The organism is Janibacter corallicola NBRC 107790, assembly GCF_001570965.1.
Lineage (GTDB): Bacteria > Actinomycetota > Actinomycetes > Actinomycetales > Dermatophilaceae > Janibacter > Janibacter corallicola.
Genome location: NZ_BCSR01000021.1, coordinates 1 through 47,969 on the forward strand (window position 1 = coordinate 1; position 47,969 = coordinate 47,969).

Annotated in this window: 46 protein-coding genes and 2 tRNA genes; 19 read left to right on the forward strand and 29 right to left on the reverse strand. The window is 71.0% G+C overall.

All coding sequences use genetic code 11. The features are described 5' to 3' along the window. Window positions 1–49 precede the first annotated feature (49 nt). Window positions 50–505 (reverse strand): carboxymuconolactone decarboxylase family protein, encoded by a 456-nt coding sequence (locus JCO01S_RS09030; RefSeq protein WP_068254127.1) that lies wholly within the window; start codon window positions 503–505, stop codon window positions 50–52. A gap of 38 nt (window positions 506–543) precedes the next feature. Continuing rightward, entirely contained in the window at window positions 544–1,164 is a 621-nt protein-coding gene (locus JCO01S_RS09035) for an alpha-ketoglutarate-dependent dioxygenase AlkB (RefSeq protein ID WP_068254128.1), read from the reverse strand. A gap of 102 nt (window positions 1,165–1,266) precedes the next feature. On the opposite strand from JCO01S_RS09035, the gene recO reads away from it, so the two are divergent. Together recO and JCO01S_RS09045 are read left to right on the forward strand one after the other, a co-directional pair. After that, complete coding sequence (gene recO, locus JCO01S_RS09040; protein WP_068254130.1) at window positions 1,267–2,013, forward strand: DNA repair protein RecO; 747 nt, start codon at window positions 1,267–1,269, stop codon at window positions 2,011–2,013. Continuing rightward, window positions 2,010–2,789 carry an isoprenyl transferase gene (locus JCO01S_RS09045; protein WP_068254133.1) on the forward strand — a complete coding sequence of 260 codons (780 nt, stop codon included), beginning with the start codon at window positions 2,010–2,012 and terminating at the stop codon, window positions 2,787–2,789. Before recO ends, JCO01S_RS09045 begins: the two co-directional genes overlap by 4 nt. Window positions 2,790–2,793: 4 nt before the next feature. Here JCO01S_RS09045 and JCO01S_RS09050 read toward each other — a convergent pair whose 3' ends face one another. The 6 genes from JCO01S_RS09050 to JCO01S_RS09075 form a co-directional block, all read right to left on the reverse strand. After that, entirely contained in the window at window positions 2,794–3,879 is a 1,086-nt protein-coding gene (locus JCO01S_RS09050) for a sulfotransferase family 2 domain-containing protein (RefSeq protein ID WP_169796922.1), read from the reverse strand. Between the two features lie 106 nt (window positions 3,880–3,985). After that, entirely contained in the window at window positions 3,986–4,399 is a 414-nt protein-coding gene (locus JCO01S_RS09055; RefSeq protein WP_068254140.1) for a Fur family transcriptional regulator, read from the reverse strand. Continuing rightward, window positions 4,396–5,397 (reverse strand): metal ABC transporter permease, encoded by a 1,002-nt coding sequence (locus JCO01S_RS09060; protein ID WP_068254143.1) that lies wholly within the window; start codon window positions 5,395–5,397, stop codon window positions 4,396–4,398. The genes JCO01S_RS09055 and JCO01S_RS09060 overlap by 4 nt, the downstream gene beginning before the upstream one ends. Further along, window positions 5,394–6,218: a metal ABC transporter ATP-binding protein gene (locus JCO01S_RS09065; protein ID WP_084342787.1), complete on the reverse strand. Its 825-nt coding sequence runs from the start codon at window positions 6,216–6,218 to the stop codon at window positions 5,394–5,396. Before JCO01S_RS09065 ends, JCO01S_RS09060 begins: the two co-directional genes overlap by 4 nt. Further along, window positions 6,209–7,153, reverse strand: coding sequence for a metal ABC transporter substrate-binding protein (locus JCO01S_RS09070; RefSeq protein ID WP_245634383.1), 945 nt, complete (start codon window positions 7,151–7,153; stop codon window positions 6,209–6,211). Before JCO01S_RS09070 ends, JCO01S_RS09065 begins: the two co-directional genes overlap by 10 nt. 60 nt (window positions 7,154–7,213) lie before the next feature. Then, complete coding sequence (locus JCO01S_RS09075) at window positions 7,214–7,522, reverse strand: DUF6703 family protein (protein WP_157074541.1); 309 nt, start codon at window positions 7,520–7,522, stop codon at window positions 7,214–7,216. 84 nt (window positions 7,523–7,606) lie between these two features. Between JCO01S_RS09075 and JCO01S_RS09080 the strand changes: the two genes are divergently transcribed. Both JCO01S_RS09080 and JCO01S_RS09085 read left to right on the forward strand, forming a co-directional pair. Then, complete coding sequence (locus JCO01S_RS09080) at window positions 7,607–9,013, forward strand: glycine--tRNA ligase (protein WP_068254150.1); 1,407 nt, start codon at window positions 7,607–7,609, stop codon at window positions 9,011–9,013. Between the two features lie 5 nt (window positions 9,014–9,018). Next, window positions 9,019–9,762, forward strand: coding sequence for an alpha/beta fold hydrolase (locus JCO01S_RS09085; RefSeq protein ID WP_068254151.1), 744 nt, complete (start codon window positions 9,019–9,021; stop codon window positions 9,760–9,762). On the opposite strand, the gene JCO01S_RS09090 is transcribed toward JCO01S_RS09085, so the two are convergent. From JCO01S_RS09090 to JCO01S_RS15695, 3 genes are read right to left on the reverse strand one after another with little or no spacing between them, the layout of a single operon-like run. Further along, window positions 9,746–10,585 (reverse strand): sulfurtransferase, encoded by an 840-nt coding sequence (locus tag JCO01S_RS09090; protein WP_068254153.1) that lies wholly within the window; start codon window positions 10,583–10,585, stop codon window positions 9,746–9,748. The two genes, JCO01S_RS09085 and JCO01S_RS09090, sit on opposite strands and share 17 nt — an antisense overlap. Continuing rightward, the gene (locus JCO01S_RS09095; RefSeq protein WP_068254156.1) at window positions 10,582–11,553 is read right to left on the reverse strand and encodes a cation diffusion facilitator family transporter; all 972 of its coding nucleotides are present in this window, start codon (window positions 11,551–11,553) and stop codon (window positions 10,582–10,584) included. Before JCO01S_RS09095 ends, JCO01S_RS09090 begins: the two co-directional genes overlap by 4 nt. Continuing rightward, window positions 11,550–12,221: a DUF5808 domain-containing protein gene (locus JCO01S_RS15695; RefSeq protein ID WP_068254160.1), complete on the reverse strand. Its 672-nt coding sequence runs from the start codon at window positions 12,219–12,221 to the stop codon at window positions 11,550–11,552. Before JCO01S_RS15695 ends, JCO01S_RS09095 begins: the two co-directional genes overlap by 4 nt. 49 nt (window positions 12,222–12,270) lie before the next feature. Here JCO01S_RS15695 and dusB point away from each other — a divergent pair, with 49 nt between their 5' ends. Next, a complete protein-coding gene (dusB, locus tag JCO01S_RS09105) occupies window positions 12,271–13,503 on the forward strand; it encodes a tRNA dihydrouridine synthase DusB (protein ID WP_068254163.1) in 1,233 nt (410 codons plus the stop codon). Between the two features lie 8 nt (window positions 13,504–13,511). Here the strand turns inward: dusB and JCO01S_RS09110 are convergent, their stop codons facing one another. Continuing rightward, complete coding sequence (locus JCO01S_RS09110; RefSeq protein WP_068254166.1) at window positions 13,512–14,108, reverse strand: CGNR zinc finger domain-containing protein; 597 nt, start codon at window positions 14,106–14,108, stop codon at window positions 13,512–13,514. A 162-nt stretch (window positions 14,109–14,270) separates the two neighbouring features. Between JCO01S_RS09110 and JCO01S_RS09115 the strand changes: the two genes are divergently transcribed. The 3 genes from JCO01S_RS09115 (at window position 14,271) to JCO01S_RS09125 (ending at window position 16,013) form a co-directional block, all read left to right on the forward strand. Beyond that, window positions 14,271–15,080 (forward strand): class I SAM-dependent methyltransferase, encoded by an 810-nt coding sequence (locus tag JCO01S_RS09115; RefSeq protein WP_068254169.1) that lies wholly within the window; start codon window positions 14,271–14,273, stop codon window positions 15,078–15,080. Next, window positions 15,077–15,700: a LysE family translocator gene (locus JCO01S_RS09120; RefSeq protein ID WP_218002251.1), complete on the forward strand. Its 624-nt coding sequence runs from the start codon at window positions 15,077–15,079 to the stop codon at window positions 15,698–15,700. The genes JCO01S_RS09115 and JCO01S_RS09120 overlap by 4 nt, the downstream gene beginning before the upstream one ends. A 61-nt stretch (window positions 15,701–15,761) precedes the next feature. Beyond that, window positions 15,762–16,013, forward strand: coding sequence for an antitoxin (locus JCO01S_RS09125; protein WP_068254266.1), 252 nt, complete (start codon window positions 15,762–15,764; stop codon window positions 16,011–16,013). Window positions 16,014–16,150: 137 nt separating this feature from the next. Here JCO01S_RS09125 and JCO01S_RS15415 read toward each other — a convergent pair whose 3' ends face one another. Further along, entirely contained in the window at window positions 16,151–16,369 is a 219-nt protein-coding gene (locus tag JCO01S_RS15415) for a biotin/lipoyl-containing protein (protein WP_084342791.1), read from the reverse strand. Window positions 16,370–16,399: 30 nt separating this feature from the next. On the opposite strand from JCO01S_RS15415, the gene JCO01S_RS15700 reads away from it, so the two are divergent. Beyond that, window positions 16,400–17,905, forward strand: coding sequence for a P-loop ATPase, Sll1717 family (locus JCO01S_RS15700; RefSeq protein WP_157074543.1), 1,506 nt, complete (start codon window positions 16,400–16,402; stop codon window positions 17,903–17,905). Between the two features lie 240 nt (window positions 17,906–18,145). On the opposite strand, the gene JCO01S_RS09135 is transcribed toward JCO01S_RS15700, so the two are convergent. Continuing rightward, window positions 18,146–21,520 (reverse strand): pyruvate carboxylase, encoded by a 3,375-nt coding sequence (locus JCO01S_RS09135; protein ID WP_068254174.1) that lies wholly within the window; start codon window positions 21,518–21,520, stop codon window positions 18,146–18,148. A 129-nt stretch (window positions 21,521–21,649) separates the two neighbouring features. Between JCO01S_RS09135 and JCO01S_RS09140 the strand changes: the two genes are divergently transcribed. Beyond that, window positions 21,650–22,909: a deoxyguanosinetriphosphate triphosphohydrolase gene (locus JCO01S_RS09140; RefSeq protein WP_068254181.1), complete on the forward strand. Its 1,260-nt coding sequence runs from the start codon at window positions 21,650–21,652 to the stop codon at window positions 22,907–22,909. On the opposite strand, the gene JCO01S_RS09145 is transcribed toward JCO01S_RS09140, so the two are convergent. Then, window positions 22,872–23,528, reverse strand: coding sequence for an acetate uptake transporter (locus tag JCO01S_RS09145; protein ID WP_084342793.1), 657 nt, complete (start codon window positions 23,526–23,528; stop codon window positions 22,872–22,874). The two genes, JCO01S_RS09140 and JCO01S_RS09145, sit on opposite strands and share 38 nt — an antisense overlap. 213 nt (window positions 23,529–23,741) lie before the next feature. Continuing rightward, entirely contained in the window at window positions 23,742–25,691 is a 1,950-nt protein-coding gene (gene acs, locus JCO01S_RS09150; RefSeq protein WP_068254182.1) for an acetate--CoA ligase, read from the reverse strand. A gap of 229 nt (window positions 25,692–25,920) precedes the next feature. On the opposite strand from acs, the gene dnaG reads away from it, so the two are divergent. From dnaG to JCO01S_RS09170, 4 genes are all read left to right on the forward strand, one after another. Next, window positions 25,921–27,846: a DNA primase gene (dnaG, locus tag JCO01S_RS09155; protein ID WP_068254198.1), complete on the forward strand. Its 1,926-nt coding sequence runs from the start codon at window positions 25,921–25,923 to the stop codon at window positions 27,844–27,846. Between the two features lie 61 nt (window positions 27,847–27,907). Beyond that, window positions 27,908–28,363, forward strand: coding sequence for a hypothetical protein (locus JCO01S_RS09160; RefSeq protein WP_157074544.1), 456 nt, complete (start codon window positions 27,908–27,910; stop codon window positions 28,361–28,363). Between the two features lie 88 nt (window positions 28,364–28,451). Then, window positions 28,452–29,456: an isopenicillin N synthase family dioxygenase gene (locus JCO01S_RS09165; RefSeq protein ID WP_068254203.1), complete on the forward strand. Its 1,005-nt coding sequence runs from the start codon at window positions 28,452–28,454 to the stop codon at window positions 29,454–29,456. A gap of 282 nt (window positions 29,457–29,738) precedes the next feature. Beyond that, a tRNA-Asn gene (locus JCO01S_RS09170) sits at window positions 29,739–29,814 on the forward strand. A gap of 148 nt (window positions 29,815–29,962) precedes the next feature. Here the strand turns inward: JCO01S_RS09170 and JCO01S_RS09175 are convergent. The 3 genes from JCO01S_RS09175 to JCO01S_RS09185 all read right to left on the reverse strand — a co-directional run bounded on the left by JCO01S_RS09175 (window position 29,963) and on the right by JCO01S_RS09185 (window position 30,916). Then, a complete protein-coding gene (locus tag JCO01S_RS09175) occupies window positions 29,963–30,157 on the reverse strand; it encodes a DUF1428 family protein (protein WP_068254206.1) in 195 nt (64 codons plus the stop codon). Between the two features lie 31 nt (window positions 30,158–30,188). Beyond that, entirely contained in the window at window positions 30,189–30,818 is a 630-nt protein-coding gene (locus JCO01S_RS09180) for a cyclase family protein (RefSeq protein WP_084342794.1), read from the reverse strand. Between the two features lie 24 nt (window positions 30,819–30,842). Next, window positions 30,843–30,916, reverse strand: a tRNA-Ile gene (locus JCO01S_RS09185). Window positions 30,917–31,151: 235 nt separating this feature from the next. Between JCO01S_RS09185 and JCO01S_RS09190 the strand changes: the two genes are divergently transcribed. Beyond that, window positions 31,152–31,664: a DUF3145 domain-containing protein gene (locus JCO01S_RS09190; RefSeq protein WP_068254209.1), complete on the forward strand. Its 513-nt coding sequence runs from the start codon at window positions 31,152–31,154 to the stop codon at window positions 31,662–31,664. Window positions 31,665–31,805: 141 nt separating this feature from the next. On the opposite strand, the gene JCO01S_RS09195 is transcribed toward JCO01S_RS09190, so the two are convergent. From JCO01S_RS09195 to argG, 7 genes are all read right to left on the reverse strand, one after another. Continuing rightward, window positions 31,806–33,245 (reverse strand): acyl-CoA carboxylase subunit beta, encoded by a 1,440-nt coding sequence (locus JCO01S_RS09195; RefSeq protein ID WP_068254212.1) that lies wholly within the window; start codon window positions 33,243–33,245, stop codon window positions 31,806–31,808. After that, window positions 33,245–34,495 (reverse strand): beta-ketoacyl-ACP synthase II, encoded by a 1,251-nt coding sequence (gene fabF / locus JCO01S_RS09200; RefSeq protein ID WP_068254219.1) that lies wholly within the window; start codon window positions 34,493–34,495, stop codon window positions 33,245–33,247. Before fabF ends, JCO01S_RS09195 begins: the two co-directional genes overlap by 1 nt. A gap of 88 nt (window positions 34,496–34,583) precedes the next feature. Next, a complete protein-coding gene (locus JCO01S_RS09205; RefSeq protein ID WP_068254222.1) occupies window positions 34,584–34,835 on the reverse strand; it encodes an acyl carrier protein in 252 nt (83 codons plus the stop codon). 68 nt (window positions 34,836–34,903) lie between these two features. Further along, a complete protein-coding gene (locus JCO01S_RS09210; RefSeq protein ID WP_068254226.1) occupies window positions 34,904–35,902 on the reverse strand; it encodes a beta-ketoacyl-ACP synthase III in 999 nt (332 codons plus the stop codon). After that, entirely contained in the window at window positions 35,899–37,083 is a 1,185-nt protein-coding gene (locus tag JCO01S_RS09215) for an acyltransferase domain-containing protein (RefSeq protein WP_068254229.1), read from the reverse strand. The genes JCO01S_RS09210 and JCO01S_RS09215 overlap by 4 nt, the downstream gene beginning before the upstream one ends. 56 nt (window positions 37,084–37,139) lie before the next feature. Further along, window positions 37,140–38,315: a PucR family transcriptional regulator gene (locus JCO01S_RS09220; RefSeq protein ID WP_068254232.1), complete on the reverse strand. Its 1,176-nt coding sequence runs from the start codon at window positions 38,313–38,315 to the stop codon at window positions 37,140–37,142. Between the two features lie 61 nt (window positions 38,316–38,376). Continuing rightward, entirely contained in the window at window positions 38,377–39,804 is a 1,428-nt protein-coding gene (gene argG, locus JCO01S_RS09225; RefSeq protein ID WP_068254233.1) for an argininosuccinate synthase, read from the reverse strand. Between the two features lie 78 nt (window positions 39,805–39,882). On the opposite strand from argG, the gene JCO01S_RS09230 reads away from it, so the two are divergent. Together JCO01S_RS09230 and JCO01S_RS09235 are read left to right on the forward strand one after the other, a co-directional pair. Beyond that, complete coding sequence (locus JCO01S_RS09230) at window positions 39,883–40,857, forward strand: glycerophosphodiester phosphodiesterase family protein (RefSeq protein ID WP_169796924.1); 975 nt, start codon at window positions 39,883–39,885, stop codon at window positions 40,855–40,857. A 43-nt stretch (window positions 40,858–40,900) separates the two neighbouring features. After that, entirely contained in the window at window positions 40,901–41,617 is a 717-nt protein-coding gene (locus tag JCO01S_RS09235; protein ID WP_068254245.1) for a hypothetical protein, read from the forward strand. Window positions 41,618–41,638: 21 nt separating this feature from the next. Here JCO01S_RS09235 and JCO01S_RS09240 read toward each other — a convergent pair whose 3' ends face one another. The 3 genes from JCO01S_RS09240 to fdhD all read right to left on the reverse strand — a co-directional run bounded on the left by JCO01S_RS09240 (window position 41,639) and on the right by fdhD (window position 45,977). After that, window positions 41,639–42,181, reverse strand: a complete 543-nt coding sequence (locus JCO01S_RS09240; RefSeq protein ID WP_068254282.1) for an MOSC domain-containing protein — start codon at window positions 42,179–42,181, stop codon at window positions 41,639–41,641. Between the two features lie 43 nt (window positions 42,182–42,224). After that, window positions 42,225–45,017, reverse strand: a complete 2,793-nt coding sequence (aceE, locus tag JCO01S_RS09245) for a pyruvate dehydrogenase (acetyl-transferring), homodimeric type (protein WP_068254247.1) — start codon at window positions 45,015–45,017, stop codon at window positions 42,225–42,227. A gap of 90 nt (window positions 45,018–45,107) precedes the next feature. Then, window positions 45,108–45,977: a formate dehydrogenase accessory sulfurtransferase FdhD gene (fdhD, locus tag JCO01S_RS09250; RefSeq protein ID WP_068254248.1), complete on the reverse strand. Its 870-nt coding sequence runs from the start codon at window positions 45,975–45,977 to the stop codon at window positions 45,108–45,110. Between the two features lie 155 nt (window positions 45,978–46,132). On the opposite strand from fdhD, the gene JCO01S_RS09255 reads away from it, so the two are divergent. Continuing rightward, window positions 46,133–46,573, forward strand: coding sequence for a PH domain-containing protein (locus JCO01S_RS09255; RefSeq protein WP_245634385.1), 441 nt, complete (start codon window positions 46,133–46,135; stop codon window positions 46,571–46,573). Then, window positions 46,570–47,969: PH domain-containing protein (locus JCO01S_RS09260; RefSeq protein WP_068254254.1), on the forward strand; the 1,400-nt coding region annotated here is incomplete at its 3' end. The genes JCO01S_RS09255 and JCO01S_RS09260, both read left to right, overlap by 4 nt.

Genomic DNA, 47,969 nt, shown 5'->3' on the forward strand with positions numbered 1-47,969 from the left:
GGCGGCGGGGCGAAGGGGGCCGGTCACCGGCCCCCTTCGCCCCGTCTGCTCAGGCCCCGGGGTCCTTCGGCAGCTGCTGGTGGGTGGCCACGGCCAACCGGTTCCACACATTGATCGTGGCGATCGCGAGGAGCACCTGGACCAGCTCCTCCTTCGAGAACTGCGCCGCGGCGGCCTCCCAGACCTCGTCGGGCACGCCCTGCTCGCCGATGAGCGTGACCGCCTCGGTGAGGGCCAGCGCGGCCTGCTCCGCCTCGGTGAAGAAGTCCCGCGCCTCCCGCCACCCGACGAGGATGTCCAGCCGGCGCTGCTCCTCGCCGTTCGTGCGGGCGTCGCGGGCGTGCATGTCGAGGCAGAAGGCGCAGCCGTTCAGCTGCGAGGCCCGCAGCTTGATCAGCTCGTAGAGACCGGTGTCCAGCCCGCTGCTGCGGACGTAGGTCTCCATCCCCAGGACGGCCTTGCCCGCCTCGGGGTCGACCGAGAAGTAGTCGAGCCGTGCGCTCATGGTGATCGCTTCCTCTCCTGACGTGGGTGTGGAGCCTCTCAACGGACTCCGCTCACCCGGAACTGGATGGACACGCGCGGCCCCACGGTCGCGCTGGTCTTGGGGACGGCGTGGTCCCAGGTGCGTTGGCAGGCGCCGCCCATGACGACCAGGTCGCCGTGCCCGAGCGAGACCCGCTGTGAGGCGCCGCCGTCGCGCGGGCGCAGCGCCAGGTGCCGGGAGGAGCCGAGCGAGACGATCGCGACCATCGTGTCCTCCTCGCGGCCGCGCCCGATGCGGTCCCCGTGCCAGGCGACCGAGTCCGCGCCGTCGCGGTAGAGGCACAGCCCGGCCGTGACGAAGGGCTCGCCGAGCTCGCGGGCGTAGTGCGCGGAGAGGTCCTCGCGCATGTCCGTCAGCAGCGGGTGGGGGAGGGGCTCGTCCTCAGCGTAGAAACGCAGCAGTCGCGGCACGTCGACGACGGAGTCGTACATTCGGCGCCGCTCCGAGCGCCAGGGGACCTCGCGCAGCAGCGTGGCGAGCACCTCGTCGGCGCCGGTCGCCCACCCCGGCAGCAGGTCCAGCCAGGCGCTCTCGTCGAGGTGGCGGCGGTGGGCTGCGCCGAGCCGCCCGAGGGTCGGGGTCGGTGCGTCGTCGAAGAGCGAGGACTGCAGCGCCATCACCCCTCAAACATACCACCATCCCTCGAACTGGTGTTCGAGAGGATCGCCCGGGGCCGAGGGGTGTCGATCGCTGTCGCCGGCAGGGGAGAGAATGGTCCGGTGCCCCTATACCGCGACTCCGGGGTCGTCCTGCGCACCCACAAACTGGGTGAGGCCGACCGGATCATCACCGTGCTCACCCGCGAGCGCGGCAAGATCCGTGCCGTGGCGAAGGGGGTGCGCCGCACCAAGTCCCGCTTCGGTGCCCGCCTGGAGCCCGGGATGCACGTGGACCTGCAGTGCTACGAGGGGCGCAACCTGGACACCGTGACCCAGGCCGAGACCCTTGACCCCTGGGGCGACACCATCGCCCGGGACTACCGGCGGTGGACCGCGGCAGCCGCCGTCCTGGAGACCGCGGACCGGCTCACCGAGGAGGGCCAGGTGGCGGTGCAGCACCACCTGCTGCTCGCCGGAGCACTGCGTTCCCTCGCCCAGGACGAGCACGCCTCCGAGCTGGTCCTGGACGCCTATCTGCTGCGGGCGGTGGCCGTCTCGGGCTGGGCGCCGAGCTTCCACGACTGCGCCCGGTGCGGCCAGACCGGCCCGCACCGCGCCTTCCACGTCGCCTCCGGTGGGGTGCTGTGCCGCGACTGCCGGGTACCTGGCTCCTCGGCACCCGCCCCCGAGACCCTCGAGCTGCTCGCCGCACTGCTGACCGGTGACTGGGTGGTCGCCGACGCCTCGTTGGTGCGGCATCGGCGGGAGGGGTCCGGGCTGACCTCGGCCTTCCTCCAGTGGCACCTCGAGCGCGGTGTGCTCTCCCTTCGCCACGTCGACCGCAGCCAACACCAGAGGACCGGATGAGTCGCTACGCCACCCCCTTCGCCCACTCCAGCGGTGCCACGCCGCCGCCGGTGCCCGCCGAGCTCATCCCGAACCACGTGGCGATCGTCATGGACGGCAACGGTCGGTGGGCCAACCAGCGTGGCCTGCCCCGGACCAAGGGGCACGAGGCGGGGGAGGGGGCGCTGCTCGACGTCGTCGCCGGCGCGCTCGAGATCGGGGTGCCGCATTTGTCGAGCTATGCCTTCTCCACCGAGAACTGGCGCCGCTCGCCCGAGGAGGTGCGCTTCCTCATGGGTTTCAACCGTGACGTGATCCGCCGCCGCCGGGACCAGCTGCATTCCTGGGGCGTGCGGATGCGCTGGGTCGGCCGGCGACCGAAGCTGTGGCGCTCGGTGATCAAGGAGCTCGAGATCGCCCAGGAGATGACCCGGGACAATGACGCGATGACGCTCTACTTCTGCGTCAACCACGGTGGCCGCGCCCAGATCGCTGACGCGGTGCGCGGGATCGCGACCGACGTGGCCGCCGGACGGCTCAAGGGTTCGCGCGTCGACGAGCGCACCATCGCCCGCTACCTCAGCGAGCCGGACATGCCGGACGTGGACCTCTTCCTGCGCTCCTCCGGCGAGCAGCGCACGAGCAACTTCCTGCTCTGGCAGTCCGCCTACGCGGAGATGGTCTTCCAGGACACGCTGTGGCCGGACTACGACCGCCGCCACCTCTGGGAGGCCATCGAGACATACGCCCGGCGGGACCGGCGTTACGGCGGGGCGGTCGACGCCCCGGGCGCGTGACGGCCTAGCCCCGCCGGCGGGCCGAGCGCACCGTGCGCGTGGCACGCCGGCGGAGGCGACGCAGGTCCCGGGCCAGGGCACCCGGCGTCTCCGGGCCGGACTGCGACTCCGTGCGCGACCGTTCGGTGAGCCGCTGGAGCTCTCGGTCGGCGTGCTGGAGCTCCCGATTGGTGCGCTCGAGATCACGATCGGCGTGCCTGAGGTCCCGCCGCAGCCCGCGCGCGGCGGCGCTCAGGTCACCGATGCGCTGGTTGGCGACCGTGTGGTGGGCGGCGTGGTCGATGGCATCGGCGGACCAGCCGTCGACGAAGCTGAGGCTCTCGAAGCTCCACCGCTCGCCGAAGGCGTCGAAGTCCTTGGCGTAGGAGTCCTCGATGATCTCGCGGACCCCTCCCTCGAGCACCTCCGGCGTCATGGCCAGGGGGGTCTCGTTCGCACGAGGGGTGTAGAGCGGCTGGTCCTTGCCGAGCGGCTCGAGGTGGGCGTGGACGTCGGCGAAGAGCGTGCCGAGCTCCTTGAGGCCGTAGACCCTCGTGTAGTTCACGCTCTGGGGACGCACCGAGCGCACCTGGTTCTGGAAGTGAACGTCGTGACGCAGCTCGGGGTGGGTCTCCCACGGGCGGGCGTGGACGAAGGCGCGCCAGTCCTCGAGTACCTGCTCCGCCGACGTCGGCGTGCGGGGGAACCACGGCTGGTCGGAGTACATCTCCACGTACCTCGCGTGCCGCACGAGGAACTTCGACTCCCATGCCGACCACAGCCGGCTGAAGGGGCTGCGGACGACGGCGAAGACGAACCAGTCGTCCGTGGGGTCGATGGCCGCCAGCTGTTCCGGCGGCAGCTGGGTCAGCTGCGGGGTCCGTTGCCAGCGCTGGCGCCCGCCGTGGATCCCGAGGAGGCGGCTCTGCTGGCCTCCGATCGCGCCGACGAAGGATTGGGGGTTCTCACCCGCGAGATCGGCGACCATCCAGCGCAGACTGGTGCAGGCCGCCTTCGTGACCGACATGTAGACCATCTTGTGGTCCGGCAGCACGAAGGAGTTCGGGGGCGGGGCGATGCCGTTGAGCAAGGGTGTGGTGGGAGCAGGCATGCTTTCGTTCGGTCCGGCGACGAGTGTGGCGTGAACGTCAACGTCTACCACACGTGGATCGCCGAGTCCCGCTCCGTGCCCGCGAGACCCGCTGCGCGACGCCCTTTCAGCCTCCGTGGTCACCGGCGCAGTCGGTGCAGCGCCCGAAGAGCTCCAGGGTGTGCGCGACATCGGTGAAGCCGTGCTCGGCCGCCACCCGGTCGGCCCAGCGTTCCACGGTCGGCCCCTCGACCTCGACGGTGCGGCCGCAGTCGCGGCAGACGAGGTGGTGGTGGTGCCCGGTGCTGCACCGGCGGAAGACCTGCTCGCCCTCGTCGGTGCGCAGGGTGTCGACGATGTCCTCGGCGACCATCGCCTGCAGGGTGCGGTAGACGGTGGCCAGCCCGATCCGCTCGCCACCACGGTGCAGGCTGGCGTGGACCTCCTGTGCGGAGCGGAAGCCGTCCACACCCTCCATGTCGCGCTCGATCGCGATGCGCTGGCGGGTCGGACGTCTGGTGGTGGTTCCGCTGCTCATCATCGGCTCCCTTCGAGATCGCCCTCGGCGCCGGGGACGTCGCCGTGCTCGTCCCAGTGGTCCCCGTGGCGGGCGTGCCGGTGACCGTCGTGCAGGTAGTCGACGTGGTCGCCGTGCAGGACGACGTCGTGGCCGCACTCCTCCCAGTGCACGTGCTCGTGGGTCTCGGCGCTGCGGTGGCGTGTCATCCGGGAGTGGTGGAGCAGCCAGGAGCCGAGCGCGGAGGCCACGAAGACCGCGATCGCGAGCAGCACGATCGTCGCCCCCGAGGGGGTGTCGGCGTAGAAGCTGGTGAAGACGCCGCCGGCGCTGGTGAGCAGTCCGACGGCGACGGCCGCGAGGAGGCTCCCGCGGAAGGAACGGCCCAGGTGCTGCCCGGTGGCATTGGGCAGGATCATCAGGGCGCTGATGAGCAGCAGGCCGATGACGCGCATCGAGATGACGACGGTGACGCCGGTGAGCACCGCGAGCAGGATGTTCGTCGCGAGCACCGGCAGACCCGAGGCGCGGGTGTACTCCTCGTCCTGGGCGACGGCGAAGAGCCGGTCGCGCAGCAGCAGGACGGTCACGAGCACGACCGCGGCGAGGACCGCGAAGGCGATGAGGTCGCCCCGGGAGACGGTGTTGAGGGCGCCGAAGAGGTATCCCTGCAGGTTGGTGCTCGACCCGTCGGGTGCCTTTGAGATCGTGACGACACCGGCGGCGATGCCGCCGTAGAACATCACCGCGAGCGCGAGGTCCCCGCCGGTGCGGCCGTGGTGGCGCAGCACCTCGATCGCGACCGCACAGGCCACGACGACCACGAGAGCGGTCAGCACGGGGGAGTTGCCGGTGAAGACCCCGACCCCGACCCCGGCCAGCGCCACGTGGCCCATCCCGTCGCCGATGAGGGACAGGCCGCGCTGGACGAGGAAGACCCCGACCAGTGGTGCGGACGCGCCGACCAGCAGCGCCGCGATGAGCGAGTTGCGCATGAACTCCAGGCTGAGCAGGTCCATCATCGCGGGCCTCCGGTCGGTGGGAGCGCCGTGGTCTGCACGGGGGAGGGGGCGGTCGGCGCCGTGACGTCGTGATCGGCGGGACCGAGGTCGCCCGGCAGTTGCGAAGGGGGGCCGTCGTGGACCACGCGGCCGCCGCGGACGAGCACCGCCCGGGTGACGACGTCGGCGAGGGGGGCGAGCTCGTGGGTGACGATGACGAGCGTGGCGCCGCGCTGGACGAGCCGGCGCATCACCGCGGTGAGGACCTGCTGGTGGCCCCGGTCGACACCGGCGGTCGGTTCGTCCATGAGGAAGACCTCGGGTCGGCTGGCCAGCGCCCGGGCGATGAGCACCCGCCGCTGCTGGCCCCCGGACAGGGTGGCGACGTCGTGCTGGGCGAGGTCGCCGAGGCCGACGACGGCCAGGGCCTCGGTGACCAGGGCCCGGTCGGCGAGGGAGCGGACCCGCCACGGCGCCCACCATGGTGTGCGCACGGTGCGTCCCATGGTGACGATCTCCTCGGCCGTCGCTTTGACGGCAGAGGCGAGGGTGTGCCGTTGCGGGACGTAGCCCAGACCCGCTGCCGCCGCGCGTGACCTGAGGGGGGCGCCGCCGACCCGACCGCTGCCGCGGTGCAGGTCGGCCAGCCCGAGCAGACCGCGCACGAGGGTGGACTTGCCGGCGCCGTTGGGGCCCAGGACCGCGACGACCTCGCCGCGGCCGATGGTCAGGTCGACATCTCGGACCACGGTGCGGTCCTCGTAGCCGAAGGCCGCGCCCCGCAGCTCCAGGACCGGCTCGGCCCCGGCGGCCGCGGGCGTCGCTCTCGTCCTCAGCTGCATGCTGCTCCCTCCTGCACCGCGGCGAGGTTGCTGCGCATGACCTGGAAGTAGTTCGACCCCTTCGAGTCGTCCGAGAGGCCCTCGATCGGGTCGAGCACGGCGACCGTGGCGTCGGCGTCGTCGGCGATGGTCTCGGCCAGTGCCGCCGGCAGCTGCGGCTCGGTGTAGACCGTCTCGATCCCCTCGTCGCGGATGTGGTGGATCAGCTCGGCCATCACCCTCGGGCTCGGCTCGTCGTGCGGGCTCAGGCCCGCGATGGGTTCCTGGGTGAAGCCGTACCGGTCGGCGAAGTAGCCGAAGGAGGCGTGGCCGGTGACGAGCTCGTGGCGCTCGCAGTCCGCCAGGCCCGAGCTCAGCTCTCGATCGAGCCGGTGCAGCCGCTTGGCGAAGTCCTTCGCGTCGGCCCGGTAGTCGGCCGCGTGCTCCGGGTCCGCCTCGGCCAGCCGGTCACCGATCGCCTCGCCGACGTCGGCGTAGCGCGTCGGGTCGAGCCAGAAGTGGGGATCCATCCCACCGTGATCGTGGCCCTCGTGCTCGCCGTGGTCGTGGCCCTCGTGGTCGTGACCCCCTTCGCCCTCCGCGGACTCCGGGGCCAGGTGCGCGGCGGGTGCCACGTCGAAGGCCGCGTCGCCGGCCCCGGCCGCGGCGTCGTCGACGGCGGGCTGGAAGTCCTTCAGGTAGATCAGCTGGTCGGCCTCCTTGACCTCGAGCACCTGCCTGGGCGTCAGCTCGAGGTCGTGGGCCTCGGTCCCCGGCTGGGTCAGGTTGCTGCTCACCACGTGCTCCCCGCCGATCTGCTCGACGGCGTACTCGAGGGGGTAGAAGGAGGTGAGCACCTCGAGCCGGCCGTCCTCGGACCCTGTGCTGCTCGGGCCGGTGCAGCCGGCTGCGGTGATGAGGGAGAGGCAGCAGGCGCACTGCAGTGCACGGGTCATGAACATGACAATCATTCTCAACTTAAGTGAGAATGATTGTCAATCTCGGGGGGAGGGCGATCAGCGGGGGACCACTTGGATGACCGTCAGGCCGGCGATGAGGACGATGACCGCGATCCGCATCAGCCGCTCCGCCACGGTCAGGCGCGGCCAGCTCAGGGCGAGCATCCACGCGAGGTAGAGGATGACCAGGCCCCACGCGATCGCGCCCCACGGGCCGAGGAAGCCGCCGATCAGCACGAGCGCGAAGACGACGATGATCGGCACGGCCGGGGGGAGGCGGCTGATGAACGTGATCGCGGGGAGGCTGGCCCGCTCGAGGGCATTGGTCGCCACCGGCTCGGGGCGTTGCGAAGGCGGTCTGCTCACCCCCTCAGGGTAGGCGGGGCGCGGGCCCCCTTCGTCATCGAGGCCGATGGGCGGCCCGCGGGCGCGGAACGTTAGCCTGCCCCCATGGCCAAGCCGACCTCCACCGTGGACACCGTCGTCAACCTCTGCAAGCGCCGGGGATTCGTCTTCCCGTGCGGGGAGATCTACGGCGGTACCCGCTCCGCCTGGGACTACGGACCCCTGGGCGTGGAGCTGAAGGAGAACATCAAGCGCCAGTGGTGGCGCTCGATGGTCATCGGCCGCGACGACGTCGTCGGTCTGGACTCCTCGATCATCCTGCCGCGGGAGACCTGGGTCGCCTCCGGCCACGTGGGCACCTTCAGCGACCCGCTCGTGGAGTGCCTCAGCTGCCACCGGCGCCACCGCCAGGACCACCTGCAGGAGGCCCTCGCGGACAAGGCCGCCAAGAAGGGCAAGGAGATCGACCCCGACGAGGTCCCGATGTCGCAGATCGTCTGCCCTGACTGCGGCACCCGGGGGCAGTGGACCGCGCCGCGCGAGTTCAACATGATGCTCAAGACCTACCTGGGCGTCATCGAGGACGAGTCCGGGCTGCACTACCTGCGCCCGGAGACCGCGCAGGGGATCTTCATCAACTTCAACAACGTGCTGCAGACCTCGCGGAAGAAGCCGCCCTTCGGCATCGCGCAGACGGGCAAGTCCTTCCGCAACGAGATCACGCCCGGCAACTTCATCTTCCGCACGCGGGAGTTCGAGCAGATGGAGATGGAGTTCTTCGTCAAGCCCGGCGACGACGAGGACTGGCACGAGTACTGGATCGAGGAGCGCACCCGCTGGTACACCGACCTCGGGATCAAGCCGGAGAACCTGCGCCACTTCGAGCACCCTGAGGAGAAGCTGAGCCACTACGCAAAGCGGACCGTCGACATCGAGTACCGCTTCAACTTCGCCGGCAACGAGTGGGGCGAGCTCGAGGGCATCGCCAACCGCACCGACTTCGACCTGACCAGCCACAGCAGGCACTCCGGCACGGACCTGGTCTTCTACGACCAAGCGAACGACGAGAAGTACACGCCGTACGTCATCGAGCCAGCGGCCGGGCTCTCCCGCTCGATCATGACCTTCCTCGTTGACGCCTACGCCGAGGACGAGGCCCCCAACGCGAAGGGGGGCGTGGACACGCGCACCGTGCTGCGCCTGGACCACCGGCTGGCACCGGTCAAGGCGGCCGTGCTTCCGCTCTCGCGGAACGCCGACCTCTCCCCGAAGGCCCGCGACCTGGCGACGCAGCTGCGCAAGAACTGGAACGTCGACTTCGACGACGCGCAGGCGATCGGCAAGCGCTACCGCCGCCAGGACGAGATCGGCACCCCGTACTGCATCACGGTCGACTTCGACACCCTCGAGGACCAGGCCGTGACCATCCGGGACCGGGACACGATGGCCCAGGAGCGGGTCTCGCTCGACCAGGTCGAGGCGTGGCTCGCCCCGAAGCTGCTCGGTAGCTGATCCGGGTGGCGCCGGCGGGTGCGGACGTCCGGCTGCTGCTCGTCCACGGCAGCCGCCTCAACGCCGCCGCGTGGGTGCCGCTGGAGCGCGAGCTGCTCGGCCGGGTCGTCTGCGACCACCTCGACCTGCCCGGGCACGGTCACGCGGCGGGTGAGCGCTTCACGCTGGCGGGGGCCCGCGCCGCGGTCACCGAGGCCGTCCTCGACCTCGACCCCCGTCGGCACCGGATCGTGCTCGCCGGCCACAGCCTCGGGGGCTACGTCGCCCTCACCTGGGCCGCACGCAACCACCGCATCCTCGACGGGCTCGTCCTCATGGGGGCGACCGCCCAGCCCTCGAGCCGGCTCGCCGGCATCTACCGCGCCGTCGGCGGCCTGCTGCGCACCGGACTGGAGGACCCGAGGCGGGCGGACACGATCCGCGGGTCCGACGAGGCCGGGATGCGCCGCATCATCGGGGACGAGGTGACCGACGCGGTCGTGGCCCGGGGCCCCGGTCTGGGGGCGATCCCCGACTCCTGGGACGCGGTCATGGACGAGGTCGATCTGCGGTTGCTCGTCGACGTCGACGCCCCCGTGCTGGCCATCAACGGCGAGTACGACCAGTTCCGCGTCGGGGAGGCCATGGCCAAACGGCTGCGCCGTGACCTGCAGGTGGTGCACGTGCGTGGAGCGACCCACTTCGCCCCGGTCACCCACCCGGTCCCCGTCGCCGCGGCCCTCACCGACTTCATCACCACCCTGGGCTGACGTCGGGGCCGGTGGCGACCGGCCGGGCCGGGTCGGTGACCCAGTGGCTCCAGCTGCCGACGTAGACCGCCGCCTCGATCCCGATCTCGTGCAGGGCCAGTGCGGAGTGCGCGGCCGTGACGCCGGAGCCGCAGTAGGCGCCGACCTCCGTGCCGGGGGTCACCCCCGCCTCCGCGAAGCGCGCCCGCAGCTCCTCCGGGGGGCGCAGGCTCCCTTCGTCGCTGGTCAGGTCCGACATCGGCACGTTGACCGCCCCCGGGACGTGACCGGCGACCGGGTCGATCGGTTCGGTCTCGCCGCGGAAGCGCTCGGCCGCCCGGGCGTCGACGAGCCGTCCGCGGGCGGCCATCCCGGCGGCCGCGTCTGCGTCGAGCACCGGCAGCGAGGCAGGCCGGACGGTCACGTCGCCCGGTCGCGGCTGCACGGGGTCCGTCACGACCTCGAAACCCGCTGCGCGCCAAGCCTGCAGGCCACCATCGAGCACGAGCACGTCCGTCAGCCCGGCCCACCGCAGCACCCACCACGCCCGCGCGGCGGACAGCGAGGTCGCCTGGTCGTACACGACCACCGTCGCGCCGTCAGCGACGCCGGCCGCCCGCAGCCCGGCTTGCAGCACGTCCGGGTCCGGCAGCGGGTGGCGACCACCGGCACCGGCCGGACCGGCGAGCACCGCGTCCAGATCGACGAAGGGGGCCGACGCCAGGTGGCCGTCCGCGTAGAGCGCCGGGCCCCGTCCGTCCAGGGTGAACTGCACGTCGAGGACGGTCAGGTCCTCGCGGCGCCGCCGCTCGTGCAGCTCGGTCGGGGTGATCAGTGCGCTCACGTCGCCTCCTCGGTGTCGGTCCCGGAGTCCTCCGGGGCCTCGATCGGTACCTCGTAGCTGCCGAAGTCGGCATAGGCCCGCGGGTCCTCGCGCGGCTCGATGTGGGTCGTCACCTGCAGCCCGGGAACGGCGCGCATGAGTGCCTGCTCGACCTCCTCGGCGGTGTCGTGGGCGCGTCGCACCGACCACGAGCCGGGCACGAGCAGGTGCATCTCGGCGAAGGAGAGATGACCGGCGACCCGGGTGCGCAGCCCGTGGAAGTCCACGTCGTCGGTCCGCAGCCCGGCGAGCACGGCGGCGATCCCGGCGTTGGTCTCCGGGGGGAGCGCCTCGTCCATCAGCCCCCGGCCGGACTCGTCGATGAGGCGCCACCCGGTCCAGAGGATGTTCGCGCCCACGAGCAGCGCGACCACCGGGTCGAGGCGGTCGATGCCGGTGACGGCGACGAGCAGCACGCCGACGATCACCCCGACGGAGGTCCACACGTCGGTGAGCAGGTGCCGGCCGTCGGCGCGCAGCGTGATCGAACGGTGCGCCCGACCGGCCCGCAGCAGGACGACGGCGACGGCACCGTTGATCACCGAGGCGACCACGGAGATGCCCAGCCCCAGCCCGACCTGGTCGATGGGTGTCGGGTCGAGCAGCCGGCCGATCGCCTGCCAGATGATGAAGCCGGCGGCGACGAAGATCATCCCGCCCTCGAGCGCCGCCGAGAAGTACTCCGCCTTGCTGTGCCCGAAGTGGTGGTTGTCGTCGGCGGTCCGGGCCGCCACGCGCAGCGCGACGAGGGCCGCGACCGCCGCGACGAGGTTGACGATCGACTCCGCGGCGTCGGCGAGCAGTCCGACCGAGCCGGTCACGTACCAGGCGCCGGCCTTCAGCGCGATCGTCGCGAGGGCGGCGCCGATGGAGAGCCAGGCGAACTTCTCCAGGGCGCCGCGCGGCAGGCCGCCGGTCTCCGGGCTCATCCCACGCTCGCCGCGAACCAGATGACCGCGACCGCGGGCACGAGGATCAGTGCCATGACGACCCAGCCCATCGGCCGCCCGAAGTTGACGGTCGTGCCGACCCCGGTCCGTTTGGGGACGAAGACGTGGGGATCCTCCGGGTCGGCGTACACCAGGCCCCAGAGGCGCCATCCCTCCCGGTCGTCCCGCGAGCCGCCGCCGGAGCGCAGCGAGGCCACGACGATCCACACGAGGGTGGCCAGGATCGCGGCGAGGACCAGCCAGAGGCCCCATCCGGGCGCCACGGCGTCCTCGGAGAGGTACTGCGCCAGCGACACCAGCGAGATCCCGCCACCGATGACGAAGCCGAGCGCGGCGAGCGGCTGCACCAGTCGGCCGTGCCCCTGCGAGCGCACGAGCAGCAGCGTGGCGAAGACGGCCAGACCGCTCAGCAGCCCGACGACTGCCGGCATGAGGACGGTGACGGTAGAGCGCGCCTCGAAGCGGTCCGGGTCACCCGCCGGTCCGAAGTGGACCGGGTAGGGGTCGGGCAGCTGATCGAGGCGCACGAGGCCGACGACGATCGCGAGCGCCCCGAGGGCGAGCATGCCGAGCAGCCACGGCAGGGCCGGGCGAAGGGAGGCGGGAGCCTCCCCCTTCGTCTCCTGCTGGGTCCGTGGCCGACTCATGCCCTCGATTGTCCCTCGCGGGCAGCACGGTGGGACACTGGGCTTCGCCATGACCACTCTGACCGAAGCCACCGACACCGCCGCGACCACCGGGGAGCGGGTGCTGCCGCCCCTGCGGATCGGGCGCCACGTCATCGAGTCCCCGGTCGTCCTGGCGCCGATGGCCGGCGTGACGAACCGGGCCTTCCGCCGGATCTGCCGCGAGGCCGGTGACGCAGGGCTGGCCGCCAGCGGTGCGACGGGGGCGCACAGCCTCTACGTCAACGAGATGGTCACCTCCCGCGCGCTCGTCGAGCGCACGCCGGAGTCGATGCGCCTCATCGAGCACGACGAGGACGAGGTCCCCCGCAGCGTCCAGCTCTACAGCGTGGACCCGGCGACCACGGCGAAGGCAGTGCGGATGCTCGTGACCGAGGAGGGGGCCGATCACATCGACCTCAACTTCGGCTGCCCCGTCCCGAAGGTCACCCGCAAGGGCGGCGGCGCCGCGTTGCCGTGGAAGCGCGACCTCTTCCGCTCCATCGTCGCCGCGGCGGTGTCCGAGGGGGCGAAGGGGGACGTGCCGGTGACCGTGAAGATGCGCGCCGGCATCGACGACGAGCACCTGACCTATCTCGACGCGGCGCGGGCCGCCGTCGACGAGGGCGTGGCCGCGGTCGCGCTGCACGCGCGCACCGCGAGCCAGGCCTACTCCGGCACCGCCGACTGGTCGCGCATCCGCCTGCTGAAGCAGGAGATCACCGAGGTCCCGGTCCTGGGCAACGGCGACATCTGGTCCGCCGAGGACGCGCTGGCCATGGTCGAGCAGACCGGCTGCGACGGCGTCGTCGTCGGGCGCGGCTGCCTGGGTCGGCCGTGGCTCTTCGCCGACCTGGCCGCCGCCTTCGCCGGGACGACGGTTCGGGTGCGGCCCACGCTCGGTGAGGTCGGGGCGACGCTGCGTCGCCATGCCGAGCTGCTCACCGACTTCCACGGCGACGAGCTGAAGGCCTGCCGCGACATCCGCAAGCACATCGCCTGGTACCTCAAGGGCTTCCCGGCCGGCTCGCGGATCCGCAACCAGCTCGCCCTCGTGGACTCCCTGACCGCCCTGGACGAGCTCATCGCGACCCTCGACCCCGACACGCCCTGGCCGGGAGAGGCGGCCGAGGGCCAGCGCGGCCGTGCCGGCTCCTCGCGCGTGGTCCACCTGCCGGAGAACTGGCTGGCCAGCCGGGAGCTCGACGAGGACCAGCAGGCGCAGGTCGCCCAGGCCGAGCAGTCGGTCGTCGACGGGGGCTGAGCCTCAGCTCAACGTGCGTTCGCCTCCGCCTTGCGGCGCATGTAGTACCGGGCCACGCGTGCCCGGTTGCCGCAGATCTCCGGCGTGCACCACCGGCGGCGGGGGTTGCGGGCGAGGAAGCGCACGACGCAGGCCGGGGCCTCGCAGCGGCGCACCTTGAGGATGTTCGGTGACGTGAGGAGCTCCACCGCCGCGTCGGCGAAGCCGGCGGCCACCCGGCTGCCGACCGGCCCGCTCCGGTGCGGCGCCGCGACCAGACGGCTGCCGTCCCACCGCGCGCGACTCGCGGCGGGAGCGGCTGCGGCCACGTCGTTGAGCGCCGAGACGGCACGTCGCGGCGGCCGCTTCTCGTGGCGGGCGGCCTCGATGGTCACGGCGGCGTGATCACGCAGCTCCTGGAGGGTTCGCCAGTCGGCGTCGGTGAGCGTGCGGGGGTCGACGTCGAGCCCCATGCGCTCGGTCTCCATCGCGAGCCACTCCGTGCGGCCAGCCGAGTCCTCGAGGAGGTCGACCCACGTGTCCGCGAGGACGAGGTGGGTGTTGACCAGGTCCAGCGCGGGGGGCTCGCTGTTGAGGACTGGGAGTCCGGAGGGCAGGGGGATCACCCACTAATGGTATCCGCTCGCTCGGACCGTGTGACGAGGCGTGCCGCGGAGTCTTGTCAACTAATGCCCAAGAATCTCCTTGACCCATTAGGTATTCCCTGCTTCGCTGTCCGGACGACTCAGACCAGGGGGGTTTGGGACCGACCGCACGAGGAAGGGGACGTGGACGTGGGGGAGACGAGGACGGAGGAGGACTACCTCTTCGACAGTGGCTCGGACCTGGGGGCCGAGCACGTGGGGCACCTGGAGAGCTTGCTGGACGATCCGACCACACGGTGGCTGGAGGGGACGGGGATCGGACCGGGGCACCACTGCCTCGAGATCGGCGCCGGCAGCGGATCGATCGCCCGCTGGCTGGCCGAGCGGGTCGTGCCGGGGGGTCGGGTGGTCGCCACGGACGTGGCCACCGAGCAGATCGCTCGGCACCCCGGGGTGGAGATCCACCGGGGCGACATCACCGAGGGGGTGCCGCCCGGCGGGCCCTTCGACCTCATCCACGCCCGGCTGGTGCTGACGCACCTGCCGCAGCGGGAACGCGTCCTCACCGAGTTGGTGCGGGCACTGGCCCCGGGAGGGTGGCTGGTGCTCGGCGAGCTGACGCCTCGCCCACCGCGGGTCCTCGCGGCGCCGCGGTCCTCGGACCGGGAGCTCTTCGAGCGGATGCAGCACTTGTCCATGGACGTCGTCTCACCGGCCGGCGGGATCTCCTTCCAGTGGGGGGCCGAGGTGCCGGACCGGATGGCCCGCGAGGGCCTCGAGGAGGTCCGGGCCACGGAGTGGTCCCGGACGAATGTCGGCGGGGACCACGGCTGCCTGCTGCACCGGAACCTGAACCTGCAGGCGGACGCCCCGCTGCGTGCCGCAGGCGCCACGGAGGAGGAGCTGGCCCGCTACCGCGAGCTCATGCTGGACCCGGGGTTCACGGCGTGGTTCTACCAGTTCGTCTGCACGAGGGGGCGGAGGCCGGTGTGACGCTGCCGACGCTCGCGACCCTGCTGGCCTTCGGGGGAGCGACGTTGGCGATCGTCGCACTGCCCGGGCCGTCCGTGCTCTACGTCGTCACCCGCAGTCTCGAGCACGGGCGGGCAGCAGGTCTGTGCTCCGTGCTCGGGATCGAGGCGGGTGCCCTGGTCCACGTGGCAGCGGCGACCGCGGGACTGGCCGCGGTGCTCGAGCGCACCCCGGTCGCGCTGGACCTGCTGCGCTGGGGGGGTGCGGCCTACCTGCTGTGGCTGGCGTTGCGGGAGCTGCGTGGCGGAGGGCAGGGAGCGGGCCCGGCAGGTGCCGCGCCGAGTCGACGCCAGCTCTTCCGGGAGGGCCTCGTGGTGGACCTGCTCAACCCGAAGACGGCGCTGTTCTTCCTCGCCTTCCTGCCCCAGTTCGTCGACCCGCACCGGGGGCCGATGACCCACCAGCTCGCGTCGCTGGGGCTGTGCTTCGTCCTGCTCGCGCTCTGCTGCGACGGCGCCTACGCGCTCGGGGCCGGAGGGCTGGCCACCCGCGTGCAGTCCTCGGCCCGGGGGGCGCGGCTGGTCCGGGTCGGCGCCTGCCTGACCTACATCTCGCTCGCGGTCGTGGCCGTCGCCGCGTGAGGTGTGCCGCCGGGGCCAGCGGGTAGGCTGGGGCGATCGAAACCGATCGATGGAGGAGACCATGGGGTTTCTCGACAAGTTGCTCGGGCGCAGCAACGAGCTGAAGAACAAGGCCGGCAAGTATGCGGACCAGTACGGCGACAAGATCGGTGAGGGGCTCGACAAGGCGGGCGACACGGCCAACAAGGCGACCAAGGGCCGCTTCGAGGGCCAGATCGACAAGGCGAAGGGGGCCGCGAAGGACGGCGTCAGCAGGCTCGGTGAGCAGGGCGGTGGCACCGACGGCCAGGCGCCCGGTGGTCACCAGGGCTGAGCTCTCCGGTCTCCGAGGAGTGGGGCGCGGCCCTTGGACTCCGGCCGCTGGGCGGCCTACGTCCTGAGTCGGGCCGACCCCACCCCTCGAACACCGGCTCACTCCACGATGTCGAGGAGGCCGCCCCCTTCGACCTGCTACTGGCTGTTGATGGCGGTGCGCGAGACCGTCCCCGCGATGGCGGTGGTGATGCCGGCCTCCATCTTCATCGCCTCGATGGTGGCGACGGTGTCGCCCGACTCGACCCGGTCACCTTTCTCCGCCCAGCGTGAGCAGATCGCCCGAGCCGAGCTGTCCGTCACCTGGGGCTGACTACCAACGTTCAGATCGCTGCGTATTCCAGTAGCATCGGGAATAGGCGCCCGTTACCGGCTTGGAGGTCGTGCATGCCATCACTCAGGGAAATTCAATCTTTCGGTGGGAGTGCTGCCGAGGACGATGATATTGATCGATTTTTCGTCCGGACTCCAGCTTTTGAGGCACTTCGCTCCGGTGAGCGACAAGTAGTAGTCGGTCGCAAGGGCTCCGGAAAAACTGCTCTCTACATGGCTCTCGCAAATGAGGCCCGACGCACGAATGGCGACTTGGCGGCGTCGCTTTCGTTCGCTCAGTACCCATGGTCGGCCCATTACAAGTATGCCTCGACAGACGTCACCGAGGCTGAGCGGTTTGTCGAGTCGTGGAAATTTCTGATTCTTGTGACTGCGCTCTCTGAAATTCTAGAATCGGGAAGCGTCGACCTCCCTCATTTCGTAAATCGAGCTCTTGGTGAAGTTGCCAAATTCTTGAGAGACAACTATGGCTCGACGAGATTGGACTTTAAGAAGGTATTTCCGGGCGCTGGTCTCTCCTTGGATGCAGTCAACGTAAGTCCCCAGTTCGCTGGTTCGGGTCTTGGTGGAGTCTCTGGTAAGCGGTCGAGTCAGTCTGCTGCCCTCGGAGAAACACTTTCACGTCTCAATGAGTGGCTTGAATTGAAGTTGGGGTCTGTTGGTGGCGAGGTGCCAACAACGTACGTCCTCTTTGATGAGCTCGATCTTGGGTTCTCGCCTGACGATAAAAACTACGTAAGCCGCATAATTGGGCTTCTGATTGCCGTCAGGAGGTTTGCGAGCTGGGCAAAAAGGAGTGGCGTTCCCGTGCGACCCATCGTATTCCTGCGGTCAGATATATTTGATATTCTTAAGTTTGGCGACAAGAATAAGATTCGCAATGCAAATCGAGTCGAGCTGATGTGGAACGACGACTTGAATTATAACGACGCCAGTCTCAAGGAGTTGATGGACTGGCGGATAAAGGAGTCGCTGGGGCTTGATTATGAGGAAGGGGCTTGGGAGGAAGCGTTCGAGGATAGGCTAACGCGCGGAACCCAGCACAAATTTCACCACATCACATTTCGGACCTTCCTGCGTCCGCGAGACGTGATCCAGTTCTGCAATTTCGCACTGGCCGAGGCGAAGGATCGCGCCGAACGCGAAGGGGGTGAAGGGGAACTGAAGATCACGAATGATGACATCAAGGCGGCTAGGGGTTCCTACTCTGAATACTTTCAACTGGAGTTGGATGATGAGCTTGGCGAGGCGGAGCCGAAGTGGGAGGAGGGCCTGGAGGTCCTCAAGGCCATCGGGGCGGCGAGTTTCACGCGGAAGGACTTTGACGCCGCCTATCAGCGAATTGCGTCACGGACCCGTCTTCCTTGGGGTGGCCCCGAGGAGTTGCTCGGTTTCTTCTATGACTTCTCTGTCGTCGGCTTCGAGAAAACCAGAAGTAGTGGATCGGGGAGGAGTCATCACTTTCGCTATCAAGGCGAGTCAGTCAAGCTTGTACCCGATGCGCGGTCATTTCTGGTGCATCGCGGGCTTAAGGAGTCGCTTGATATTAGCGAAACTTGACGGAGCGTTAAACCTAGGCTCCGAAACATGGGCTGGCATTGCTGTGTGAGGGGCTAGCCAAGGCTCTTGCCCAACTGGCGCGGGAGACACACCCGCATTGGTTTGGAGGGCGCCATGGGCCTTTCGACAAGCTGCTCGGCGCAGCAGCGAGCTGAAGGACAGGGCCGACACGTTCGGTGAGGAGGGAAGCATCGGCAACTGAGGGGCGTACCTGGGTGCACCAGCGCGAAGGCGATGGGCTCATTCCACGACGACCAGGAGGTCGCCCCCTTCGACCTGTTGCTGGCTGTTGATGGCGGTGCGCGAGACCATCCCCGCGGTGGCGGTGGTGATGCCGGCCTCCATCTTCATCGCCTCGATGGTGGCGACGGTGTCGCCCGACTCGACCCGGTCGCCCTCGTCCACCTGCAGGCTGACCACCCCGGCGAAGGGGGCCGCGACGTGCCCCTGCCGGGCGGGGTCGGCCTTCTCGGCGGCGACGACCTCGGAGGCGACCGAGCGGTCGCGCACCCGCAGTGGCCGCAGCTGGCCGTTGACCGTGCCCATGACGGTGCGCATGCCCTGCTCGTCCGGCTCGCTGATCGAGGTCAGGCCGAAGGTGAGGACCTTGCCCGGCTCGATCTCGACCTCCCACTCGGTGCCCTGCTCCAGCCCGTGCAGGAAGGGGATCGTGCTGAGCACCGAGGTGTCGCCGTACTCGGCCCGCGCTGCCTCGAAGTCGCTCGTCGGGCCGGGGAAGAGCAGCCGGTTCAGCGTGGGGCGAGGGTCCTCGCGCAGCGCCGCCTCGTCCTGCGCGGACAGGTCGCCGGAGGGCGGGCGCACGGTCCGACCCTCGAGCGCGCGGCTGCGGAAGGGTTCCGGCCAGCCGCCCGGAGGGTCGCCGAGGTCGCCGGCGAGGAAGCCGATCACCGAGTCGGGGATGTCGTAGGCCGTGGGATCGGCCTCGAAGTCGGCCGGGTCCGCGTCGGCACCGACGAGGGCCAGCGCGAGGTCCCCGACGACCTTGCTGCTCGGGGTCACCTTGACGATGTTGCCGAGCATCTGGTTGGCCGCGGCGTACATGTCCTCGATCTGCTCGAAGCGGTCCCCGAGGCCGAGCGCCGTGGCCTGGGTGCGCAGGTTCGACAGCTGCCCACCGGGGATCTCGTGCCGGTAGACCCGGCCGGTCGGTGAGTCCAGCCCCGATTCGAAGGGGGCGTACAGCGTGCGCACCGCCTCCCAGTAGGGCTCCAGCGCGAAGACATTGCGGATGTCCAGTCCCGTGGTGCGCTCGCTGCCGTCGGTCGCGGCGACGAGCGCGGAGAGCGAGGGCTGGGAGGTGGTCCCGGCCATCGTGGCGCTGGCCGCGTCGACGGCGTCCACGCCCGCGTTGATCGCGGCGAGCAGCGTCCCGATCTGCCCGCCGGCGGTGTCGTGGGTGTGCAGGTGCACCGGCAGGTCGAAGCGGCTGCGCAGGGCCTGCACGAGCGTCGCGGCCGCGGGAGCCCGCAGCAGCCCGGCCATGTCCTTGATGGCGAGCACGTGCGCGCCGGTGTCGACGATCTGCTCGGCGAGGCGCAGGTAGTAGTCGAGGGTGTAGATCGTCTCGTCCGGGTCGAGCAGGTCGCCGGTGTAGCAGAGCGCGACCTCGGCGACGGCGGTGTCGGTCGCGAGCACCGACTCGACGGCCGGACGCATCTGCTCCACGTCGTTGAGCGCGTCGAAGATCCGGAAGATCGAGAGGCCGCTGCGCGCCGCCTCGCCGACGAAGGCGTCGGTGACCGTCGTCGGGTAGGGCGTGTAGCCGACGGTGTTGCGCCCGCGCAGCAGCATCTGGAGGGCGACATTGGGCATCGCCTCGTGCAAGGCCGCGAGGCGCTCCCACGGGTCCTCCTGGAGGAACCGGAGCGCGACGTCGTACGTGGCCCCGCCCCAGGCCTCCACCGAGAGCAGCTGCGGGGTGAGCCGGGCGACGTGCTCGGCGGGGTGGACCAGGTCCCTCGTGCGCACCCGCGTCGCGAGCAGCGACTGGTGGGCGTCGCGGAAGGTCGTCTCCGTCACGGGCACGTCGGTGCGCTCCCGCAGGTCCTTGGCGAAGCCGGCCGGTCCCAGGCGACGCAGCCGGTCGGCGCTCCCTTCGGGCAGCTCGCCGTCCGGGAGCTCGGGCAGCTTCTCGCGCGGTCGGATGTCGGTGGTGCGCGGGCCGTTCGGCTGGTTGACGGTGACGTCGGCGAGGTAGGTCAGCAGCCGCGTCGCGCGGTCCTTGCCGCTCGGCGCCTCGAGCAGCTGCGGCCGCTCGTCGATGAAGCTCGTGCTCACCCCGCCGGCCCGGAAGTCGGGGTCGGTGAGCACCGCCTCGAGGAAGGGCAGGTTGGTGGCCACGCCCCGCACCCGGAACTCGGCGAGCGCACGCCGCGCGCGCCGCACCGCGAGCGGGAAGGTGCGCGCCCGGCAGGTGAGCTTGACGAGCATCGAGTCGAAGTGCGCGCTGACGTCGGCCCCGACGAAGGTGGTGCCGCCGTCCAACCGCACCCCGGTGCCGCCGGCGGAGCGGTAGGCCGAGATCGTCCCGGAGTCGGGACGGAAGCCGTTGGCCGGGTCCTCGGTCGTGATCCGGCACTGCAGCGCGAAACCGCGGGTGACGATGTCCTCCTGGCTGATCCCCAGCTCGGCGAAGCTGGCGCCGGCGGCGATCCGCATCTGGGTCACGACGAGGTCGAACTCGGTGACCTCCTCGGTCACGGTGTGCTCGACCTGGATCCGCGGGTTCATCTCGATGAAGACGTAGCGGCCGTCCTCGCCGAGGAGGAACTCCACCGTGCCGGCGTTGACGTAACCGATGGACTTCACGAAGCGCACCGCGTCCGCGCACATCGCCTCCCGCAGCTGCGGGTCCAGCCCCGGCGCAGGAGCGATCTCGACGACCTTCTGGTGGCGGCGCTGCACCGAGCAGTCACGCTCGTAGAGGTGGATCGCCTCGCCGGTCGCGTCCGCGACGACCTGCACCTCGATGTGCCGGGGGCGTACCACGGCCTCCTCGAGGTAGAGCGTCGCGTCACCGAAGGCCGCGTCCGCCTCGCGCTGGGCGGCCTCGAGGGCCTCGCGCAGGTCCTCGGCCCGCTCGACACGACGCATGCCCCGGCCGCCACCGCCGCTCACCGCCTTGACGAAGACGGGGAAGCCGATCTCCGCCGCGGCCGCCTCCAGCTCGTCCAGGTCCTCGGTCGGCTCGGCGCCCGCGAGCGTCGGCAACCCCGCATCCCGCGCCGCCGCGATGGCCCGGGCCTTGTTGCCGGTCAGCTCCAGCACCTCGGTGGGCGGGCCGATGAAGGTGATCCCGTGCCGGGCGCACTCCTCGGCCAGCAGCGGGTTCTCCGAGAGGAAGCCATAGCCGGGGTAGATCGCGTCCGCGCCGCACTCGACCGCGACCCGCACGATCGCCTCGTGGTCCAGGTAGGCCCGGACGGGGTGGCCCTCCTCACCGATCTGGTAGGCCTCATCGGCCTTCATCCGGTGCTCGGACATCCGGTCCTCGACCGGGTAGACGGCCACGGTGGTGGCATCGAGCTCGGTCGCGGCACGGAACGCGCGCACCGCGATCTCGCCACGGTTGGCCACGAGGATCTTCTCGAACATGGGTCCCTTCCCGGTCATGACGAACCCGGCCAGTATGGCGCTCACCACAGGGCGGACACCGTACGTACCGCCATGCGGATCACTGCGGCGGCGGGAGGCGAAGGGGGCCCGCCCCGTAGGCTCCTCGACGTGAGCAACGTCAGCGACCGGGAGCGCTGGGTCTCGGAGGACCCGGTGCACAAGCGTGCCGACCGGGACGACTTCGCCCGCGACCGCGGGCGGCTCATCCACTCCGCTGCCCTGCGTCGCCTCTCGGCCAAGACCCAGGTCCTCGGGCCGATGAGCAACGACTTCGTGCGCAACCGGCTCACCCACAGCCTCGAGGTCGCCCAGATCGGCCGGGAGTTCGGCGGTGCGCTCGGCTGCGAGGCGGACGTCGTGGAGGTGGCCTGCCTCGCGCACGACCTGGGGCATCCCCCCTTCGGGCACAACGGCGAGGGTGCCCTCGACGAGGTGGCGGCCGACATCGGCGGTTTCGAGGGCAATGCCCAGACGCTGCGCATCCTCACCCGCCTGGAGCCCAAGCGGGTCCACCCCGGCGGACGCCCCGCCGGGCTCAACCTCACCCGGGCCAGCCTCGATGCCACGACCAAGTACCCGTGGCGACGGGGGATGGGCCCCGAGCCGACGCGCAAGTTCGGGGTCTACGAGGAGGACCTGGACGCCTTCGCGTGGATCCGCGAAGGGAGTCCCGCCCCCTTCGTCCGGTGTCTCGAGTCCGATGTCATGGACTGGTCCGACGACGTGGCCTACAGCGTCCACGACGTCGAGGACGCCGTCGCCTCCCACCGCCTGGACCTGCGCCAGCTGCGCGACCCCGCCGAGGTGGCGGCCGTCGTGACGCGGGCGGCGGACTTCGCCCCCGACCTCGGGGGCGGGGCCCTTGCGGCCGGGCTGGAGCGGCTGCTGGCCACCGGCGCCGTGCCCGACTCCCACGACGGGTCACGGGCCTCGCTGGCCGCGCTGAAGGACATGACCTCCCGGCTCATCGGCCGCTTCGTGCACGCGGCCGAGACCGCCACCCGTCAGGTGCACGGCGAAGGGCCGCTGGGTCGCTACGACGCCCGCCTCGTCGTGCCCGAGGACTCCCGGGCCGAGGTCGCGGTGCTCAAGGCGGTCGCGGCCCACTTCGTGATGTTCTCGGGGGAGCGCGACGAGGAGTACACCTTCCAGCGCCGGGTGGTCGGCGACCTGGCGGCGTGGTTCCGGGAGGATCCGGAGTCGCGCCTCGACCCGGACCTGCGCCTCGACCTGGCCGCCGCGCAGGACACGGACTCCCGCCTGCGCGTGGTCATCGACCAGGTCGCCTCCCTCACCGACGTGCGCGCCCTCGAGCTGCACGGGCAGGTCGTCACTCCCGGGGCCCGATCGGCACCACCGTCTTCTTGAAGGTCGCATTCGTCACGACCGCGAAGGAGCCGTACCAGGCGGCCAGCGCGGTGAGGATGCCGAGGTACCCACCGGCCTTGGTGAGGCCGTCACTCGTGGCGAGCTCACCCCAGCCGAGGAGGATGTAGGTGATCGTCAGCAGGACGAAGACCGTGAGCACCGCCGTGTTGGTCCGGGTGGCCGCGACCGTCATGTAGAGCGTGAAGACACCCCAGGCGAGCAGGTAGACCCCGAGGCCCTGGTTGACGTCCGCCCCGGCCCCGCTGAGGTCGGTGTGGCCGGTGAGGTACCAGAACGAGAGCCAGAAGCCGCCGTAGGAGCTGAACGCCGTCGCCCCGAAGGTGTTGCCCCGAGCGAACTCCCACAGCCCGGCACAGAGCTGGGCGAGGCCGCCGTAGGCGAAGGCGAGACCGAAGACGACCGGTTCGACGGTGCTGGGGATCCAGCCGGCGTTGACGATGCTCAGCACCATCGTGGTCAGGGCGAAGCCGGCCAGCCCGAGGGCTGCCGGGTCGGCGATGGAGGCTCCCGGTGCGGGCTTCTCGTGGACCCCGGGGTCCGGCCGGTCCGGGGGCTGCTGGTGCTGCGTCGTCTGGTGTGGGTGCGTTGCTTGCGACATGTCTTCTCCTGGTGTCGCGCGCCGCGATTCCGCTCGCGGCGCCACGGGGTGTGGTCGCGAGCTCCACTCGGACACGTTGGGGGAGAGCCTGGGCGGTCGGGCACGTCCGGAGCCCGCCACCCGGTGTAGCCGGAACGTCATCTGGGTGCGGCTCGTAGGGGGGTCTGCAGGGCGATCACCTCCTCCCCGGCCGGTCGGTGGTGCGGGCCGTGATCAGCTCTCGGAGCGGGCCTTCAGCTCCTCGACGACGGAGGGGTCGGCGAGCGTCGTGGTGTCACCGAGCTCGCGGTTCTCCGCGACGTCCTTGAGCAGCCGCCGCATGATCTTGCCCGAGCGGGTCATCGGCAGCTCGTTGCTGAAGACGATGTTCGCCGGCTTGGCGATCGGGCCGATGACGGTGCCGACGTGGTTGCGCAGCTCGGTCAGCTTCTCCGTGCTGCCCTCGGCCCCCTCCTTCAGCGTCACGTAGGCGACGATCGCCTGACCGGTCGTCGCGTCCGCGCGGGAGACGACGGCGGCCTGGGCGACCTCGGGGTGGTCCACGAGCGCGGACTCGACCTCGATGGTGGACAGCCGGTGGCCCGAGACGTTCATGACGTCATCGATCCGGCCCATCATCCAGAAGTCGCCGTCCTCGTCGACGCGGGCGCTGTCACCGGCGAGGTAGGCGTCGGGGAACTTCTGCCAGTAGGTCTCCTTGAACCGCTCGTCGTCGTTGTAGAGGGTGCGGAACATCGCCGGCCAGGGCTCCTTGACGACCATGTAGCCGGCCCCGTCCCCGGGCGTGATCTCGTTGCCCTCCTCGTCGTAGACCGCCGCCTTGACGCCCGGGAAGGGGCGGGTGGCCGAGCCGGGCTTGAGCGTGGTGATCCCCGGGAGCGGGGTCACGAGGATCATGCCGTTCTCGGTCTGCCACCAGGTGTCGACGATCGGGGTCCTCCCGCCACCGATGTTCTCCCGGTACCAGACCCATGCCTCCGGGTTGATCGGCTCACCGACGGAGCCGAGGACCTTCAGCGAGGACAGGTCGTGGCGCTGGGCGTACTCGGCGCCCCACTTCATGTGGGTGCGGATCGAGGTCGGTGCCGTGTAGAGGACGTTGGCCCGGTAGCGCTCGATGATGTCCCACCAGCGGTCCTTGTCCGGGAAGTCAGGCGTGCCCTCGTACATGATGCTCGTCGTCGCATTGGCGAGCGGCCCGAAGACGATGTAGCTGTGCCCGGTGATCCAGCCGATGTCGGCGGCGCACCAGTAGACCGTGTCCGGCTTGATGTCGAAGACGTAGTAGTGCGTCGTCGCGACGCCCACGAGGTAACCGGCAGTGGTGTGGACGATCCCCTTCGGTCGTCCCGTGGTGCCGCTGGAGAACATGAGGAAGAACATGTCCTCGGCGTCCATCGGCTCGCAGGGGCAGGAGGCGGGGTCGTCGGACTGGCCGTCGACGACGTCGTGCCACCACTGGTCGCGGCCGTCCTTCATCGTCACGTCGCTGCCGGTGCGCTTGACCGTGAGGCAGGTCCTGACGGTCGGGGCCATGTCCATGGCCTCGTCCGCGATGGACTTGAGCACCGCGGCCTTGCCGCGACGGTTGCTCGCGTCCTGGGTGATGAGGTACTCGCACTCCATCTCGACCATGCGGCTGCCGAGAGCGTTGGCCGAGAAGCCGCCGAAGACGAAGGTGAAGGGGGCGCCGAGGCGGGCAAGGGCCAGCAGGGTGACCGGGGCCTCGGGGATCATGCCGAGGTACACCGCGACCTTCGTGCCCTTGCCGATGCCGAGGGACTTGAAGGCGTTGGCGGCCTTGACCACCCGGGACTGCAGGTCCGCGTAGGTGATGGTCAGCCGGTCGTCGACCGGCTCGCCCTCCCAGTAGTAGGCGACCTTCTCGCCCAGACCGTTCTCCACGTGGCGGTCGACGCAGTTGTAGCAGACGTTGAGCCGGCCACCGAGGTACCACTTCGCGTGCGGACGGTCCCACTCCTTGAGCTTGGTGAAGTCCGTGAACCAGCTGATCCGCTCACGGGCCTCCTTCTCCCAGAACTCGTCCGGGTCCTGGTCGTAGAAGCCGGGCTGTGCGTTCGCCTGGGCGGTGAACTCCGGGTCCGGCGGGTAGGTGCGCTCCTCAGCCATGAGCGCGCTGATGTTCTGGGTCTCTTCCGCCATTGCTTCCTCCTTGTGTCCTCAGGCCGAGGGAGTCGGCCCTGCCGCGCAGGAAGCGTGGTCGGGGCCGTCGATCCTGGTCCACGTCGTGGACTCACGTGTGTGACCCACGCAACTCACATTAGGCCTCTCGGCGGCGATGGGCCAGCCCCTGGGGACGGACGGCTCGGGCGGGGGAAGAGCGGCCCTAGACTGGCTGGTCACGGGTGTCGATGAGGGAGCGAGGTGCCAGGTGGCGGGCCGGATCAGGGCCGAGGACGTCCAGGCCGTCAAGGAGCGCGCCTCGATCACCGACATCGCGGGCGACCACGTCAGCCTGCGCCCGGCGGGCATCGGGTCGATGAAGGGGCTGTGCCCCTTCCACGACGAGAAGACCCCGAGCTTCACCGTGCGCGAGGCCGTCGGCGCCTACCACTGCTTCGGCTGTGGTGAAGGGGGCGACGTCATCTCCTTCGTCCAGGCGATCGACCACCTGACCTTCACCGAGGCAGTCGAGCGGCTGGCCGCCAAGGTGGGGATGGAGCTGCGCTACGAGGCCGGCGGCGGACCCCGCGACGGGGTCGGGCTGGGCAAGCGCTCGCGGCTCATCGAGGCCCACCGTGCAGCCGCGGAGTTCTACCACGAGCGGCTTCTGGAGTCGGCCGAGGCGCGGGCGGGTCGTGACTTCCTGCGCGAGCGCGGCTTCGCCAGCCCGGAGGCGCGCCAATTCGGCATCGGCTACGCACCCCGGGCCGGGGAGGAGCTCACGCGGTACCTGCGCGGCAAGGGCTTCACGCCCGAGGAGCTGACCGTCGGGGGTCTGTGCGGCAAGGGCTCCCGGGGCCTCTACGATCGCTTCCGCGGCCGGCTCGTCTGGCCGATCCGGGACATCACCGGCGACACGATCGGCTTCGGCGCCCGTCGGTTGTTCGACGACGACCGGATCGCCGCGAAGTACCTCAACACGACCGAGACGCCGATCTACAAGAAGTCCTCGGTGCTCTATGGGCTCGACCTGGCCAAGAAGTCGATCTCCACGCAGCGGCGCGCGGTCATCGTCGAGGGCTACACGGACGTCATGGCCGCGCACCTGTCCGGCATCGAGGGCGCGGTGGCCACCTGCGGGACCGCATTCGGCGCCGACCACATCAAGGTGCTGCGCCGGATCGTGCGGGACGAGGCCGATCTGGCGCCCGCCAAGGTCGTCTTCACCTTCGATGGTGACGCGGCCGGGCAGAAGGCGGCGATGAAGGCCTACGCCCAGGACGAGAAGTGGGCCAGCCAGAGCTTCGTCGCCGTCGCCAAGGACGGCATGGATCCGTGCGACCTGCGGCTGCGCGAGGGCGAGACGGCGGTGCGCGACCTCATCGAGGACGCGGTGCCGATGTTCGAGTTCGCGGTGCGGACCACCCTCGATCGCTTCGATCTGGACACCGCCGAGGGCCGGGTGCGCGGGATGGGGGCGGTGGCGCCGATCATCAACAGCATCCGGGACTCCTCGCTGCGGCCGGAGTACGTGCGAACCGTCGCCGGCTGGGTCGGGGTCGAGGTCGAGCAGATGTGGGACGCGGTGGCCCGGGCAGGTCGCCTCCAGGCCCGGGATGAGGCGAAGGGGGCCCCCGCCGGCGGGCAGGAGCCGGTGCCGGAGCCGACGAGCGGCGAGGCGAGCTCCGGGATGCCCACCCCGGACCTGCGCGACCCGATCGTGCAGGCCGAGCGCCAGCTCCTCCAGGCGGTGCTGCAGCACCCGACGATGTTCACCGGGGAGGCGCTGGACGCGGTGGACCCGCTCAGCTTCACCGCGCCCGCGCATCGTGCGGTCTTCGACGCCGTCCGCGAGGTCGGACCGGTCGCGGCGGGGGAGACCCTCGCTGCCTGGCACGCCCGAGTGGACGAGGCGACCCCCTTGGCCGTGGCGCCGCTCGTCGCCGAGCTGTCCGTCGCACCGCTGCCGGTGGTGCACGATCCCTCGACGGGGATGCCCCCGCCCAGTTACATCCGCTCGCTGTTGGTCAAGGTGCGTGACGTCGCCCTGGGGCGGCGGATCTCCGACGGGATGGCGCAGCTGCGCCGGCTCTCCGCGGACCCCGATGCCGACCAGGGAGCGCTGCGGGAGCTCTCGGCGAGCCTGCACGCGATGGAGCGGGAGCGCGCCTCCCTTCGCTCGGAGGTCGGTTGAGGTGCGGTGGCCGAAGTTGGTGCGCGACAAGGCTGCTCCCGTCCCGCCCGAGGTGTCCCTGATGCGGGGGGAGCGGGTGCTCGCCACCGCCGGGGCGAAGGGGGGTGCCACCGTCGTGATCACCAACCGACGGCTCGTGGCCACGGGTGGTGACCTCGTGGACGGCCGGCCCTGGCACCTCGTGGACGCCGGCCGGTGGGATCCCGAGGAGGGCCTGCTGCGGGTGACCTGGGTGGATGCGCACCCGGAGGAGACGTGGGAGCTGGAGTCGCCGGGCGGCGTGCCCGACGCCCTGCACGAACGGGTGCAGGCCAGCGTGGTTCTCGTCGAGCAGGTCAAGCTCGACCGCTCCCGCCGCGCTCGCGTCGTCCTGCGCAGGGACCTGACGACGGACCGCTTGATCGCCCAGACGATCGTCGGGCGCGGTTGCGATCCGAACGACCCAGAGCTGCTTGCGGCGACGGAGGAGGTCGCCGCGAGCCTCGCGGAGCAGGTGGGCCGCGAGCCCGGTCCCTGAGGTGCGAGTCTGCGAAGCAGGCGAGCCTCGAAGGGTCCACACTTCGACCATTCAAGGCCTACTCTGATGGAACAGATAACCTTGCGTTATGGCTGATCGCTCCATCCCGCTCCTCGACATCGCGGACCTCGACGCCGGTCCGGAGGCGGCCCAGCGTTTCCGCGAGACCCTGCGCACCGCGACCCACGAGGTGGGCTTCTTCCACCTCCGCCATGGCATCCCGCGTGAGGTCATCGACGAGCTCTTCGACGTCGCCCGGCGCTTCTTCGCGCTGCCGGAGGCGGACAAGAGGGCGATCGAGATGACGCGGAGCCCGCACTTCCGCGGTTGGACGCGTCTCGACGGCGAGTTCACCCAGGGGCAGGTCGACCACCGCGAGCAGATCGACCTCGGCTCGGAATTGCCGGAGCGGGAGATCGTGGACCCGCCGTACCTGCGGCTCGACGGCCCCAACCAGTGGCCCGAGGCACTGCCCGAGTTCCGCGCGACGTACACCGCGTGGATGAAGCGGCTCGAGGAGTTGGGCCACCGGCTCCTCACGCAGTGGGCCATCTCGCTGGGGGCGCGGCCGGACCACTTCGAGCCGAGCTTCGACCCGGCGTCGATGATGCTCAAGGTGGTGCGCTACCCGGGGTCTGCCGACGCGGGGCAGGGCGTGGGTGCGCACAGCGACCCCGGCATCCTCACGCTGCTCCTCATCGAGCCGGGCAAGGCGGGCCTCCAGGTGCGCAGCGAGGACGGCTGGCTCGACGTGCCTCCGCGCGACGACGCCTTCGTCGTGAACATCGGTGAGCTGATGGAGGTCGCCACGGACGGGTACCTCAGGGCCACCGACCACAGGGTCACAGCGCCCGAGTTGGGTACCGAGCGGCTCTCGATCCCGTTCTTCTTCAACCCGAGCCTCGACGCCGTAGTGCCTCCGGTGGAACTGCCCCCGGAGCTGGCCGCGCGATCCCGCGGCGTCAGCCAGGACGAAGCCAACGTGCTGAACGACACCTACGGCGCGAACCTGCTCAAGGCACGGCTGCGCGCCCACCCCGACGTCGCTGCCCGGCACCACGCAGACCTGCTGAGCCCGGCTCCCGTGTCCTGAGGTGCGAATGCCCCGCCCGGTCCCTGAGGTGCGAATGCCCGCTAGGGCGTGAGCCTCGAAGGGACGTGACCGCACGAGAGTGGGTGACCGGCGCTTCGAGGCTCCGGCCGCGGGCGGCCTCCGCACCTCAGCGCCCGGTGGTCCCTGAGGTGCGAGGCCGTACACGGCCGAGCCTCGAAGGACGGTTCCTGAGGTGTGAGTCTGCGCAGCAGGCGAGCCTCGAAGGACGGGTTTCGTCACCAGACCCGCTTCTTGTTATGGTGACGCAGCGCGGCAACGCGATCCCCTGTAGCTCAATTGGCAGAGCATTCGGCTGTTAACCGGAGGGTTGTTGGTTCGAGTCCAACCGGGGGAGCCAGACACGGGCCCCGGATCGGCATTCTCACCGATCCGGGGCCCTCGTCATGGCCGTGTTACCCCGGTCGCGTGCCTCGGGTGAGGGCAACTGCGTGACCGTCACGACGACGGACTCACCGGGACCGCCGCTGTCGCGCTCGCGAGGCCGGTCAGCTGGCCCGGTTCGTAGTTGGCCCTGCGGCGTGGAACTCGTCCTGGTCGGCAGTGCCGTCGGCCTGCCAGTAGTCGACGACGCTGGATGTTTCGTGGTCGCGGTAGACCGCCGCCATGCGGCGCGAGTACTCCAAGTAGACCTCCTTGCGGTCGCTGCGGACCGGAACGATGGTGATGTCGGCGAAAGTCATTGGGTGGTGGTCCTCTCTTGCGGCTGGGGGTTCACTCAGCGAAGGCCACCGCCCGCGCCGGGGCGCCGTCCCCACCAAAGCGAAGGGGGAAGAAGCCGACCCTCGCACGGGGAGACAGGGCGGCCAGGCCGGTGAGGTTCTCCACGATGAGGCCGTCGGCGCCGAGCACGGTCCGGTGGACCGGCAGCTCTGACTCGAGATGGGTCGGGTCCGGGCTGTGGGTGTCGACGGCGAGGACGTGCATCCCGCGTCGGAGCAGCTCGGCTGCGGCCGAGCCGTCGAGGTACGGGTGGAGCAGCGCCCGGTCGGTCCCGAAGTAGGAGGCCCAGCCGGTGTCGATGACGACGATCGGCGACAGTCGTGCGGGCAGCCGGACAGCGGCCTCCAGCTCAGCTAGCCCGTAGGGCGATCCCTCGCCGACCTCGACGCGCAGCACGATCGCTTCGCCGCACAGCTCGTGCAGCGCCACCTCGGCCAGGGTCCGACCGCCCTCGATGACGTGAGCGGGGGCGTCGACGTGGGTGCCGGTGTGCGATCCGAGCCCCCAGTGGCCCACCGAGACGCCGTCGGTCGCGATGCGCAACGCTGGAGTGCACGTGACGGAGGGATCTCCGGGATAGGTCTGCATCCCCGAGGTGATGGGGTGGGTGAGGTCGTGCACCCCTCCACACTGGCACGTCCTGGGTGGGGCGACCGGGGCTTGAACCCGGGACCGACGGATTATGAGTCCGTTGCTCTGACCGACTGAGCTATCGCCCCCTTCGCCCGGAGGCGACGAGCCGAGGCTACCCGGCCGCGGATGGGGACCCGATCGGTGGGGCAGAAGTGACCCATGGGCCGGGGTGGTGCTTGTGGTGCGCTTGGGGCACAATGGCACCACAAGCACGTGACGTGCACATACCGTACGAGCACCAAGCCGCGTGACCGCGCAGCAGCCGATGTTCCGAGTGTCTGGCGTTGGGGAAGACGTCCATCGCACTCAAGGAGGATCAGGATGTCTGCAGGTAAGCGCATCAGCACTCGCGGCGTGGTGTTCATCCACAGCACCCCCACGGCGCTGTGCCCGCACATCACCTGGGCACTGGAGTCCGTGCTGGATCAGGCTGTGACTTTGGACTGGACCGAGCAGCCCCTCGGCCGGTCACTCAAGCGTGCCGAGTTCTCCTGGACCGGCGCGGCCGGCACCGGAGCGAAGCTCGCCTCTGCCCTGCGCGGGTGGGACGGCGTTCGCTACGAGGTGACCGAGGAGCCCACACCGGGTCTCGACGGCTCCCGCTGGAGCCACACCCCAAGCCTGGGGATCCACCACGCGAACATCTCCGCCTCGGGCGACGTCTTCCTCCACGAGAACCGCCTGCGTGAGGTCATGTCGCTCGCGCAGGGGTCCGGGGAGGCGGTCGAGGACATGCTCGGCGAGCTCCTCGGTGAGGCCTGGGACGCCGAGCTCGAGGTCTTCCGCCACGCCGGCGAGGGCGCACCCGTGCGCTGGCTGCACAAGGTCGGCTGAGGACCGACCCCAGGACACCGCCTACGGCGAAGGGCGGGCCGCGCGCCTCCTTGGCGCGGCCCGCCCTTCGCGGTTGTCTTGTGGTGGGCTCACTTCGAGGCTCAGCCGTGGGCGGCCTCGCACCTCAGTGAGCGGGGAGTGTCAGAGCGGGATGTTGCCGTGCTCTCCACGCCGTGCCGGCGCCTCGGAGAGGGCCTCGGCAAGCCTCGATCGGGTGCGGTCCGGCTCGAGGATCTCGTCCACGACGCCGATCTCCACGGCCCGCTGCAGCCCCCCGGAGAGGCGGTCGTGCTCCTCGGCGAGCTCCTGCTCGACCTGCTCGCGGTCCGCCTCGTCGACCTCGGCGAGCCGGCGCCGGTGCAGGATGCGGATCGCGGCGACCGAGCCCATGACCGCCACGTGGGCGTTCGGCCAGGCGAAGACCTTCGTCGCCCCGAGGGAGGCGGAGTTCATCGCGATGTATGCCCCGCCGTATGTCTTGCGGGTCACGACCGTCACGCGCGGCACCACGGCCTCGGCGAAGGCGTGCAGCAGCTTCGCCCCCCTTCGCACGACGCCGTCCCACTCCTGGCCGACGCCCGGCAGGTAGCCGGGCACGTCGACGAGCACGACGAGCGGCACCCCGAAGGCGTCGCACATCCGCACGAAGCGCGCGGCCTTCTCCGCGGAGGAGGAGTCCAGGCAGCCACCGAGGCGCATCGGGTTGTTGGCGATGACGCCGACGGTGCGGCCGCCGAGCCGCCCGAGGGTGGTGACGATGTTCGGCGCCCAGCGCGCGTGCAGCTCCTGGGTCCGCCCGGAGTCCAGCAGCATCTCGGTGAGCGGGTGCACGTCGTAGGCGCGCTTGTCCGACTCCGGCAGCTGCTCGGCCAGGTCCACGTCGGTCACGCCGGAGACGTCGAAGTCACCCTGATCGGAGAGCAGCCCGCAGAGCACACCGGCCCGCTCGTAGGCGTCGTCGATCGACTCGGCGAGCACGTGCACCACACCGGAGCGACGGCCGTGCGGCTCCGGGCCACCGAGGCGAAGGGCGTCGACGTCCTCTCCCGTGACCGAGCGGACGACGTCCGGCCCGGTGACGAAGATCCGCCCCTCCGGGGCGAGGATGACGATGTCGGTCAGCGCCGGTCCGTACGCGGCCCCGCCGGCGGCGGCGCCGATGACCACGGAGATCTGCGGGACCACGCCCGAGGCCCGGGTCATGATCGCGAAGACCTCACCGACGGCGTGCAGCGAGACCACGCCCTCGGGCAGGCGCGCCCCACCGGAGTGCCAGAGCCCGACGACGGGGACCCCGTCGGCCAGGGCCCGCTCGTAGGCGGTGACGACGACCTTGCAGCCGGCGACGCCCATGGCGCCACCCATGATCGTCGCGTCGGAGGCGAAGGAGACCACCGGCTTGCCGTCGACCGTCCCGGTCGCGGCGAGCATCCCGGAGTCGTCGTCGGGGGTGATCAGCTCGACCGATCCCTCGTCGAAGAAGGCAGCGAGGCGCGTGTTCGGGTTCCGCGGGTCCTCCTCCCGGGGCGGCTTACGGCTCTTCCCGGCGGCGGCGGAGGCGGCGTTGGGCTCCCGAGCCATCAGAGGCTCCGCAGGGCCAGGGCGACGTTGTGGCCGCCGAAGCCGAAGGAGTTGTCCAGGACCGTCAGCTGACCCTCGGCGGGCAGCGCCCGCCTCTCGTCGCGCACCACGTCGAGGGTGATCTCGGGGTCGAGGTTCTCGATGTTGATCGTCGGGGGAGCGACCCGGTCCCGCACGGCCTGCGCGGCGAAGACCGCTTCGAGCGCCCCGGCCGCGCCGAGCAGGTGACCGGTCATCGACTTCGTGCCGCTGATCGCCATGTGGTCGGCCTCGTCGCCGAAGGCGCGACGGATCGCGGCCTGCTCGGCGACGTCCCCGACCGGGGTGGACGTCGCGTGGGCGTTGATGTGGCAGATGTCGGCGGCGCTGGCGCCGGCGTCCTCGACGGCCTGCAGCATCGCGCGCGAGGCACCTGCGCCCTCCGGCTCGGGTGCTGCGATGTGGTGGCTGTCGGCGCTGACGCCGACACCGGCGAGCTCGCAGATGATGTTCGCGCCGCGGGCGCGAGCGTGTTCCTCGGACTCGAGGATCAGGATCGCGCCGCCCTCGCCGAGGACGAAGCCGTCGCGGTCGGTGTCGTAGGGCCGGGATGCGGTCTGCGGGGAGTCGTTGCGCTTCGAGAGCGCCTGCATCGCCGCGAAACCGGCGATGGGCAGCGGGTGGATCGAGGCCTCGGAGCCGCCGGCGATGACGACGTCGGCCAGGCCCTCACGGATGAGGTGGAGCCCGTAGCCGATCGACTCGGCACCGGAGGAGCACGCGGAGACCATCGTGTGGGCCCCGGCCCGGGCACCGAACTCGAGGGAGACCGTGCCGGCAGCGCTGTTGGGCATGAGCATCGGGATCGAGAGTGGGTAGACCCGCCGCGGGCCCTTGGTGCGCAGCGCCTCCCAGGCGGTGAGCAGCGTCTGCACGCCCCCGATGCCGGTGCCGACCGCGCTGGCCAGCCGCTCCGGCTCCACCTCGGGGGCGCCGGCGTTCTCCCACGCCTCGCGGGCCGCGACGAGCGCGTACTGGGCGTAGGGGTCGAGCCGCTTGGTCTCGACCTTCTTGAGCACCTCGTCGACCGGGGTGCTCAGCTGGGCGGCGAAGGTGATCGGCAGGTCGAACTCCTCGACCCACTCGGAGGTGAGCGGAGAGGCACCGGGGGTCCCGGCGAGCGCCGCCTGCCAGGACTGCTCGGCGGTCCCGCCGAGCGGGGTCGTCGCACCGAGACCGGTGACGACGACGGTGGGCCGGGGCGAGGTCATGGATGACTCCTGTCGAGGACGGGGAGGAGGGATGGAATGGGTGGCCGGCTCCCCCTTCGCCCTGATCGAAGGGGGAACCGGCATGGCATCAGGCCGGCTGGTTGGACTTGATGTAGGTGACGGCGTCGCCGACGGTCTTGAGGTTCTTGACCTCCTCGTCCGGGATCTTGGCCCCGAACTTCTCCTCGGCGGTGACGGCGATGGTCATCATCGACAGCGAGTCGACGTCGAGGTCATCGGTGAAGGTCTTCTCGGCGGTCACCTCGGAGGTGTCGATACCCGTCTCCTCCGAGACGATCTCGGCGAGGCCGGCGAGGATCTCCTGGTCGCTGTGTGCCATGTGGGCAGCTCCTATGCGTGTCGGCTGTGCGGTGACCCGAAGACTCCCGTCGGGCCGGCGGGTGGACTTCAGGGGAGGGTCACGACCTGGGCGGCCCACACGAGACCGGCACCGAAGCCGATCTGCAGGGCCAGACCGCCGGAGGCGACCTCGCCCTCGCGCAGCATCCGCTCCATCGCGAGCGGGACGGAGGCCGCGGAGGTGTTGGCGGTGGTGCGGATGTCACGGGCGACGGGCAGGCCCTCGGGCAGGCCGAGGGTCTTGGCCATCTGGTCGATGATGCGCACATTGGCCTGGTGGGGGATGAAGGCTGCCAGGTCCTCGGCGCGCACGCCGGCGGCGTCGAGGGCGCGCTGGGCCTCCTTGACCATCGACCACACCGCCCACCGGAAGACGCTCGGGCCCTCCATGACGATCGCCGGCCAGCGCAGCCCACGGTCCGTGTGCAGGTCGTTCCACGAGTCGCGCTGGGCGATCAGCTGGCGCTTGTCACCGTCGCTGCCCCACACAGTCGGGCCGATGCCCGGGGTGTTGCTGGGGGAGACGACGACGGCCCCTGCGCCGTCACCGAAGATGAAGGCCGAGCCCCGGTCCTCGGGGTCGGTGAAGTCGAGCATCCGCTCGACGCCGACGACGAGCACGTGGTCGGCGGTGCCGACCCGGACCATGTCGCTGGCGATCGAGATCGCGTAGCAGTAGCCGGCGCACGCCGCGGAGATGTCGAAGGCGGCCGCTCCACTGCCGAGACGTGCCGCCACCTCGGGCGCCGCGCCGGGGGTCTGGTACGGGTGGGTGACCGTCGCGACGATGACGCCGCCGAGCTGCTCGGCACCGACGCCGGCCTGCTCCATGGCCCCCTTCGCCGCCTGCACGGACATCTCGACGACGGACTCACCCTCGCCGGCCCGGTGGCGGGACTCGATCCCGGAGCGCTCCTTGATCCACTGGTCGGAGGAGTCGATCGGGCCGATGATCTCGCTGTTGGGTACGACCGCGACGGGGCGGTAGGCGCCGACGCCGGTGATCCGGGCGTGCCGGAGCGTGTCGGGCACGGTGATCGCGCTCATGCGGACGTTCCCTGGGGGTGCATGCGCAGCAGCGGCTGGCCGGGGGAGACCGGGTCCCCGTCCTCGACCAACCACTCGACGACCCGTCCGGAGTGGTCGGCGAGCACCTCGCGGGTGTCGCGAAGGGAGGAGATGCTGGCGACGACCTGGCCGGCGCCGACCTCGGTGCCCGGAGCGCTGCCGGGGATGGCGACCGTGCCCTTGACCGGCGCGGTGATGATGCGCCACGTGGGCTGGAAGGCCTGCTGCCGGGCCGAGCCGTGCTCGCGGATCATCCGCTGGGCCTTCGCCAGGTCGTCCGGGGTCTTCAGGGCGAGGGTCTCCACGCCCTTCAGCCCGCGCTTGCACAGGCCGGTGAGAGCGCCGGCCGGGGGGATCTCGATGACGCCGGTGACGCCGATGTCCTTCATCGTCTCCATGCACAGGTCCCAGCGGACGGGATTGCGCACCTGGCTGACGATGCGGCGCAGCACCTCGGGACCGGAGTGGATGATCTCGCCGTCGGTGTTGGAGACGAGCGGCACCCGGGCGTCATGGGTGGAGACGGCCTTGGCGAGGCGGCCGAGGGTGTCCACGGCGGGGGCCATGTGTTCGGTGTGGAAGGCCCCGGCCACCTTCAGCGGCATGACGCGCGCCTTGGCCGGCGGGTTCTCGGCGAGGGCCGCCAGCTGCTCCGTCGTGCCGGCGGCGACGATCTGGCCGGCGCCGTTGACGTTGGCGGGGGTGAGGCCGACGGCCTCGACGGCGGCGGTGACCTCGGCCGGGTCACCCCCGAGGACGGCGCTCATGCCGGTCGGGGTCGCGGCGGCGGCCTCGGCCATCGAGCGACCGCGCTCCCGGACCAGGACCATGGCCTGCTCGGCGCTGATGACGCCGGCGGCGCTGGCCGCGGTGATCTCCCCGACGCTGTGACCGGCACCGGCGCCGACGACCCGGAAGCCGTCGGCGGGGTGCTCGAAGAGGGTCAGCAGGGCGAGGAGGCCGGAGGCGACGATGAGCGGCTGCGCGACCGCGGTGTCCTTGATCGTCTCCTCGTCGGAGGTGGTCCCGTGCGCCTCGAGGTCGAGGCCGGCGACGGTGGACAGCCAGTTCAGGCGGTCCGCGACGCCGGGCAGCTCGAGCCACGGGGCGAGGAAGCCGGGGGTCTGTGATCCTTGACCGGGGCAGGTGATGGCGAGCACGGGATCAACTCTCCCGCCCGAGCGTGCCGGGGGGCGACCTCGACACGGACAGACAATCAGTCCTCGACTTTGGAGGGTTCCTCCAAAAGGCCTCCGAGGGACAGGGCGACCCGGACCGTGAAGGCCTCGTGCGGGACGGTGAGGTCGTAGCCGACCTCCTCGGCGATGCGGCGCAGTCGGTACCGCACCGTGTTCACGTGGACGACGAGCTCCCGTGCCGTGGCCTCCAGCCCGGTCGCGTCCAGGTGGGCCCGGGCGGTCTCCAGCAGTGACGGGTGGGCGCGAAGGGGGAGGTCCACCCGTTCGCGGAGCTGGGTCACCGCGAGCTCGTCGCCGGCGAGCACCCGCTCGGCGAGCAGGTCGTCCGCGGCGACCGTGCGGGGGCGCCCGGGCCAGGCGGCGGCCGCCATGTGGCCGGCGACGGCGGCGTGCGCGGAGAGGGCCCCCTGCGCCAGCCCGTCGACGAGCGGGCCGTGGACGAGGTCGCCGTCGTGGAAGCAGGGGGCCAGCGCCTCGGCCGTCGCGCTCGGGTCGGCCACGCCACCGACGATGGCGACGAGCCGGGAGCCCTGCACCCCGGTGAGGACCTGCAGGCCGAGCTGGCGGGCACTTCGGTGCAGCGCGGCGACGCCGCTGGCCGCGTCCTCGCCCACGGCGTGGGGGGAGTCGCCGACGAGGACGAAGACGTCCTCGACCGCGTCCCAGCCCAGCGCGGCGGAGCGGGTGCGGATCGCCTCGTCCACCTCGCCGCGCATGACCGCGTCGATGACGAGGGACTCCAGCCGGGCGTCCCAGGCGCCGCGAGCCTCCGCTGCATTGGCGTACACCTCGGCGGCCCCGAAGGCGATCTCCCGGGAGTAGCGCAGCACTGCGATGCGCAGGTCGCTGACGTCCTTCGGCCGGGCGAGCTCCTCGACGCGCTCCTCGACGACCTCGACGACGGTGCGGACCAGCTCGAGGGTCTGGGCCAGGCTGATCCGGCGGGTCAGCTGCTGGGGTGCCGCGCCGAAGGCGGCCCGGGTGTCGGCGCTGACCTCGCCGTCGAGCCACTCGACGAAGTTGAGGATCCCGGCCTGGGCCACCATCCCGACCCAGGACTGCTCCTGGGCGGTGAGGGAGGCGTACCAGACGTGCTGCTCCTCGACCCGTCGGGAGGCCGCCGTGGCCAGGTCACCGGCGCTGCGGCGCACCCGTCGCCGGGTCGTCAGGGAGACCAGACCGCGGCGCGACATGCCGACAAGTCTATGTGCGAAGCACACAAAGGCGCTCGCGCCCCCGGACGTGGCCGCCGAGTCAGTCGGTGCCGAACTCCATCGCCGCCCGGTCCAGTGCGTCGTCCTGGTCGTCGGCGGTCGCCGCGACCGGGTTGGAGGCGATCTGGGCGCCGCCGCCGGCCTCGAGCTCGCCCATGATCTCCAGGTAGCCGCCGCTCAACTGGTCCTGGGCGGCGTAGAGCTCGAGCTTGCTCCGGCTGTCGGCGACGTCGAGGTTGCGCATCGTCAGCTGCCCGATGCGGTCGATCGGACCGAAGGCGGCGTTCTCGGTGCGCTCCATCGAGAGCTTGTCCGGGTGGTAGCTGAAGTTCTCGCCACGGGTGTCCACGATCGACCAGTCCTCGCCGCGGCGCAGCCGCAGCGTGACCTCGCCGGTCACGGCGCCGGCGACCCAGCGCTGCAGGGACTCCCGCAGCATGAGCGCCTGCGGGTCGAACCAGCGGCCCTCGTACATCAGGCGGCCGAGGCGGCGGCCCTCGGAGTGGTAGCTGGCGAGGGTGTCCTCGTTGTGGACCGCGGCCAGGAGGCGCTCGTAGGTGATGTGCAGCAGCGCGATGGCCGGCCCCTCGTAGATGCCGCGGGACTTGGCCTCGATGATGCGGTTCTCGATCTGGTCGGACATGCCCAGACCGTGCCGGCCGCCGATCTCGTTGGCCGCCAGGACCAGGCGCACGGCGTCGCCACCGAAGTCGTCACCGTTGATCGCCACCGGACGCCCGCGCTCGAAGCGCACGGTCACGTCCTCTGGCTCGATGGCCACCTGCGGGTCCCAGAAGCGCACGCCCATGATCGGGTCGACGACCTCGATCGACTCGTCGAGGTGCTCGAGGGTCTTCGCCTCGTGGGTGGCGCCCCAGATGTTGGCGTCGGTGGAGTAGGCCTTCTCCGCGCTGTCGCGGTAGGGGAGGTCGCGCTCGGTCAACCACTCCGACATCTCCTGGCGCCCGCCGAGCTCGGTGACGAACTCCGCGTCCAGCCACGGCTTGTAGATGCGCAGCGCCGGGTTGGCCATGAGGCCGTAGCGGTAGAAGCGCTCGATGTCGTTGCCCTTGAAGGTGGAGCCGTCACCCCAGATGGAGACGCCGTCCTCCTTCATCGCCCGCACGAGCAGCGTGCCGGTGACCGCGCGACCGAGGGGCGTGGTGTTGAAGTAGGTCCGGCCCCCGCTCGTGATGTGGAAGGCGCCGCACGCGATCGCGGAGAACCCTTCCTCGACCAGCGCGCCCTTGCAGTCCACGAGTCGGGAGAGCTCGGCGCCGTACTGGCCCGCGCGGCCGGGGATCGACGCGATGTCGTCCTCGTCGTACTGGCCCAGGTCGGCGGTGTAGGTGCACGGCACCGCCCCCTTCTCGCGCATCCACGCGACGGCCACCGAGGTGTCGAGGCCGCCGGAGAAGGCGATCCCGACACGTTCACCAACAGGGAGGGAAGTCAGTACCTTGGACACGTGCCCCACCCTAGGACGTCATTCGCCCCGAGCACGACACGACTCCACGGGCGCGGACACCGCGACGGCCCAGTCACCGTGGTCGCCCACCGCGGGGCCTCCGGCTACCGGCCCGAGCACACCCGCGCGAGCTACGAGCTCGCCGTCGAGCTGGGGGCCGACTTCATCGAGCCCGACCTCGTCATGACCCGCGACGGAGTGCTCGTCGACCGCCACGAGCCGGACGTCTCGGAGACCACCGACATCGCCGACCATCCCGAGCTGTCGGAACGTCGGCGCACGAAGCTCGTGGACGGCCAGTCGGTCACCGGGTGGTTCACCGAGGACCTCACCCTGACGGAGCTGCGCACGCTCCGGGCGCGGGAACGGCTGCCCGAGCTGCGTTCGAGCGAGTACGACGACCGCTTCGGCGTGCTGACCTTCGAGGAGTGCCTGCAGCTGCGGGAGACGTTGTCGGACGAGGCCGGTCGTCCGATCGGCATCATGCCCGAGGTCAAGCACCCGACGTACCTGCACGACCACGGCCTCGACGCGGCCACCGAGTTGGTCCGGCTCCTGCGGGCCCACGGCCTGGACGACCCGCAGGCACCGGTGTGGGTGCAGTGCTTCGAGCCGACCTTTCTGGCGGAGCTGCGCCGGCGGCACGGCCTGGGCGTCGCCACGGTCCTGCTGACCGAGGCGGAGGGGGGGCCGTGGGACCTTCGCGCTCGGAGCGCCACCTACGAGGGGCTGCTCGCCCCGGAGGGGCTCGCCGAGCTGGCCCGTTCGGTGGACGGGGTCGCCCCGGGCAAGGAGCAGGTCATCCCCCGCCGCGAGGACGGCACCCTCGCGGAGCCGACCTCGCTCGTGCGGGACGCCCATGATGCCGGGCTGCTCGTGGTCCCGTGGACCTTCCGCACGGAGAACGCCTTCCTCCCCACCGAGCTGCGCCTGGGGGCGGCTCCGGCCGGCCGGGGCGACGGCGAGGGGGAGGTGCGCGCCTTCCTCGAGGCGGGCGTCGACGGGCTCTTCTGCGACCATCCCGACGTGGGGGTTGCCGAGCGGCACCGATAAGTTTAGGTTAGCCTAACCTGAACTCATCGCCGAGGAGGAGCCCGTGGACAATCCCGCACGCCTGGCCAGGACCGTCGTCGCCACCGCCTGCTCGGTGGAGGTGGGAGTTCCGGGCCGCAGCAGGCCCGTGGCCGCACACGCGGTGGACCAGCAGGGGGCGCTGCTCCTCTCGATGACGGAGGCTGCGCCGGACTGCGCGGACCTCGTGGTCCCCGGGTGGCCCGGCCCAACGATCCAGGCGAGCGTCTCGGACGTCTCGGGGGTCGCCCACCCCGGCCGCGTCCGAGGGGTGGTCCACCTGTCGGGGACCGGTGAGGTGCTGGCCGCCGACACCCTCGAGGAGACAGTGCGCGAGCACCTCCGGGAGCCGGTGGGCGGGGTGGTCATCCGGCTGGTGCCGGACTCGGTCGCCCTGGAGTGGACCGTCGAGCGGCGCCGTGCGGACCACCCTGCCGTCGAGGTCGGTGCCAAGGAGTACGCGGCCGCGGGGGTCGACGCCCTCGCGGGCTGGCAGGACGGCTGGATCACCCACCTCGACGCCCACCACCGGGAGACCCTGCGCGAGCTCGTGGCCGACCGGGTGCAGCCGGTCTCGGTCGTCCGGCCGGTGCTCGCCGACGAGAGGGGGCTGGTGCTGCGGGAGTACATCGGCACCTGCCGCAGGGACCTGCGGGTGCCCTTCCCGGCGGCGGTCCGGTGCGGCTGCGAGGCGACCCGCGCCCTGAGGGACCTGCTCGCGGTCGTCGCCGCGCGCGGCTGAGCGGTCCGCGCCGCTCCGGGGTCACACCGCCTTCAGCGGGGAGTGCGGCCCGTCCGGCAGCTCGACCCGGATCGGGGCGCCCTCCCGGACCGTGCCACCACGCTCGACGACCGACATCACCCCGGTGCGTCGCTCGATGGCCACCCCGTCCACACGGCGGACGGCGAGCTGCAGCAGGCCGGGGGAGAAGTCGTTGATCTGACGGCAGGGGTTGCGCAGCCCGGTGATCCGTACGAGCGCGTCGCCCAGGCGCAGCCGCGTCCCCTCGGGCAGCGAGAGCAGGTCGATGCCGTCGGTGAGGACGTTCTCGCCCATCGACCCCGGGACGACGTCGTGCCCGGCCTCCCGCGCCTCCCGGAGCCAGTCGGACTGGAGCAGATGCACCTGGCGCAGGTTCGGCTGGTTCGGGTCCCGCCGCACCCGGGAGCGGTGCTGGACCAACGTCCCGGCATGGGCGTCGCCGCGCACGCCGAGGTCCTCGACCAGCTCGATGGACTCCTGCGGTTCCTTGCTGAAGCGGTGCAGACCGTCCCGGGACACGGCGACGACGAAGGGGGCCTCCACGAACACGATGCTACGGCCCCCTTCGCCCTTCGAGCCGTGCTCCTCAGGCGTCGCCGCCCGCCGTACCCGAGGTGCCGGCGGAGGCGTCGAGCAGCTGGTACTTCTCGGCGGCCTTGGCCGGGACGTCCTCGGCGACCCAGCCGCGGTCGGCGAGCATCTGCAGCGCCCGCACGGCGACCGAGGGGCCGTCGATGTGGAAGTAGCGCCGGGCCGCGGGGCGGGTGTCGGAGAACCCGAAGCCGTCGGCCCCCAGAGCGGAGAACTCCTCGGGGACCCAGCCACGGATCTGGTCCTGGACCTGCTTCATGTAGTCCGAGACCGCGACGACCGGACCGAGGCTGGTGCTGAGGGCCTCGGTGACCCACGGGGTGCGCTGCTCGTTCTCCGGGTGCAGGAAGCGCTCCTCGTCGCAGGCCATGGCCTCGCGCCGCAACTTGGTCCAGCTCGTGACCGACCAGACGTCGGCGACGACACCCCAGTCCTCGCGGAGCAGCTCCTGGGCCTCGAGGATCCACGGCAGGCCCACGCCACTGCCGAGCAGCCGGCAGCGCGGGGGCGTCTCCCCGAGATCGGAGTCGTCACCCGCCCGGTAGCGGTAGAGGCCCTTCAGCAGGGCGTCCACGTCCAGGCCTTCCGGCTCCGGCGGCTGCGCGAGGGGCTCGTTGTACATGGTGATGTAGTAGATGACGTTGCGGCTCGGGTCGGACTGGGGCGCGTCACCGCCGTACATCCGCTCGATGCCGTCGCGCATGATGTGCGCGATCTCGAAGCCGAAGGCCGGGTCCCACGGCTCGACGGCGGGGTTCGTGGCCGCGAGCACCGGGGAGTGCCCATCGGCGTGCTGCAGGCCCTCACCGGTGAGCGTCGTGCGGCCGGCCGTCGCACCGAGCATGAAGCCGCGGGACATCTGGTCACCGGCGGCCCAGATGAAGTCACCGGTGCGCTGGAAGCCGAACATCGAGTAGAAGATGTACATCGGGATCATCGGCTCGCCGTGCGTGGCGTAGCTCGTCCCGGCGGCGGTGAAGGCGGCGACCGACCCGGCCTCGTTGATGCCGGTGTGCTGCAGCTGGCCGTCCGTGGCCTCGCGGTAGGCGAGCATCAGGTCGGCGTCGACCGAGGTGTAGTTCTGCCCGTGCGGGTTGTAGATCTTCTTCGTCGGGAAGAAGGAGTCCAGCCCGAAGGTGCGCGCCTCGTCGGGGATGATCGGCACGATCCGCTTGCCGAACTCCTCGGTGCGCATGAGGTCCTTCAGCAGCCGCACCCAGGCCATCGTCGTGGCGACCTCCTGCTTGCCCGAGCCCTTGGCCAGCTGGCGGTAGGACTTCTCCTCCGGCAGCTCGGGCACCGGGTAGCTGACCCGACGCTCGGGCAGCCCGCCGCCGAGCTTCTCGCGCCGCTCGAGCATGTACTGGATGGCCTCGTCGTCCTTGCCGGGGTTGTAGTACGGCGGCAGGTACGGGTCCTTCTCGAGGGTCTCGTCGTCGATCGGGATGCGCAGGTTGTCGCGCAGGCCCTTCAGGTCGTCCAGGGTCAGCTTCTTCATCTGGTGGGTCGCGTTGCGCCCGGCGAAGTGACTGCCCAGCCCGTAGCCCTTGATGGTCTTGGCGAGGATGACCGTCGGCTGGCCGGTGTGCTCCACCGCGGCGCGGTAGGCCGCGTAGACCTTGTGGTAGTCGTGGCCGCCGCGCTTGAGCTTCCACCACACGTCCGCGTCGGACCAGTCGGCGACGAGTTTGCGGGTGCGCGGGTCACGGTCGAAGAAGTGCTCCCGCACGTACGCGCCGTCGTTCGCCCGGAAGGTCTGGTAGTCCCCGTCCGGGGTCTGGTTCATCAGGTTGATCAGGGCGCCGTCCTGGTCGGCGGCCAGCAGCGGGTCCCAGCCCCGGCCCCACACGACCTTGATGACGTTCCACCCGGCGCCGCGGAAGAAGGCCTCCAGCTCCTGGATGATCTTGCCGTTACCGCGCACCGGCCCGTCCAGCCGCTGCAGGTTGCAGTTGATGACGAAAGTGAGGTTGTCCAGCTCCTCGAAGGCGGCCGTGTGCAGCAGGCCGCGGCTCTCCGCCTCGTCCATCTCGCCGTCACCGAGGAAGGCCCACACGCGCTGCCCGGAGGTGTCCTTGATGCCGCGGTTGTGCAGGTACTTGTTGAACTGCGCCTGGTAGATCGCGTTCGCCGGACCGATGCCCATGGAGACCGTCGGGTACTCCCAGAAGTCCGGCATGAGCCGCGGGTGCGGGTAGGAGGGCATGCCCGTGTCGGCCTGCCCGGCAAGAGTGGTCGCCTCCTGGCGGAAGCCGTCCATCTGGGCCTCGGAGAGGCGGCCCTCGAGGAAGGCCCGGGCGTACATGCCGGGGGAGGCGTGACCCTGGAAGAAGATCTGGTCGCCGCGGTCATCGGCGTCCTTACCCCGCCAGAAGTGGTTGAACCCCACCTCGTAGAGGGTCGCCGCGCTGGCGTAGGAGGAGATGTGCCCGCCGACGCTGATGTCGGGGCGCTGGGCGCGGTGCACCTGGACCGCGGCGTTCCAGCGGATCCACGCCCGGTAGCGGCGCTCGACCTCCTCGTCGCCGGGGTACCAGGGCTCCTTGTCCGGGGCGATGGTGTTGACGTAGTCGGTGGTCGTCAGCGACGGGACACCGACGCTCTTGGCCCGGGCGCGCTCCAGCAGCCGCAGCATCACGTACCTGGCGCGCTCACGACCGGACGCGTCGATCAGGCCGTCCAGGGAGTCCAGCCACTCGCCGGTCTCCTCGGTGTCGATGTCCGGCAGATGGGTCGGGATGCCGTTCAGGATGGGGCCGTCGCTCAGGTGATCCGCGCTTCCGGGCACGTTCTCGTCCTTTCCTCTGCAGTCCTCCCAAGGGTCTCTGAGAGGACACACCCATCATCCCAGTGACGTGTCAGGCATCACAATCGGGTGTCAGTCCGTGATCCGCCCGGGGTGGCTGAGCACCGTGGCGCGGTCGCCGCGGACGAAGGCGGCCAGGGTCAGCCCGGACTCCTCGGCCACCTCGACGGCCAGCGTCGTCGCGGCGGAGACGCAGGCGAGGACCGGCACCCCACAGACCGCGGCCTTCTGGGCGATCTCGAAGCCGGCACGGGAGGAGGCCAGCATCACGTGACCACGAAGGGGGAGACGCCCTTCGCGCCCGGCCCACCCGATGATCTTGTCCACGGCGTTGTGCCGGCCCACGTCCTCGCGGACGGCGAGGAGCCGGCCCTGCGGGTCCAGCAGGGCGGCGGCGTGCACGCCGCCGGTGTCGCCGAAGACCTTCTGCCGCTCGCGCATGGCTGCCATCCCCTCGTGCAGCCGGGAGAGCGGCACGCGGGCGGCGTCCTCGGCGAGACCGGGGGGCAGCGTGGCGATGAGGTCCTCGACCCGGGTGGACCCGCAGACCCCGCACGCGCTCGTGGCGACCTCGGTGCGGGCGGTGACCGGTCGCCTCAGGGACACCCCGGCGGCGAGGGTCACCTCGACGACGTTGAAGGTCGGCGATCCGTCCTCCGCGGTGTCGGTGCAGTGCATCATCGTCGCGACGTCCTCGGCCTCGCCGATGAGTCCCTCGGCGAGCAGGTGCCCGAGCGCGAGATCGAAGTCGTCCCCGGGCAGGCGCATCGTCGTCGTCACGGTGGTCGACGGGGGCCGCAGCTCGACCGGGGCACCTCCCGCCGCGATACCGGCCGCGGGGAGTGCCGCGACACGGATCTCGAGCGGCTCCTCGACCGCGAGGGTCTCGATACGTGTCTTCGGCTCGGGGCTGCGCCGCAGCACCCGGCGCCGCTGGGTCATGCGTCCCACGGCTCTGCCCTCCTCGGAGCGACCATGGGACCCAGCCTAGGAGGTGGGACTGATTGGATGATCCCGTGGTCGAACCAGCCAGCCCAGCCCAACCCGGCCCCGCCGTGCTCCCACTCCGGGGCCCCGGCGGCGCGCCCTGGCGCGGGGTGAGCCGGCGGCTCATCACCGCCCGCAGCATCGCGCTCGCCGCGGTGGCGGCCCCACTGCTGCTCGTCGCCGTCGTCCTGGCCGCCGTCCTCTCGCCCTGGGCCTGGATCGCCGTCGTCGTGCTGCCGATCGGCTGGGTCTGGGCACAGGTGGTCATCCTGCTCCAGGTGCCGGCGATCAGCTGGGCCGAGCTGCCGGAGGAGCTGGCGATCCGTCGGGGTCGCATGTGGCGCTCCCTCGTGACCGTCCCCTACGGGCGGATCCAGTACGTCGACCTCGAGTCCGGCCCGCTGCTGCGGGCGCTGGGGATGGCCACCATCACCGTCAACACCGCCTCGCCGGAGAGCAGCGGCACGGTCCCCGGCCTGCCCACGCAGGTCGCCGAGGAGCTTCGGGTCCGGCTCGCCGCACGCGGCGAGGCCAAGAGGGCGGGCCTGTGACGCAGCAGGATCAACCGGGCGAAGGGGGCTTCCACCGGGTCCATCCGCTGTCCCCCTTCGTACGGGGGGGACTGATCGCCGTCGGCGTCCTCGGCTACCTCGTCTCCCAGGAGGTGGACCGTCTCACCGGGCCCGACGTGCAGGACGTCGGCGAGGAGGCACCCTTCTCCTGGCTCGTGCAGGTCGGCGCCGTCGGTCTCGTGATCCTTGGTGCGGTGGGCCTGGGACTGCTTTCGTGGTGGTTCACCCGGTACCGGCTCGGCCCGCAGAACCTGGAGATCCGCACCGGCTGGCTGAACCGCCAGCACCGTGAGGTCCGCTACGACCGGATCCAGGCGGTCGACCTCGTCCGCCCGCTGCTGGCCCGCCTGACCGGCCTGGCCGAGGTGCGGGTCGAGTCCGCCGGCGGGTCGGACTCCCACGTCGCCATCGCCTACCTGCGCCAGCCCGAGGCCGAGGCGGTGCGCGCCCGGCTGCTCGGCCTGGCCGCCCACGCACGGGAGACGGACGCACCCGAGGCGCCCGCCGCCACCACCGGCACGTCCGACGGCCCCACCGTGGGCGGGTCGGGTGAGCCGGCCGAGCCGCTGCTCCGGGTACCGCTGGAGCGGCTCGTGGGGTCGGTGCTGCTCTCCGCGGACACCGTCGCCTTCGGGATCCTCCTGCTGTTCGCACTCGGGCTGCTCGGGTTCGGGCTCGCCCCGGCCCTGAGCGGGTTGCTGCCGCCGGCGCTGATCACCGGCGGGCGCAGCCTGATGCGGCTGACCCGGTGGTACGGCACGGCCGTCGCGCGGCGCGGTTCGACCGTGACGATCGAGCGCGGACTGACCGACACCCGCAGCTCGAGCGTCCCGCTGCACCGGGTGCAGGCCGTCCAGATCGACCAGCCGCTGCTCTGGCGGAGCGCCGGGTGGTGGTCGCTCAAGGTCAACGTCGCCGGAGCCACGTTCGGGTCCGCGGACAGCGACGGCTCCGGGGACCTGCTCGTCCCCGTCGCGACGACCGGCCAGGTGCTCACGGTGCTGCAGGCGATCCTCGGGGACCGGGAGACCACCGAGGAGGTGGCCGCGCTCGTGCGGTCGACGCCGCCGGGGTTCCTCGGCCAGCCGCCCGCCGCTCGGTGGCTGGACCCCCTGGCGCACCAGCGGATCGGCGCCCTCATCGGTGGGCGTGCGCTGCTCACCCGCGGCGGCTGGGCCGGTCGGTGGCTGCAGGTGGTCCCCTTCGGCCGGGTGCAGTCGATCACCCTCCGGCAGGGACCACTGGAGCGGCGTCTGGGGCTGGCCGACCTCTTCCTCGTGAGCACGGTGGGGCCGGTGACACCCCGGGTGCGCCACCTCGCGGAGGCGCACGCCGAGCACCTCGCGGTGGTCGTGGCGGGGCTCGCCAGCCGGTC

Excerpts from the sequence above, each read along its gene's own strand:
- JCO01S_RS09030 (WP_068254127.1), bottom strand. The coding sequence starts at position 505 with ATGAGCGCACGGCTCGACTACTTCTCGGTCGACCCCGAGGCGGGCAAG.
- JCO01S_RS09035 (WP_068254128.1), bottom strand. The coding sequence starts at position 1,164 with ATGGCGCTGCAGTCCTCGCTCTTCGACGACGCACCGACCCCGACCCTC.
- JCO01S_RS09045 (WP_068254133.1), top strand. The coding sequence starts at position 2,010 with ATGAGTCGCTACGCCACCCCCTTCGCCCACTCCAGCGGTGCCACGCCG.
- JCO01S_RS09050 (WP_169796922.1), bottom strand. The coding sequence starts at position 3,879 with ATGCCTGCTCCCACCACACCCTTGCTCAACGGCATCGCCCCGCCCCCG.
- JCO01S_RS09055 (WP_068254140.1), bottom strand. The coding sequence starts at position 4,399 with ATGATGAGCAGCGGAACCACCACCAGACGTCCGACCCGCCAGCGCATC.
- JCO01S_RS09060 (WP_068254143.1), bottom strand. The coding sequence starts at position 5,397 with ATGATGGACCTGCTCAGCCTGGAGTTCATGCGCAACTCGCTCATCGCG.
- JCO01S_RS09065 (WP_084342787.1), bottom strand. The coding sequence starts at position 6,218 with ATGCAGCTGAGGACGAGAGCGACGCCCGCGGCCGCCGGGGCCGAGCCG.
- JCO01S_RS09070 (WP_245634383.1), bottom strand. The coding sequence starts at position 7,153 with ATGACCCGTGCACTGCAGTGCGCCTGCTGCCTCTCCCTCATCACCGCA.
- JCO01S_RS09080 (WP_068254150.1), top strand. The coding sequence starts at position 7,607 with ATGGCCAAGCCGACCTCCACCGTGGACACCGTCGTCAACCTCTGCAAG.
- JCO01S_RS09095 (WP_068254156.1), bottom strand. The coding sequence starts at position 11,553 with ATGAGCCCGGAGACCGGCGGCCTGCCGCGCGGCGCCCTGGAGAAGTTC.
- JCO01S_RS15695 (WP_068254160.1), bottom strand. The coding sequence starts at position 12,221 with ATGAGTCGGCCACGGACCCAGCAGGAGACGAAGGGGGAGGCTCCCGCC.
- dusB (WP_068254163.1), top strand. The coding sequence starts at position 12,271 with ATGACCACTCTGACCGAAGCCACCGACACCGCCGCGACCACCGGGGAG.
- JCO01S_RS09125 (WP_068254266.1), top strand. The coding sequence starts at position 15,762 with ATGGGGTTTCTCGACAAGTTGCTCGGGCGCAGCAACGAGCTGAAGAAC.
- JCO01S_RS15700 (WP_157074543.1), top strand. The coding sequence starts at position 16,400 with ATGCCATCACTCAGGGAAATTCAATCTTTCGGTGGGAGTGCTGCCGAG.
- JCO01S_RS09135 (WP_068254174.1), bottom strand. The coding sequence starts at position 21,520 with ATGTTCGAGAAGATCCTCGTGGCCAACCGTGGCGAGATCGCGGTGCGC.
- JCO01S_RS09145 (WP_084342793.1), bottom strand. The coding sequence starts at position 23,528 with ATGTCGCAAGCAACGCACCCACACCAGACGACGCAGCACCAGCAGCCC.
- acs (WP_068254182.1), bottom strand. The coding sequence starts at position 25,691 with ATGGCGGAAGAGACCCAGAACATCAGCGCGCTCATGGCTGAGGAGCGC.
- JCO01S_RS09160 (WP_157074544.1), top strand. The coding sequence starts at position 27,908 with ATGCGGGGGGAGCGGGTGCTCGCCACCGCCGGGGCGAAGGGGGGTGCC.
- JCO01S_RS09165 (WP_068254203.1), top strand. The coding sequence starts at position 28,452 with ATGGCTGATCGCTCCATCCCGCTCCTCGACATCGCGGACCTCGACGCC.
- JCO01S_RS09175 (WP_068254206.1), bottom strand. The coding sequence starts at position 30,157 with ATGACTTTCGCCGACATCACCATCGTTCCGGTCCGCAGCGACCGCAAG.
- JCO01S_RS09190 (WP_068254209.1), top strand. The coding sequence starts at position 31,152 with ATGTCTGCAGGTAAGCGCATCAGCACTCGCGGCGTGGTGTTCATCCAC.
- JCO01S_RS09195 (WP_068254212.1), bottom strand. The coding sequence starts at position 33,245 with ATGGCTCGGGAGCCCAACGCCGCCTCCGCCGCCGCCGGGAAGAGCCGT.
- fabF (WP_068254219.1), bottom strand. The coding sequence starts at position 34,495 with ATGACCTCGCCCCGGCCCACCGTCGTCGTCACCGGTCTCGGTGCGACG.
- JCO01S_RS09205 (WP_068254222.1), bottom strand. The coding sequence starts at position 34,835 with ATGGCACACAGCGACCAGGAGATCCTCGCCGGCCTCGCCGAGATCGTC.
- JCO01S_RS09210 (WP_068254226.1), bottom strand. The coding sequence starts at position 35,902 with ATGAGCGCGATCACCGTGCCCGACACGCTCCGGCACGCCCGGATCACC.
- JCO01S_RS09220 (WP_068254232.1), bottom strand. The coding sequence starts at position 38,315 with ATGTCGCGCCGCGGTCTGGTCTCCCTGACGACCCGGCGACGGGTGCGC.
- fdhD (WP_068254248.1), bottom strand. The coding sequence starts at position 45,977 with ATGACCCAGCGGCGCCGGGTGCTGCGGCGCAGCCCCGAGCCGAAGACA.